51 protein-coding genes (1 of these 51 cut by a window edge) are annotated in these 56,935 nt (G+C 59.0%); 24 read left to right on the forward strand and 27 right to left on the reverse strand.

Going from position 1 to position 56,935, the window contains the following annotated elements:
- Positions 1-283: 283 nt before the first annotated feature.
- Entirely contained in the window at positions 284-1,651 is a 1,368-nt protein-coding gene (locus tag RYC18_RS24155) for an inorganic triphosphatase (RefSeq protein WP_039847262.1), read from the reverse strand.
- A 163-nt stretch (positions 1,652-1,814) separates the two neighbouring features.
- Between RYC18_RS24155 and argE the strand changes: the two genes are divergently transcribed.
- Positions 1,815-2,963, forward strand: coding sequence for an acetylornithine deacetylase (gene argE / locus RYC18_RS24160; RefSeq protein ID WP_005778520.1), 1,149 nt, complete (start codon positions 1,815-1,817; stop codon positions 2,961-2,963).
- 126 nt (positions 2,964-3,089) lie between these two features.
- Entirely contained in the window at positions 3,090-4,388 is a 1,299-nt protein-coding gene (gene argA, locus RYC18_RS24165; RefSeq protein WP_002555672.1) for an amino-acid N-acetyltransferase, read from the forward strand.
- A gap of 106 nt (positions 4,389-4,494) precedes the next feature.
- On the opposite strand, the gene gshA is transcribed toward argA, so the two are convergent.
- The 3 genes from gshA to RYC18_RS24180 all read right to left on the reverse strand — a co-directional run bounded on the left by gshA (position 4,495) and on the right by RYC18_RS24180 (position 9,034).
- On the reverse strand, positions 4,495-6,087 hold the full coding sequence (gshA, locus tag RYC18_RS24170) for a glutamate--cysteine ligase (RefSeq protein WP_005778521.1): 1,593 nt from the start codon (positions 6,085-6,087) through the stop codon (positions 4,495-4,497).
- 242 nt (positions 6,088-6,329) lie between these two features.
- Complete coding sequence (locus RYC18_RS24175; protein ID WP_005731649.1) at positions 6,330-6,713, reverse strand: PaaI family thioesterase; 384 nt, start codon at positions 6,711-6,713, stop codon at positions 6,330-6,332.
- Positions 6,713-9,034, reverse strand: a complete 2,322-nt coding sequence (locus tag RYC18_RS24180) for a Tex family protein (protein WP_004655263.1) — start codon at positions 9,032-9,034, stop codon at positions 6,713-6,715. Before RYC18_RS24180 ends, RYC18_RS24175 begins: the two co-directional genes overlap by 1 nt.
- 299 nt (positions 9,035-9,333) lie before the next feature.
- On the opposite strand from RYC18_RS24180, the gene ompR reads away from it, so the two are divergent.
- Both ompR and RYC18_RS24190 read left to right on the forward strand, forming a co-directional pair.
- On the forward strand, positions 9,334-10,074 hold the full coding sequence (gene ompR / locus RYC18_RS24185; protein WP_002555676.1) for a two-component system response regulator OmpR: 741 nt from the start codon (positions 9,334-9,336) through the stop codon (positions 10,072-10,074).
- Between the two features lie 163 nt (positions 10,075-10,237).
- Positions 10,238-11,548 carry an ATP-binding protein gene (locus RYC18_RS24190; RefSeq protein WP_004655259.1) on the forward strand — a complete coding sequence of 437 codons (1,311 nt, stop codon included), beginning with the start codon at positions 10,238-10,240 and terminating at the stop codon, positions 11,546-11,548.
- A 244-nt stretch (positions 11,549-11,792) separates the two neighbouring features.
- Here RYC18_RS24190 and RYC18_RS24195 read toward each other — a convergent pair whose 3' ends face one another.
- The 4 genes from RYC18_RS24195 to RYC18_RS24210 form a co-directional block, all read right to left on the reverse strand.
- On the reverse strand, positions 11,793-12,260 hold the full coding sequence (locus tag RYC18_RS24195) for an inhibitor of vertebrate lysozyme family protein (RefSeq protein WP_005744818.1): 468 nt from the start codon (positions 12,258-12,260) through the stop codon (positions 11,793-11,795).
- 2 nt (positions 12,261-12,262) lie between these two features.
- Positions 12,263-12,427 carry a DUF1328 domain-containing protein gene (locus RYC18_RS24200; RefSeq protein WP_002555679.1) on the reverse strand — a complete coding sequence of 55 codons (165 nt, stop codon included), beginning with the start codon at positions 12,425-12,427 and terminating at the stop codon, positions 12,263-12,265.
- A 57-nt stretch (positions 12,428-12,484) separates the two neighbouring features.
- Positions 12,485-12,772, reverse strand: a complete 288-nt coding sequence (locus RYC18_RS24205; RefSeq protein ID WP_002555680.1) for a hypothetical protein — start codon at positions 12,770-12,772, stop codon at positions 12,485-12,487.
- A 228-nt stretch (positions 12,773-13,000) separates the two neighbouring features.
- The gene (locus tag RYC18_RS24210; RefSeq protein WP_316886949.1) at positions 13,001-13,840 is read right to left on the reverse strand and encodes a BON domain-containing protein; all 840 of its coding nucleotides are present in this window, start codon (positions 13,838-13,840) and stop codon (positions 13,001-13,003) included.
- Positions 13,841-14,037: 197 nt separating this feature from the next.
- On the opposite strand from RYC18_RS24210, the gene algB reads away from it, so the two are divergent.
- The gene (gene algB, locus RYC18_RS24215; RefSeq protein ID WP_005744816.1) at positions 14,038-15,384 is read left to right on the forward strand and encodes a sigma-54-dependent response regulator transcription factor AlgB; all 1,347 of its coding nucleotides are present in this window, start codon (positions 14,038-14,040) and stop codon (positions 15,382-15,384) included.
- Between the two features lie 10 nt (positions 15,385-15,394).
- Positions 15,395-17,182: a KinB sensor domain-containing domain gene (locus RYC18_RS24220; RefSeq protein ID WP_316886950.1), complete on the forward strand. Its 1,788-nt coding sequence runs from the start codon at positions 15,395-15,397 to the stop codon at positions 17,180-17,182.
- 68 nt (positions 17,183-17,250) lie between these two features.
- On the opposite strand, the gene RYC18_RS24225 is transcribed toward RYC18_RS24220, so the two are convergent.
- From RYC18_RS24225 to RYC18_RS24240, 4 genes are all read right to left on the reverse strand, one after another.
- Complete coding sequence (locus RYC18_RS24225; protein WP_057404328.1) at positions 17,251-18,030, reverse strand: N-acetylmuramoyl-L-alanine amidase; 780 nt, start codon at positions 18,028-18,030, stop codon at positions 17,251-17,253.
- A gap of 95 nt (positions 18,031-18,125) precedes the next feature.
- Positions 18,126-20,186, reverse strand: a complete 2,061-nt coding sequence (locus RYC18_RS24230) for a GGDEF domain-containing protein (RefSeq protein WP_057404329.1) — start codon at positions 20,184-20,186, stop codon at positions 18,126-18,128.
- Positions 20,183-21,058 (reverse strand): endonuclease/exonuclease/phosphatase family protein, encoded by an 876-nt coding sequence (locus RYC18_RS24235; protein WP_002555686.1) that lies wholly within the window; start codon positions 21,056-21,058, stop codon positions 20,183-20,185. The genes RYC18_RS24230 and RYC18_RS24235 overlap by 4 nt, the downstream gene beginning before the upstream one ends.
- 9 nt (positions 21,059-21,067) lie before the next feature.
- Positions 21,068-21,712, reverse strand: a complete 645-nt coding sequence (locus RYC18_RS24240) for a thiol:disulfide interchange protein DsbA/DsbL (protein ID WP_002555687.1) — start codon at positions 21,710-21,712, stop codon at positions 21,068-21,070.
- A 294-nt stretch (positions 21,713-22,006) separates the two neighbouring features.
- On the opposite strand from RYC18_RS24240, the gene yihA reads away from it, so the two are divergent.
- Positions 22,007-22,642 (forward strand): ribosome biogenesis GTP-binding protein YihA/YsxC, encoded by a 636-nt coding sequence (gene yihA / locus RYC18_RS24245; RefSeq protein WP_057404330.1) that lies wholly within the window; start codon positions 22,007-22,009, stop codon positions 22,640-22,642.
- Between the two features lie 241 nt (positions 22,643-22,883).
- Here the strand turns inward: yihA and polA are convergent, their stop codons facing one another.
- Positions 22,884-25,649 carry a DNA polymerase I gene (gene polA, locus RYC18_RS24250; protein ID WP_010192394.1) on the reverse strand — a complete coding sequence of 922 codons (2,766 nt, stop codon included), beginning with the start codon at positions 25,647-25,649 and terminating at the stop codon, positions 22,884-22,886.
- A gap of 74 nt (positions 25,650-25,723) precedes the next feature.
- On the opposite strand from polA, the gene RYC18_RS24255 reads away from it, so the two are divergent.
- Together RYC18_RS24255 and RYC18_RS24260 are read left to right on the forward strand one after the other, a co-directional pair.
- Positions 25,724-26,011 carry a DUF2782 domain-containing protein gene (locus RYC18_RS24255; RefSeq protein WP_004655238.1) on the forward strand — a complete coding sequence of 96 codons (288 nt, stop codon included), beginning with the start codon at positions 25,724-25,726 and terminating at the stop codon, positions 26,009-26,011.
- A 36-nt stretch (positions 26,012-26,047) separates the two neighbouring features.
- Positions 26,048-26,998, forward strand: a complete 951-nt coding sequence (locus RYC18_RS24260; RefSeq protein ID WP_057404331.1) for a homoserine kinase — start codon at positions 26,048-26,050, stop codon at positions 26,996-26,998.
- A gap of 249 nt (positions 26,999-27,247) precedes the next feature.
- On the opposite strand, the gene znuA is transcribed toward RYC18_RS24260, so the two are convergent.
- Complete coding sequence (gene znuA, locus RYC18_RS24265) at positions 27,248-28,189, reverse strand: zinc ABC transporter substrate-binding protein ZnuA (RefSeq protein ID WP_005778537.1); 942 nt, start codon at positions 28,187-28,189, stop codon at positions 27,248-27,250.
- Between the two features lie 67 nt (positions 28,190-28,256).
- Here znuA and RYC18_RS24270 point away from each other — a divergent pair, with 67 nt between their 5' ends.
- The 4 genes from RYC18_RS24270 to RYC18_RS24285 are packed head-to-tail and all read left to right on the forward strand — an operon-like array spanning position 28,257 to position 31,072.
- The gene (locus RYC18_RS24270; RefSeq protein ID WP_002551451.1) at positions 28,257-28,739 is read left to right on the forward strand and encodes a Fur family transcriptional regulator; all 483 of its coding nucleotides are present in this window, start codon (positions 28,257-28,259) and stop codon (positions 28,737-28,739) included.
- Positions 28,739-29,536, forward strand: a complete 798-nt coding sequence (gene znuC, locus RYC18_RS24275; RefSeq protein ID WP_005757620.1) for a zinc ABC transporter ATP-binding protein ZnuC — start codon at positions 28,739-28,741, stop codon at positions 29,534-29,536. The genes RYC18_RS24270 and znuC overlap by 1 nt, the downstream gene beginning before the upstream one ends.
- Positions 29,529-30,317 (forward strand): zinc ABC transporter permease subunit ZnuB, encoded by a 789-nt coding sequence (znuB, locus tag RYC18_RS24280; protein WP_005731662.1) that lies wholly within the window; start codon positions 29,529-29,531, stop codon positions 30,315-30,317. The genes znuC and znuB overlap by 8 nt, the downstream gene beginning before the upstream one ends.
- Positions 30,318-30,355: 38 nt before the next feature.
- Complete coding sequence (locus RYC18_RS24285) at positions 30,356-31,072, forward strand: PA5502 family lipoprotein (RefSeq protein WP_005744806.1); 717 nt, start codon at positions 30,356-30,358, stop codon at positions 31,070-31,072.
- A gap of 152 nt (positions 31,073-31,224) precedes the next feature.
- Here the strand turns inward: RYC18_RS24285 and katE are convergent, their stop codons facing one another.
- Positions 31,225-33,375 carry a catalase HPII gene (gene katE, locus RYC18_RS24290; RefSeq protein ID WP_005744805.1) on the reverse strand — a complete coding sequence of 717 codons (2,151 nt, stop codon included), beginning with the start codon at positions 33,373-33,375 and terminating at the stop codon, positions 31,225-31,227.
- A 306-nt stretch (positions 33,376-33,681) separates the two neighbouring features.
- On the opposite strand from katE, the gene RYC18_RS24295 reads away from it, so the two are divergent.
- The 3 genes from RYC18_RS24295 to RYC18_RS24305 are packed head-to-tail and all read left to right on the forward strand — an operon-like array spanning position 33,682 to position 36,186.
- Entirely contained in the window at positions 33,682-34,689 is a 1,008-nt protein-coding gene (locus tag RYC18_RS24295) for a methionine ABC transporter ATP-binding protein (RefSeq protein WP_002551540.1), read from the forward strand.
- Positions 34,689-35,363, forward strand: coding sequence for a methionine ABC transporter permease (locus RYC18_RS24300; RefSeq protein ID WP_004666537.1), 675 nt, complete (start codon positions 34,689-34,691; stop codon positions 35,361-35,363). Before RYC18_RS24295 ends, RYC18_RS24300 begins: the two co-directional genes overlap by 1 nt.
- Positions 35,364-35,412: 49 nt before the next feature.
- Entirely contained in the window at positions 35,413-36,186 is a 774-nt protein-coding gene (locus RYC18_RS24305) for a MetQ/NlpA family ABC transporter substrate-binding protein (RefSeq protein ID WP_005744804.1), read from the forward strand.
- A 154-nt stretch (positions 36,187-36,340) separates the two neighbouring features.
- Here RYC18_RS24305 and RYC18_RS24310 read toward each other — a convergent pair whose 3' ends face one another.
- Together RYC18_RS24310 and RYC18_RS24315 are read right to left on the reverse strand one after the other, a co-directional pair.
- Positions 36,341-36,976, reverse strand: coding sequence for an SCO family protein (locus RYC18_RS24310; RefSeq protein ID WP_080164849.1), 636 nt, complete (start codon positions 36,974-36,976; stop codon positions 36,341-36,343).
- A gap of 63 nt (positions 36,977-37,039) precedes the next feature.
- On the reverse strand, positions 37,040-37,528 hold the full coding sequence (locus RYC18_RS24315; RefSeq protein ID WP_005778543.1) for a cytochrome c oxidase assembly protein: 489 nt from the start codon (positions 37,526-37,528) through the stop codon (positions 37,040-37,042).
- Between the two features lie 269 nt (positions 37,529-37,797).
- Between RYC18_RS24315 and RYC18_RS24320 the strand changes: the two genes are divergently transcribed.
- Positions 37,798-38,448 (forward strand): hypothetical protein, encoded by a 651-nt coding sequence (locus tag RYC18_RS24320; RefSeq protein WP_002551545.1) that lies wholly within the window; start codon positions 37,798-37,800, stop codon positions 38,446-38,448.
- A gap of 122 nt (positions 38,449-38,570) precedes the next feature.
- Here the strand turns inward: RYC18_RS24320 and RYC18_RS24325 are convergent, their stop codons facing one another.
- From RYC18_RS24325 to RYC18_RS24345, 5 genes are all read right to left on the reverse strand, one after another.
- Positions 38,571-40,103 (reverse strand): SulP family inorganic anion transporter, encoded by a 1,533-nt coding sequence (locus RYC18_RS24325; RefSeq protein WP_004655212.1) that lies wholly within the window; start codon positions 40,101-40,103, stop codon positions 38,571-38,573.
- A gap of 104 nt (positions 40,104-40,207) precedes the next feature.
- Entirely contained in the window at positions 40,208-40,948 is a 741-nt protein-coding gene (locus RYC18_RS24330) for a carbonic anhydrase (RefSeq protein ID WP_004655211.1), read from the reverse strand.
- Between the two features lie 205 nt (positions 40,949-41,153).
- Positions 41,154-42,212, reverse strand: a complete 1,059-nt coding sequence (locus tag RYC18_RS24335; RefSeq protein ID WP_004655208.1) for a PA0069 family radical SAM protein — start codon at positions 42,210-42,212, stop codon at positions 41,154-41,156.
- Positions 42,213-42,335: 123 nt separating this feature from the next.
- Positions 42,336-43,004 carry an isoprenoid biosynthesis glyoxalase ElbB gene (gene elbB, locus RYC18_RS24340; RefSeq protein WP_004655205.1) on the reverse strand — a complete coding sequence of 223 codons (669 nt, stop codon included), beginning with the start codon at positions 43,002-43,004 and terminating at the stop codon, positions 42,336-42,338.
- Positions 43,005-43,211: 207 nt separating this feature from the next.
- Positions 43,212-43,874: a DedA family protein gene (locus RYC18_RS24345; RefSeq protein ID WP_004655204.1), complete on the reverse strand. Its 663-nt coding sequence runs from the start codon at positions 43,872-43,874 to the stop codon at positions 43,212-43,214.
- A gap of 231 nt (positions 43,875-44,105) precedes the next feature.
- Here RYC18_RS24345 and hemB point away from each other — a divergent pair, with 231 nt between their 5' ends.
- A complete protein-coding gene (gene hemB / locus RYC18_RS24350) occupies positions 44,106-45,116 on the forward strand; it encodes a porphobilinogen synthase (RefSeq protein ID WP_004655202.1) in 1,011 nt (336 codons plus the stop codon).
- A 16-nt stretch (positions 45,117-45,132) separates the two neighbouring features.
- Positions 45,133-47,343: a polyphosphate kinase 1 gene (gene ppk1 / locus RYC18_RS24355; protein ID WP_004655199.1), complete on the forward strand. Its 2,211-nt coding sequence runs from the start codon at positions 45,133-45,135 to the stop codon at positions 47,341-47,343.
- On the opposite strand, the gene ppx is transcribed toward ppk1, so the two are convergent.
- The 5 genes from ppx to RYC18_RS24380 form a co-directional block, all read right to left on the reverse strand.
- Positions 47,330-48,832 carry an exopolyphosphatase gene (ppx, locus tag RYC18_RS24360; protein WP_005731673.1) on the reverse strand — a complete coding sequence of 501 codons (1,503 nt, stop codon included), beginning with the start codon at positions 48,830-48,832 and terminating at the stop codon, positions 47,330-47,332. The two genes, ppk1 and ppx, sit on opposite strands and share 14 nt — an antisense overlap.
- 405 nt (positions 48,833-49,237) lie before the next feature.
- Positions 49,238-49,972: an amino acid ABC transporter ATP-binding protein gene (locus RYC18_RS24365; RefSeq protein WP_003317352.1), complete on the reverse strand. Its 735-nt coding sequence runs from the start codon at positions 49,970-49,972 to the stop codon at positions 49,238-49,240.
- On the reverse strand, positions 49,959-50,609 hold the full coding sequence (locus RYC18_RS24370; RefSeq protein WP_032074436.1) for an amino acid ABC transporter permease: 651 nt from the start codon (positions 50,607-50,609) through the stop codon (positions 49,959-49,961). The genes RYC18_RS24365 and RYC18_RS24370 overlap by 14 nt, the downstream gene beginning before the upstream one ends.
- Complete coding sequence (locus tag RYC18_RS24375) at positions 50,606-51,271, reverse strand: amino acid ABC transporter permease (protein ID WP_004666535.1); 666 nt, start codon at positions 51,269-51,271, stop codon at positions 50,606-50,608. The genes RYC18_RS24370 and RYC18_RS24375 overlap by 4 nt, the downstream gene beginning before the upstream one ends.
- A 29-nt stretch (positions 51,272-51,300) precedes the next feature.
- Complete coding sequence (locus tag RYC18_RS24380) at positions 51,301-52,086, reverse strand: transporter substrate-binding domain-containing protein (RefSeq protein WP_002551557.1); 786 nt, start codon at positions 52,084-52,086, stop codon at positions 51,301-51,303.
- A gap of 249 nt (positions 52,087-52,335) precedes the next feature.
- Between RYC18_RS24380 and RYC18_RS24385 the strand changes: the two genes are divergently transcribed.
- The 5 genes from RYC18_RS24385 to RYC18_RS24405 all read left to right on the forward strand — a co-directional run.
- Positions 52,336-53,040: a FadR/GntR family transcriptional regulator gene (locus RYC18_RS24385; protein WP_002551558.1), complete on the forward strand. Its 705-nt coding sequence runs from the start codon at positions 52,336-52,338 to the stop codon at positions 53,038-53,040.
- A 121-nt stretch (positions 53,041-53,161) separates the two neighbouring features.
- Positions 53,162-53,491: a thioredoxin TrxA gene (trxA, locus tag RYC18_RS24390; RefSeq protein ID WP_005744794.1), complete on the forward strand. Its 330-nt coding sequence runs from the start codon at positions 53,162-53,164 to the stop codon at positions 53,489-53,491.
- A 231-nt stretch (positions 53,492-53,722) separates the two neighbouring features.
- Positions 53,723-54,982 (forward strand): transcription termination factor Rho, encoded by a 1,260-nt coding sequence (gene rho, locus RYC18_RS24395; RefSeq protein WP_002551560.1) that lies wholly within the window; start codon positions 53,723-53,725, stop codon positions 54,980-54,982.
- Positions 54,983-55,110: 128 nt separating this feature from the next.
- Positions 55,111-56,577 (forward strand): 4-hydroxy-3-polyprenylbenzoate decarboxylase, encoded by a 1,467-nt coding sequence (gene ubiD, locus RYC18_RS24400; protein ID WP_002551561.1) that lies wholly within the window; start codon positions 55,111-55,113, stop codon positions 56,575-56,577.
- Positions 56,577-56,935: the 5' end (the start) of a CDP-6-deoxy-delta-3,4-glucoseen reductase gene (locus tag RYC18_RS24405; protein ID WP_004655176.1), read on the forward strand. The gene runs 610 nt beyond the window's last position; 359 of the gene's 969 nt are visible here — the first part of the coding sequence; it begins with the start codon at positions 56,577-56,579; its stop codon lies off the right edge, out of view. The genes ubiD and RYC18_RS24405 overlap by 1 nt, the downstream gene beginning before the upstream one ends.

Below are 56,935 nucleotides of genomic sequence, written 5' to 3' on the forward strand. Positions count from 1 at the left end.
ACTATCGTGCCAATGCTCCGCGTTGGCATGCAGTTCGTGACGCTCTGCGTCACAAGTTTGCGCCGCACCGAATACTCAAGATCGGACGCGGAGCGTCCAGAACGGCGTCTCCACGCGGAGTGTGGGAACGATAGTTAACCTACGCATCAAGATGACTATCGTGCCAATGCTCCGCGTTGGCATGCAGTTCGTGACGCTCTGCGTCACAAATTTGCGCCGCACCACATGTTCAAGATCGGACGCGGAGCGTGGGGACGATAATCAACGCCACGAAATCCAGCCGTTACAAACGCAACAGGGTTTTCCACGCGCGGCTCTGGAATACGGTGATTGCCTGTTGCACGCGTGCATCAAGGACTTCATCGCTGATGTCCAGATTGGCCAGCTCTTCCAGCTTGCGTAGTTCGCCGTACAGGCGGTCCAGCTCCGGCAGGTCCAGTGCGCCGCGTGCCCAGTGCAGCCAGGCCTGAATGCGCTCGATGCGCGGTAGTTGTTCAGCCAGGTCTTCCGGTTGCTGCTGATAGCGGCTTAGCTGCAGCGACGTAGCTTCTTCACCCAGCAGGCGTGGCAGCCAGCTGCTCAACAGCGCAGCGCCCTGACGATTGCCACGGGTGTTGCGCTCTGTGGTCCAGCTGCGCGCCAGCAACCAACGGGAAGTGTTCAGCGAGAACTCGCCCCAGCGGGTGTCCTGCAACTCTTCCAGAAACTGCTCGTGGGCGGCACCGCGTACATCCGCATCTTCCTGCCCGGCCTGAACCAGCGGGCGCCAGTCTTCCAGCAAGGCGTCCAGCGAGGTACGCAGTTGCGCGGTCGAGGCCCGTGGGGCGGCCTGGCCAAGGCTGCTGGTCAGGGCACGCAACTCGGCGAGCATCTCGACCCAGTCCTGCAACAGACGCCAGTGACCGTTGAAACGGTATTGCTCGGCCAGACGCTGGCTGCTGCCCAGCAGATGCCAGGCCAGCGCGGAATAAGCGTCGTCCAGCGGAGTTTCTGCATTCAGTGCGGGTGCTGGCAGGCTCAGCGAGTAGCTGCTGGCATCAAGCAGGCGATAACCGCGCTCTGCCTTGCTGATATCGCACGGCATCAACGGCAGCGTTGCAGCCAGCTCGGCGGCCAGTTCCAGCAGCGCGGCAGGTTCGCCTTCGCGCAGCTCAAGCTCCAGCTCGCAGATTTCTTCCTTTTGCTTGCCTGCAACCACCTGGCCCAGGTCCAGCGCGGCTTCAATCACCACTTTGGCCTTGCCACGACCCCAGGCAATTTCGGCCTTTTCACGGATGAAATCGGTGGTGAACAACGGCTTGATGGTTTTCTTGTCCAGCCCGGCCAGTTGCTCGGGCCAGCAATCGCCTTCGAGCTTTTTCAGGTCGAGCTTGGCTTTGCTCAGGTCCCAGTTGTATTCATTGCGCTCGGACAGGCCGGCAACACTTTGCCCGCGCGTCTTCATGGTCTGGATGATCTGATCGCCATCGCGACGGATGCGCAGGGCGACTTTAGCCTGTGCCAGCTCGCCCTCTGGGGTATCGAAATACTGGTTCGACAGTTCAAGGCGCTCCCAGCCACTCTTGTTGCGCTTCTTGAGCAACGGGTGTTCGCGCAGTGCAGCGAGGGTCTCGCGGCTGACGCGGAGTTTGATTTCTGTTTCTTTTTGCATGGCCGGGGGAATCCAAACGCTGATACTGATAAACGGGAGCGCAGCCCATGACTGAACGGCTGCTAAGGCCGTCAGTGTACAGGACATGGCCCGAAACGGTTTATTCCTGGGTTGCTATGGCCCTATGATGGACCGTGTTTCGTCTTGATTACAGGAAGCGCCCATGCCGTTGCCGTCCATGAAAGACCAGTTCGCCGCCTTGATCGCTGCGCCATCGGTGAGCTGCACGCAGCCTTCTCTGGACCAGACCAACCGGCCTGTCATTGATCTGCTCGCCGGATGGCTCGGGGAGCTGGGTTTTGCCTGCGACATCCAGCAGGTTTCCCCCGGCAAGTTCAATCTGCTGGCAACTTATGGCACAGGCCCGGGCGGCCTGGTGCTGGCGGGCCACAGCGACACCGTACCTTTCGACGAGGCGCTATGGAAAACCGACCCGTTGAAGCTCACCGAAGTCGATGGCCGCTGGGTCGGGCTGGGCAGCTGCGACATGAAGGGCTTCTTTGCGCTGATCATCGAGGCGGTGCGTGGGCTTATTGGTCAACCCTTCAAACAGCCGCTGCTGATCCTCGCTACCTGCGATGAAGAAAGCTCGATGGCCGGGGCTCGCGCACTGGCAGAGGCCGGACGTCCGCTGGGCCGCGCAGCAGTTATCGGAGAGCCGACCGGGCTCAAGCCGATTCGCCTGCACAAAGGCGTAATGATGGAACGCATCCACATCCTCGGGCGCAGCGGCCATTCTTCAGACCCCAGCCTTGGTCACAGCGCGCTGGAGGCCATGCACGACGCGATCAGCGAACTCAAGGGCCTGCGTGCGCAATGGCAGGCGCAATACCGCAACCCGCAGTTCACTGTGCCGCACCCGACCCTGAATCTGGGCTGCATTCATGGTGGCGACAACCCGAACCGGATTTGTGGCCAGTGCTCGCTGGAATTTGACCTGCGCCCATTGCCGGGCATGGACCCTGAGGTGCTGCGGGCAGCCATTCGCCACAAGCTTGAGCCGCTGGCCGAGCTGCACCAGGTAAAGATCGACTATGCTCCGCTGTTCCCCGAGTGTGCGCCCTTCGAACAGGCTGCTGACGCTGAACTTGTGCGCGTTGCTGAACGACTGACCGGTCATACGGCTGCAGCAGTAGCATTCGGCACCGAAGCGCCTTATCTTCAGCGCCTTGGCTGTGAAACGCTGGTGCTCGGCCCGGGCGATATCGCCTGTGCGCATCAGCCGGGGGAATACCTCGAAATGTCACGTCTGGACCCTACAGTGCGTCTGTTACGTCAATTGATCGAACATTACTGCCTGACTCCCCAGTGAGCCCGGTACTACCAACGTTGAATAAAAGGAGATTGCGCGTGTTGCCAAGCCTGTTCCGACGATAACCACCACACCGTTGTGCGTGCTTTTTCTCTTCGTCCATTTTCTCTACAGGCTCTTGTTGTCATGCCCGAATACGTCAACTGGCTTCGCCACGCGTCTCCGTACATCAATGCTCACCGTGATTGCACCTTCGTCGTCATGCTGCCCGGCGACGGCGTTGCGCACCCTAACTTCGGCAATATCGTCCATGACCTGGTGCTGCTGCACAGCCTGGGCGTGCGTCTGGTGCTGGTGCACGGCTCGCGTCCACAGATCGAAAGCCGCCTGGCCCAGCGCGGCATTACGCCGCGTTACCATCGCGACATGCGCATCACCGATACCGAGACGCTGGAGTGCGTGATCGATGCTGTGGGTCAGCTGCGCATCTCGATCGAGGCGCGCCTGTCGATGGACATGGCTGCTTCACCGATGCAGGGCTCGCGGCTGCGGGTGACCAGTGGCAATGTGGTGACTGCACGGCCTATCGGCGTGCTTGAAGGTGTCGATTATCAGCACACCGGCGAAGTGCGTCGGGTTGACCGCAAGGGCATCAATCGCCTGCTGGATGAGCGTCATATCGTGCTGCTGTCGCCGCTGGGTTATTCACCGACCGGCGAGATTTTCAATCTGGCCTGTGAAGACGTTGCCACGCGTGCGGCCATTGATCTGGCTGCCGACAAACTGCTGCTGTTCGGTGCCGAAACCGGGTTGCTGGACGAGCAGGGCCGACTGGTGCGCGAGCTGCGTCCGCAACAGGTACCTGCGCACTTGCAGCGTCTGGGTGCCAACTATCAGGCTGAATTGCTCGATGCAGCGGCCGAGGCCTGCCGCGGTGGTGTGGCGCGCAGCCATATCGTCAGCTATGCCGAGAATGGCGCACTGCTGACCGAGCTGTTCACCCGCGACGGTGGCGGTACGCTGGTTGCGCAGGAGCAGTTCGAGCTGGTGCGCGAAGCGGCCATTGAGGATGTCGGCGGCTTGATGGACCTGATCACGCCGCTGGAAGAGCAGGGCATTCTGGTACGTCGTTCCCGCGAAGTGCTGGAGCGCGAGATCACTCAGTTCAGCGTGGTCGAGCGGGAAGGGCTGATCATTGCCTGCGCGGCGCTGTACCCGATTGCGGACTCGGAGTCAGGCGAACTGGCATGTCTGGCCGTCAATCCGGAATATCGCCACGGTGGGCGCGGGGACGAGTTGCTGGAGCGCATTGAAAACCGCGCCAGAGCGCTGGGTATCAAGACCCTGTTCGTCCTTACCACCCGTACCGCGCACTGGTTCCGTGAGCGTGGCTTCGAGCCCAGTAGCGTCGACCGCCTGCCAAGCGCCCGCGCGTCGCTGTACAACTACCAGCGTAATTCGAAGATCTTCGAAAAGGCGATTTAAGCCTGAGGGTGGACGCAGAGCATCCAGAACGGCATGCGACGCGGAGCGTCGCACGATAAGTATCCTGTGGGAGTGAGCTTGCTCACTCCCATAGTAATTGCGCGTATCAATTGCTGATCGACAGAATGCTCGCCTGATACGACCCCACGAATGTGTCGAAATCCACCACTTCCTCGGTCGCTTCCAGCTCGGCCTGTTCTTCGATCGAGGTTTCGGCCTGGGCTTCGAAGTCTGCCTGTTCCCGAGCGCTCAGCGGGTGAGTGCGGAAGTATTCGGCGTGTGCCTGACTCTGGCGCAAAGAGAAAGCGGTAAAGCCCTCGTTATGCGCTTTCATGCTGGCCAGCACCTGGGCGGAAGGTGTAAGCGACGCATCGTCGATCTTTGCCTGTTGCACGGCAATCGACTTGATGTGCTCATCGATGCCCTGGGCCTGATCCAGCAGTCGGGCAATTGGTGTGATTTTTTCCAGCAGCTCGGTTGCCCAGGTCTTGAGATCAACAGGGCTGTTGTTGCGCTGCAGGCTCAGGCCCGGACGGCGACCTTCCTTGACCACTGCCAGGAAGTTCGAGCTTGCATTGGAACACTCATGGCTTGCCAGTTGCTGGCTTTCCTCAAGCGCGCAGTACAGCACGAACGCATCGATGAAGCGTGATTGCTCCAGGCTGATGCCGGTAGGCAGGAACGGGTTGATGTCCAGGCAGCGCACTTCAACGTACTGCACACCACGGGCCACAAGCGCCTGAATAGGGCGCTCGCCGCTATAGGTCACACGCTTGGGGCGAATGTTGGAGTAGTACTCGTTCTCGATCTGCAACACGTTGGTGTTCAGCTGAACCCACTCGCCGTTCTGGTCATGAGTGCCGACATCGACGTAAGGCTTATAAGGCGTGGCCACGGCCTTGCGCAGGCTGTCGGTGTAGCTGACCAAGTCGTTGTAGCAAGGGGTCAGGTCGGCCTGGGCGTCGCTTTGATAGCCCAGATCGCTCATGCGCAGGCTGGTGGCGTACGGCAGGTACAGTGTGTCGGCGTCGAAATGTTGTTCCAACTGATGTTTGCGGCCGCGCAGGAAGCCCGCATCCAGCGCTGGTGAAGCACCGAACAGGTACATCAGCAGCCAGCTGTAGCGGCGGAAGTTGCGGATCAGCGCGATGTAGGAATGCGATTGGTAGTCGCGCGCGTCGCCAGCAAAGTCTTCGGTCTGCTTGAGCAGCGCCCAGGCGTCTTCCGGCAACGAGAAATTGTAATGAATGCCAGCGATGCACTGCATGGTCTTGCCGTAACGCAGCGCCAGGCCCTTGCGGTACACGTATTTGAGCTTGCCGATGTTCGACGTGCCGTAATAGGCAATCGGTATGTGCTCTTCATCGGGCAGCGGACATGGCATCGACGGGCTCCAGAGCAACTCGTCGCCCAGCTTGCTGTAGGCGAAGCGATGGATCTTGTCCAGGCTATCGATGGTCTCGGCCGGGTTCTTCAGCGCAGGCGTGATGAACTCCAGCAGCGATTCGGAATAGTCGGTCGTGACCTGACCGTTGGTCAGTGCAGCACCCAGAGCTTGCGGGTGAGGCGTCTGTGCCAGTTCTGCGGTTGCGGTAACGCGCAGGCACTCGCGCTCGATACCGTGCAGGCACTGCTCCAGCAGAGAGAGGTTGTTGCGCTCGCCGAGCAATGCAAGACGACGGTTTAAAAGTTCGCTCAAGGTGTAATCCTTCACGCATCGGTCGCCCCGATATGGGGGTGGACTTGACGGTCTACAAGGGTGAAGAAAGGAACTGGCGTAGTCGCCTGGTTGGTCTGTAGCGCCTGTTCACAATCACTGCTCTATGTCGTACCACCCAAATGGACTCGGCACCACGCTAATGGTGCCGAAATTAACCTAAATGATGTCGATACGGCTAGGTTCTGTTCACAGTGATTGCTTTCATCAGCCTTTATTGCAGTCTAGATGACTGCGAATGTGCCCTGGGCTTTGGCGACGAGTTTGTCGCCCTGAACGACTTCAGCCTCGACCACCAGCGTGCGGCGACCCGCGTGCAGCACCTTGGCGATGCACAGGACTTCTCCCTCGGAGACGCCGCGCACATAGTTGATCTTGCACTCGATGGTGACACTGCGCTGGTCGAAACCGTGGGAGCTGGAGCAGGCCAGCCCCATGGCGATATCGACCAGACTGAAGATTGCCCCGCCGTGCATCACGTTGCCGCGATTGCGCAGATGCGCCTCCAGCGGCAACGCAACCTCCGCCACGCCCTCGTCCAGACGCCGCAGTTCGCAGCCGAGCATCTTGAAGTAGGCACTTTGGGTCAGATCTTCAGGAATATCCATCAGCGCTTCTTCAACTGCTTGGCATTGGCAAACAGCGAAGCCATTGCGTTGTTGATGGGCGCGGGTGCCGTGGTTTCCTTGCGTGGAGCGCTGTTCTGCTGGCGAGGCGAGGAGCCTGGGCGTGCACCGCGTGCGCCGTCGACCTTCTCGCCAGGCGTGTCGCTCATGCGCATCGACAGGCCGACGCGTTTGCGCGGAATGTCGACTTCCATGACCTTCACTTTCACCACATCACCGGCCTTGACCGCCTCACGCGGGTCCTTGATGAACTTCTCGGACAATGCCGAGATGTGTACCAGACCGTCCTGATGCACGCCGATATCGACGAACGCACCGAAATTGGTGACGTTGGTGACCACGCCTTCGAGAATCATGCCCGGTTGCAGGTCCTTGAGTTCTTCGACACCGTCCTGAAACTCTGCCGTCTTGAACTCCGGACGCGGGTCGCGACCCGGTTTTTCGAGTTCCTGCAGAATGTCGGTCACGGTCGGCAGACCAAAGGTCTCGTCGGTGAATTTCTTCGGGTCCAGGCGTTTGAGAAAGCTCGCATCGCCAATCAACGAGCGAATATCGCGGTCGGTTTCTGCCGCAATACGCTGCACCAGTGGATAGGCTTCCGGGTGAACGGCAGAAGAGTCCAGCGGGTTGTCACCGGTCATCACGCGCAGGAAGCCTGCGGCCTGTTCAAAGGTCTTTTCGCCCAGACGGCTGACTTTCTTCAGCGCTGCACGCGTCTTGAACGCGCCGTTTTCATCGCGATGCGCAACGATGTTCTGCGCCAGTGTGGTGTTAAGGCCGGAAATCCGCGCCAGCAACGCCACCGAAGCGGTGTTCACGTCCACGCCCACAGCGTTCACGCAGTCTTCAACCACCGCGTCCAGGCCGCGCGCCAGTTTGAGCTGCGAGACGTCATGCTGATACTGACCGACACCGATGGACTTCGGATCGATTTTTACCAGCTCGGCGAGCGGGTCCTGCAAGCGACGGGCAATCGAGACCGCGCCACGGATCGATACGTCGAGGTCCGGGAATTCCTTGGCGGCCAGTTCCGACGCGGAATAAACCGATGCGCCGGCTTCGGAAACCATGACCTTGGTCATTTTCAGACCTGGGTATTTTTTGATCAGGTCGGCGGCCAGCTTGTCGGTTTCGCGGCTGGCGGTGCCGTTGCCGATAGCGATCAGGTCGACCGAGTGCTTGGCACACAGGGCAGCCAGCACAGCAATGGTCTGATCCCACTGGTTCTTCGGCACATGCGGGTAAACGGTCGCGTAGTCGAGCAGCTTGCCGGTTGCGTCCACCACAGCGACCTTGCAGCCGGTGCGCAGGCCCGGGTCCAGACCCAGTGTGGCGCGCTGGCCAGCCGGGGCGGCGAGCAGCAGGTCGTGCAGGTTGTGGGCGAAAACGTTGATGGCTTCGGTCTCCGCGCCGTCGCGCAGCTCGCCCAGCAGGTCGGTTTCCAGGTGGCTGTACAACTTGACCTTCCAGGTCCAGCGCACCACCTCTGCCAGCCATTTGTCTGCGGGGCGGTTCTGGTTCTGGATGCCGAAGCGTTCACCGATCATCAGTTCGCAAGGGTGCATGGCACCCGGCAGTTCTTCACCGACTTTCAGTGCGGAGCTGAGAAAACCTTCGTTGCGGCCGCGGAAAATCGCCAGTGCGCGGTGCGAAGGCATGCTCTTGAGCGGCTCGTCGTGTTCGAAATAATCGCGGAACTTGGCACCTTCCTCTTCCTTGCCCGGCACCACGCGTGCGCTGATTACTGCTTCCTGTTTGAGGAAGCTGCGCAGCTTGTCGAGCAACGATGCGTCTTCGGCGAAGCGCTCCATCAGGATGTACTTGGCGCCTTCCAGCGCAGCTTTGACATCGGCCACGCCTTTCTCGGCGTCGACAAAACGGGCTGCTTCGGTTTCAGGAGCGAGGCTCGGGTCGTTGAACAGGCCGTCAGCCAGCTCGCCCAGACCGGCTTCAAGGGCGATCTGGCCCTTGGTGCGACGTTTCTGCTTATAAGGCAGGTACAAATCTTCAAGGCGGGTCTTGGTGTCGGCCAGCTTGATGTCGCGAGCCAGCTCCGGGGTCAGCTTGCCTTGCTCTTCAATGCTGGCAAGAATGCTGACACGCCGGTCATCCAGCTCACGCAGATAGCGCAGGCGTTCTTCCAGATGGCGCAATTGCGTGTCATCAAGACTGCCGGTCACTTCCTTGCGGTAGCGGGAAATGAAGGGCACGGTCGAGCCTTCATCCAGTAGTGCTACGGCCGCTGCGACCTGTTGTGGGCGTACGCCGAGTTCTTCGGCGATGCGGCTGTTGATGCTGTCCATAAAACCACCTGGAGTTGTGAGCAAAAAACTGGGCTATGTACGAATTGCCTTGCCTGAATATCGTCCGCCAGCATTTATTTTCAGCGCTGGCGAACCGCCACAAGGCCAGCGTTGCCTGACTTTGAGGGCGGCGCATTATACCCGGCGAAGGCGGATTAGGGGATCGGCCGACAAATGTGGTCTTTTTTCGGCGAAAAAGCCTGCACAAGTGTCGCCTTCAGTAAAATCTGCTAACAATGCACAAGGTGCGCATCACCGCAGCTACGCCATAATGCGCCCCGAGATTAGAGGAGCATCCGATGAGCAGCACCGCACAAAATGCTGAAGGCGAAAAAATCCTTATTGTCGATGACGATCCGGGGCTGAGCAGTCTCCTGGAACGTTTTTTCACCAGCAAGGGCTACCGGGCCCGGGCCGTGGCAAACGTGGAGCAAATGGACCGACTATTGGCCCGCGAGGTGTTCAACCTTGTGGTGCTGGACTTGATGCTGCCCGGAGAAGACGGCCTTTCAGCCTGCCGTCGTCTGCGGGCCGCGAACAATCAGGTGCCGATCATCATGCTGACCGCCAAGGGCGATGAGCTGAGCCGCATCAAGGGGCTCGAACTGGGTGCTGACGATTACCTGGCCAAGCCGTTCAACCCGGACGAGTTGATGGCGCGGGTCAAGGCTGTTCTTCGTCGTCAGGCTGCGCCTGTACCCGGCGCGCCCGGCAGTGAAGACGAGTCGGTCAGTTTCGGCGACTACGAGCTGTCCCTGGCAACCCGCGAACTCAAGCGTGGCGACGTGGTGCACATGCTGACCACGGGTGAATTCGCGGTACTCAAGGCTCTGGTCATGCACGCTCGCGAGCCGCTGACCCGTGACAAACTGATGAACCTGGCCCGCGGCCGGGAGTGGGATGCGCTGGAGCGATCCATCGACGTACAGATCTCCCGTCTGCGTCGCCTGATCGAGCCGGATCCTTCCAAGCCCCGCTATATCCAGACCGTCTGGGGCGTAGGCTATGTATTCGTTCCGGATGGTGCCGGTAATCGCTGATAAGCCGGTTGTCAGCACAGAAGTCCGTCGTTCCCGCCAGTTACGTCGATAATCTCTTTCAAGGTTATCGGCGTACTGGTTTTTTGCGTTCGTCCATCGGGTCCGGCCCGCGTTCGGCAAACCTGCGAGCCTCGCTCGCCTTGCAAAGTGTATGGCTGCAGTTATGAAGACTCCGCTCTGGTTTCCGCAAAGCTTTTTCTCTCGCACGCTCTGGCTGGTGCTCATCGTCGTGCTGTTTTCCAAGGCCCTGACGCTGGTTTATCTGCTGATGAACGAAGACGTGCTGGTCGACAGGCAGTACAGCCACGGCGTTGCGCTGACGCTGCGCGCGTATTGGGCTGCCGATGAAAACGATCGTGAAGCAATTGCCGAAGCGGCCGGTCTGATTCGGGTCGTAGGCGGTGGCGTGCCGGAAGGTGAGCAGCACTGGCCGTACAGTGAGATCTACCAGCGGCAGATGCAGGCCGAGCTGGGTGCCGATACGGAAGTGCGTCTGCGTGTGCACGCACCGCCGGCGCTCTGGGTCAGGGCACCGAGCCTTGGGGATGGCTGGCTGAAAGTACCGCTTTATCCGCACCCGTTACGCGGCCAGAAAATCTGGAGTGTGCTGGGCTGGTTCCTGGCCATCGGGTTGCTCTCCACAGCGTCGGCTTGGATTTTTGTGCGTCAATTGAATCAGCCGCTCAAGCGTCTGGTCTTTGCGGCTCGACAGCTGGGGCAGGGGCGCAGCGTACGCTTGCCGGTCAGTGACACACCCAGTGAGATGACCGAAGTCTATCGGGCCTTCAATCAGATGGCCGAAGACGTCGAGCAGGCAGGGCAGGAGCGCGAACTGATGCTGGCTGGCGTCTCCCATGACTTGCGTACACCACTGACGCGTCTGCGCCTGTCTCTGGAGCTCATGAACGACAATGAGTTCTCCGAAGGCATGGTGCGGGATATCGAGGACATGGATGCCATTCTTGACCAGTTCCTGGCGTTCATTCGCGATGGGCGTGACGAAGAGATTGAAGAAGTCGATCTGGGGCATCTGGTGCGCGACGTGGTTGCACCCTTCAATAACGATGAAGATAGCATCCGTCTGTGTCTGGAACCGATCCCGCCCTTCCCGCTGAGGCGCGTATCGATGAAGCGCCTGCTGACCAACCTTATCGGCAACGCCAGGCATCATGCCGGTAACGGTATCGAAGTGGCCGCTTATGTATCCGGTGACAGAAATGCGCCGTACGTAGTGTTGAGCGTACTGGACAGAGGCGCAGGTATCGATCCATCCGAGCTTGATACCATCTTCAACCCTTTCATTCGCGGTGATCGCGCACGCAGTGGCAAGGGGACCGGCCTGGGGTTGGCTATCGTCAAGCGCATCGCTGCCATGCACGGCGGCAACGTCGAGTTGAGAAATCGTTCGGGAGGTGGCCTGGAGGCGCGAGTGCGTCTGCCTTTAGGGCTGATGCTGCCGAGGGATGCTATCTAGAAAGAATCGTAAAGGTAATAAAGCGCCGTGCGGGTCATGGAGGATGTTCGACAGGTCGACGCATTCTTGAGGACTTGCACGGCAGCTTGCCTGACCCGGCCCTTGGCGGAGGTACTCCCTGTACCCCTAGGTCACGCCGATCCATTCGATCAACGCATCCCGGCCCCTTGGTCATGCGCGCACCTTCCTCAGGCCGCACAAACAAGAGAAGTATCGGCTTCTGAAGCCGATACCTTCTTCTGAATCAATACCAGTTCGGGTCTTTGCGCAGCTCTTCATTCAAGAGCTTTTGCATGCCCTCGTCAGGCTTACCCAGGTAGCGGTAAGTCGCGTGACGAGTTGGTGATTTATCTGCAGGCAAGCCCGCAGGTACTTCAACCAACATGGCGTAAGCATCTTCCATGTCGAGGCTGAAAGCCACGATCAGGCGTTTGCTTTTGCACGTATCGGCAGTTTCGCAAAGCGGCCCGACAAGATACTTGTCACCGTCTTCGGTGGCCGCTGTCATCTGCTGCTCGGAAGCCCCGGACAGGTTAATCACCCAATCCGGCAACCGCTCTTCCTTCTTGACGACCTTCGCCCAGGTTGTGCGGTACTCGGGAGCGGAGCTTAAAAGTTCGTTGACCCGAGACTGTCCATCATTGGCTGCCATGACCATGGCGCTGCCGCCCATCAACAGGGCGGCGGCCAGTGTGCGAAATGACGTGTGCATTATCAGCCTCGACCGCGACGACCGAAGAAGAACGACACAACGAACATCACCAGGAAGACGACGAACAGGATCTTGGCGATACCGGTAGCCGTGCCCGCGATACCACCGAAGCCCAGTACTGCAGCGACAATGGCGATGATCAGAAACGTGATTGCCCAACTCAACATAGTGATACTCCTTTTTGGTGCCGTTTTAATGTGAATACTGCGATTTTTCAGGTCGGGTCAGAAAACCCATTTTTGCTGCGGTGCGACTTCATCTACAGACACCAGGCCATCGACAGGGCGAAGGCTCGAGGAGGCATCCTTGACCGCTGGGGCGCTTACGCCGCGATAAGAAATGCTGCTGGTCTGGATGAATTGCTGTCTGGCTTGAGTTGCTTCGTTGGCTTGATTCCAACGCTGGAACTGCTGAATGGCGATCAGAGTGACAAGCAGTGCAAGGAGTAGAAAAAGACCTTGCTGAATGTGCAGGGGGGAGATACGCAATTGTGCAATACGCTGGCTGTTCATCTGCAAACTCCCCTGGCCTGAGTGGGCATTCAATCTGATGGGTCGTTGTATATCGACCTTGTTGAATGGGTTATTGCAGACTGCATGCCAGTTTGTTGGTGTAATTTAAGTCCTTTAAAATCAATGTCTTGCGTAGTTTTGCAGAGACGTCCTACCAGCAAGCTGCACGATTACACCTTTGTAATCGTGCGTTCTGCACGAAGCGTTCAGCGTTGTGCGCCTGTGCGATCAGCCTGCGCTACGCGCCATGACCTTCAGAGCGTCGCCATTCACTCCCTTGACGCCACGAATGTTGCGCGCGATTTCCACAGCCAGTTCCTTCTCTGCAAAGTTGGCAACCACGCCGTTCAGGCCCACCACACCGGCTTTGGTATCCACTTTGATGTTGAGTCCGTCCAGCGTCCGGCTGTAAATCAGGCTCGCCTTCACCTTGCTGGTAATCCAGGCGTCGCTCATTTCCTCGGTTGGGGTCAATGTCTGGGGCTGGGTCTTGGCAGCGATCGAGTCGGCTGCGCTCAGGCTGATCAGGTTGTTGACGCTGATCACCCCGTCAGTATTGCTTGCCAGGCTGCCCGCCAGCTCTTTGGCCTCGGGGCTTTGCGCGCGGCCTTTGAGGGTGACCACGCCATCTTTGCTATCAACATCGATGGTCAGCGCTTCAGTCACGCTGCTCCACAACAATTTGGATTTCACCGTCGCGACCAGCGTGGCATCTTCGAAACGCTGGGCCATGTTGGTTCGCGTACCAGGCTCGCTGGCAACGGCAGGGTCTACCTCCAGCTGGTTGTCGACCTTTTCGATGCCTTTGGTATCCAGCGCAATGCGTTCGGCCAGCTCACGATCAACCTCGTTTTCAACCTTGCCCTTCAGAGTCGCAGTGCCCTGGTCGACGTTTACATCGATCTTGAACGGGCTCAGATGTTTGTTCAGCGCGAAAGCTGTCCAGATCGAACCTTCCTGACGCGCCTCGGCGAGTTGGGTGGGCAAATCAGGTTGGGCGAGTACCGGGCCGCTGCCAAGCAGCGCAGCGGCGGCGGTGATCAGAGCAATCTTTTTCAGTGAAAACATATGAGCGTTCCTTTTGAGATGGGATTTCGTCTCCGAGTGGACGGCTTTAACGACATAAACGCGGATTAATCAGGCTGTTCGCCATTGGGCGTTCAGAAAGCTACCATGCATGCCGAAGAATCAATCAGAATTGACCATGCAACTTGCCCGATGATTCCGAGACTAACTGAGACAATTCATTAAGGAGCGTAGGAAAAATGGAAGCAGCCACTGAGAATCAGGGCCGTATTCTGCTTGTGGACGATGAGTCCGCCATCCTCCGCACTTTCCGGTACTGTCTGGAAGACGAAGGTTACAGTGTCGCCACTGCCAACAGCGCAGCCCAGGCTGACACGCTCATGCAGCGCCAGGTTTTCGACCTGTGCTTTCTCGATTTGCGTCTGGGTGAAGATAACGGCCTGGATGTACTGGCGCAGATGCGTATTCAGGCACCGTGGATGCGTGTGGTCATCGTGACTGCACACTCTGCGGTCGATACGGCTGTTGATGCCATTCAGGCGGGCGCAGCCGACTATCTGGTAAAGCCGTGCAGCCCCGATCAGCTGCGTCTTGCTACCGCCAAACAGCTTGAAGTGCGCCAACTGTCTGCTCGCCTTGAGGCACTGGAAGGCGAGGTTCGCAAGCCCAAAGACGGACTGGATTCCCACAGTCCTTCGATGATGGCCATTCTGGAAACTGCCCGCCAGGTTGCTGTGACCGATGCCAACATCCTGATTCTGGGTGAATCGGGGACCGGTAAAGGCGAGCTGGCACGGGCGATTCACGGCTGGAGCAAGCGGGCAAAGAAGTCCTGCGTCACGATCAACTGCCCATCGCTCACCGCAGAACTGATGGAAAGCGAACTGTTCGGCCACAGTCGCGGGGCCTTCACGGGTGCCAGTGAGAGCACGCTGGGCCGTGTGAATCAAGCGGACGGCGGCACACTGTTCCTCGACGAGATCGGCGATTTCCCGCTGACGCTGCAACCCAAGCTGCTGCGCTTCATTCAGGACAAGGAATACGAGCGTGTGGGTGACCCGGTTACCCGACGTGCCGATGTACGTATCCTGGCCGCCACCAACCTGAATCTGGAAGACATGGTGCGCAGCGGGCGCTTCCGTGAGGATTTGCTGTACCGCCTGAACGTGATCACTCTGCATCTGCCAGCCCTGCGTGAGCGCAGCGAAGACATTCTGACCCTGGCGGACCGGTTTCTGGCGCGCTTCGTCAAAGAATACGCTCGCCCGGCTCGAGGATTCAGTGAAGAGGCCCGTGCAGCGCTGCTCAACTACCGCTGGCCTGGCAACATTCGTGAACTGCGCAACGTCATCGAGCGTGCCAGCATCATTTGTCCGCAGGAGCGTGTGGAGATCAGCCACTTGGGTATGGCCGAGCAACCGGCGAACAATGCGCCGCGTGTCGGCGCCGCCTTGAGCCTGGACGAGCTTGAAAAAGCACACATCGGAGCCGTGCTGGCGACCAGCGAAACACTTGACCAGGCCGCCAAGACGCTGGGTATCGATGCGTCGACGCTTTACCGCAAACGTAAACAGTACAACCTGTGAAAGGCCTCAAATGAAGCTGGCCATGAAACTGCGCACCCGCCTCTTTCTGAGTATCTCGGCATTGATCACCGTTGCTTTGCTCGGACTGCTGCTGGGGCTCGTCAGCGTCATGCAAATGGCCCGGACTCAGGAATCACTGATCCAGCATAACTTTGCCATTCTGGATCTGGGTTTGAAGCTGCGCCAGAACCTGGGCGATCAACTGGTGTTGATGACGGGTGCCAACCGCGATCAGGCTGAGCTGGAAAGAATCCAGAGTCAGTGTGAAGAGCTGCTGGAGGAGGGCTCGGTACAGGATACCCAGCAAAACGTACGCAATGGTTTCGAAAAGACCAAGGGCGATTACCGGCAATTCATCGATACCTGGAAGCAATACGGCAACGATGCGCGAGGCATACGCGGCGTACCGCAGCTGAGTGACAGCTTCGACAACCTGCGTAACGGCTTGCTGGCTGTACATCGCAAGGCGCTGGAGAACATCAGCAGCGCCGAAATCAACTCCCGAGATCGTGCACTATGGATCGCGGGCTTGCTGGGGCTGGTCGGGCTGGCGGTGCTGTGTATCGGCTTTGTGACTGCGCACGGTATTGCCCGGCGTTTCGGTGCGCCGATCGAGGCGCTGGCCAAGGCTGCCGATCGCATCGGAGAAGGGGACTACGAAGTCACGCTGCCCATTTCGTCGGCCGCCGAGATGAACCTGCTGACCCGGCGATTCGGCATCATGGCCGAAGCCCTGCGTCAGCATCAGGCGACCAATATTGATGAATTACTGGCTGGCCAGCAGCGTCTGCAAGCGGTTCTCGACAGTATCGACGATGGCCTGCTGATGATTGATCGCCAAGGGCATCTGGAGCACTTGAACCCTGTGGCTCAGCGTCAGCTAGGCTGGGACGAGAGTCGCCTCGGGCAGAGCCTTGGAGATGCGTTGGGCCGACCTGAGCTGGATGAGCAATTGCATCTGGTACTGCGTGGCGGGACGCTGGAGCGTGCTCCGGAAGACCTGGCCATCGAAATCGACGGTGAGTCGCGCCTGCTGACCTACAGCATGACGCCGGTCAGTCATACCAAAGGCCATATCCTCGGCGCGGTGATGGTGCTGCATGACGTCACCGAACAGCGTGCTTTCGAGAGGGTGCGCAGTGAGTTCGTCCTGCGCGCGTCGCATGAGCTGCGTACGCCTGTCACGGGTATGCACATGGCATTCGGTCTTCTCCAGGAGCGCCTGCATTTCGCCCCCGAAACCCGTGAGGCCGACCTGCTCAATACGGTCACCGAAGAAATGCAGCGCCTTATGCAGCTCATCAATGACCTGCTGAATTTCTCGCGTTACCAGAACGGTCTGCAGAAACTCAAACTGGCACCGTGCTCCATCGAAACCTTGCTCGAAGAAGCCAGAGCGCGATTCGAGGACAAGGCCCTTGAACAGGACATCGTACTGATGCTGGATATGCAGGAACCCATGCCGCGCCTGCATGCCGATCAGTCCCAGCTGGAGCGGGTGCTGGACAACCTGCTGGACAATGCGCTGCGGCACACGCCACAGAACGGTCTGATTCGCCTGCAGGCCAGGCGTCATGGCGAGCGGGCAATCATCAGCGTTGAAGACAACGGTGAGGGCATTGCCTACGGGCAGCAGGGACGAATCTTCGAACCCTTCGTGCAGGTCGGTCGCAAAAAAGGCGGTGCCGGACTCGGGCTGGCGCTGTGCAAGGAGATCGTCCAGCTGCACGGCGGGCGCATGGGGGTCTACTCAAGGCCGGGGCAGGGCACGCAGTTCTATATGGCGTTGCCGCTTTGACGGCACGGCCTTGAAAGCGCTGCCTGTATACCCTTCATAAGAGCATCAAATATCAGGTTGTGCCCTGATTAATTGACGCGGTTAAGCACCTGCAAGATGGCTGCGCTCTGTGCATCGGGTTCGCCGTCGAAGCGCGCGGGGCGGTAGTGCATCTGGAATGCCGCCAGCACCTGACGCGTGGCGGTGTCAAGCTCTCCGGTCTGCGGGGTGCTGTAACCCAGACGTGCCAGTTGTTGCTGGAACCAGCTAATACTTGGCAGGTTGGTTGCCAGCAATGCCTGATGCTGGGCAACGAGACGTTCGTCAGGCCAGATGCCGAGCCCTTCGGCAGCAAGGCGCTTCCAGGGGAACAGCGGGCCAGGGTCCTGTTTGCGCGTCGGCGCTATGTCGCTGTGGCCGATGATGTGTTTTGGATCGATTTTGTTGCGTTTGACAATGTCTTTGAGCAGTACTGTGATCGACTGGATCTGTGCTTCGGTGTAGGGGTACCACAACCGGCCTGCCGGTGTGTCCTTGAAGCCGGGGTTGACGATCTCGATGCCGATCGAGCTGGAATTAAGCCAGGTACGGCCTTCCCATTCGCTTTCGCCAGCATGCCAGGCGCGGGCGCTTTCATCGACCAGCTTGTAGATAGTGGCGTTGCTGTCATCGCCAATCAGATAGTGGCTGCTGACCTCTCCATGGGTCAGAAGCTGGAGGGATTTTTCCATCGAGGTCGAGGTGTAATGCATGACCACGTACTGAACCCGGCCATCGAAATTCACCGATGGATGGCTGGTGTCCAGCCTGGGACCACTGGCGCAGGCAGTGAGGATGAGCAGCAGAAAGGCAGAGAAATACAGTTTCATGGGATCGGCAGCGTCAGCGGGAAATGCAATATCATAACAACATGCGTGCAAATAGCTTCGGCATTGACGTGCTCGTTCAGGTCAAAATGTTTCAGTCAGCCTTGTTCGACCCTGTTTCGGCCATTTTCCTTGGCCTTGTACAGCGCCTGATCGGCGCGCTTGATCGCAGTGTCACTGCGTTCAGCCGTTCGAAAAGCCGTCACTCCAATGGACACGGTAATCGTCACGCGTTCGCCCTTGAAGTGAAACGGACATGACTCCACCGCCGCGCGCAGTTCGTCGAGCAGTGTCAGACCGGTGCCGGGAGGTGTAGCAGGCAACAGCATGACAAATTCCTCGCCGCCAAACCGGGCGAGGAAATCGTCGCTGCGCAGGCGTTTCCTGAAAACGTTGGCGACGATCTTCAGCACTTTATCGCCTGCCAGGTGGCCATATCCGTCATTGATGCGCTTGAAGTGGTCCAGGTCCAGAATGCACACCAGCAGGCTGTTTTTCTCGTGTTGCCACTTGCTCATCTCCTGTTCGAGGCGCTCGCCCCAGGCTGCGCGATTGGGCAGGCCGGTGAGCGGGTCGATCAAGGCCTTTTGGCGCTGTTCTTCCAGGTGAGTCCTGAAACCCAGCGCTTCCTGCTCCATGCTCGCAACGCGGGCCGAGAGACCCTGCAGCCGCGAGGCAACTTCCCGCTCGCGCGCGTCACGCTTGAGCTGGTAGTGGTCCATGGTGCTGAGCAAGCCTTCAAAGCGGTTGTCGAGCACCTGCTTGAGACTGGTCAGGTCGGAAGCGTCCTGAACGCTGATTTGCAGGCCGCCTACCTGTTCGCGCAACTGCTCGTTCAGGTCGCGGGCTGTGGACTGATCCTCGGCATGATCTTCACTGGCAGCCTGCAAATGGCTCTGAAACGATTCGAGCCGCTCATTGAGTTGTTTGAGGTAGGTGCTGAATTCCTGTTGGCCGCCGTTGTTGATTGCCAGCATCAGAACTGCCAGATCGTCGAGGATCGGTAGCAGTTCGTACCAGTTGAGCCCATGTTTCAAGCGTAACTGCATGTCCTCGACCTGCGGGCGGAAGTGCTCCGACAAGGTCAGGTCATCGAGCAGGCCCAGCAGGGTTTCCTCGATGTGTGCCGCCACCGAGCTGTAGCTGGGTTCTGGCGAGGAGGGCAGCGAATAACCCTCTTCGCCTTCCACCGTTTCGGTTTCTGATTCGGCATCCTCTTGCGGCTGTTCCAGTGCCTGGATTATTGGCACAGGCCGTTGCTGGTAGGGCACTGAAGGAACGGGGCCCAGCAGGTCGGTGTAATCGATCGGCTCGACAGGGACAACCGCAGGTTCTGTGACTGTTTCGGCCAGGGCTGGAGCAAGGGCTGCTGCGGCTGGCGATGGCACAGGTGTTTCAGGTGCCGTAACGATAGCGGTTTCGGCTTCTGAAACCTGTGGCGGCAGTGTGTGTGCGTCCTTTGTCTTCTGGTTGACGATGTCGGGGGCAATGGCAGCTTCTACTTCCGCTGCGGCAACGTCTATCGGCGCTTGAGCGTTCGCGGCCTCAGGTTGCACGTGCGTCTCATGCGTTTCCTGAGCAGAAGGGCCGTTTTCGGGGTGGGCAGCCTCGGGAGGGCGCTCATTGCCATGTTCGTCCCGCGAACCGAACAAACGCTGCAGAAGCCCTTGGCGTGGGCCCTCTTCGTGCTTTTCGAGCAGGGTCAGGGCCTGGCCCTGCAAACCACTTAACTCGCTGAGCAGCAAAGGCAGCTCGCGCGCCTGCGATGCACGTTCTTCAAGGTCCTTGGCAAAGCGCTTGAGTGGCTTGCGTACCTCTCGTGGCAACGGTAGCGCTTGCAGTTGTGCAACCAGTGCGGTCAGTGCCGAGCCAATTTGCCCGACCCGTACTTCACGGCGATGCTCGGAGTCCAGTACGGCTTTTTCGAGGCGCGGAATCAAGGCTGCCAGACCGGCGTCCATATCGTCCTTGCGGACAATTTCGCGCATTTCCTTCATGCATTCATCGACGGCGCGGTCAGAGCCTTCTGCTGCCAGGCTGCTGCGCACCAGACCGCGGCGCAGCAAGTCGAGCCGCGCATCCCAGCGCTTTTCGAGCTTATCCTGTTGCTCGATTCCCTTGAGGTACTTCTCTTTCCAACGCTCCGCGTCGTCGCTCATGCAAGGCTTCCACCGGAGGGCACAGGCAGTGAGTCCCCACGCAGTGAGTCTGGCAGGCGAATCTCGACAGCAACCGGCAGGTGATCGGAAATGGGCTGCGCCAGTACCTGTACGCGTTCAAGCGTGAGGGTCGGGCTGAGCAGAATGTGGTCAAGGCAGCGTTGTGGTCGCCAGCTTGGAAAGGTCGCTTCGATTTGCGGTGCCAAAAGGCCCAGATCGCGTAGCGGCGAGTGCTCCAGCAGGTCATTGGCGTGGGTATTCATGTCGCCCATCAGCACCTGATGGCGATAACCGCCGATCAGGTCGCGAATGTAAGCCAGTTGCCGGGTTCTGGTACGAGTGCCCAGAGCCAGGTGCATCATGACCACCACCAGCGCATCCTCGCCTTCGCCGAAGCGGACAAGAATTGCCCCGCGTCCGGCCGGACCCGGCAGCGGATGATCCTCGATCTTGGTCGGGCGCAAGCGACTCAGCACACCGTTGCTGTGTTGGGCGAGGCGACCGAGATTGCGATTGAGCTGTTGATACCAGTACGGAAAGCCACCCAGTTGAGCAAGGTGCTCGACCTGATTGACGAAGCCGGAGCGCATGCTGCCGCCATCGACTTCCTGCAACGCCACCAGATCGAAATCGTTGATCAGATCGCCGATTTTCTGCAGGTTGCCTGCCCTGCCGCCATGTGGCAGCAGATGCTGCCAGCTGCGCGTCAGGTAGTGGTGGTAGCGTTGGGTGCTGATACCCACCTGGATATTGAAACTGAGCAAACGCAGCCTGCCGTCTTCCGGCAGGCCGTTTTGCGTCAGATGATGTTCGTTGACCTGCGGATCATGCAGGCCAACGATACGGGTGCTGCCCTTGCCCCAGCGGCGCATGGCGGGCGCTTACTTGGCGGCTGTAGCAGCCGCTCGCTCTTTGGCAATCAATTGGTCGGCAACTTCCAAGGTCTTTTCCGGACCGCCGGCAGAACCCAGGTCAAAGCGGTACTTGCCATTGACGATCATGGTCGGAACGCCAGTCACCTCATACTTCTTGGCCAGTTCCTTGTACTGGGCGATCTTGCCCTTGACTGCGAAAGAGTCGAACGTTTTCAGGAAGTCTTCCTTGTTCACGCCCTGTGTGGCGACGAAGTCAGCCATGTCATTCTTGTCGGTCAGACGCTTGCCGCCTTTCTGGATGGCTTCGAATACGGCCGCGTGAACCTTGTGCTCGACGCCCATGGTGTCGAGGGTGATGAACAGCTGGCCGTGTGCATCCCACGGGCCGCCGAACATGGCAGGGATGCGTACGAACTTGACGTCGGACGGCAGTTTTTCAATCCACGGATTGATCGTTGGCTCGAACGCGTAGCAGTGCGGGCAGCCATACCAGAACAGCTCGACGACTTCGATCTTGCCTGGCTCGGCAACAGGCACAGCGCTCGCCAGCTCGACGTATTGCTTGCCTGCCTCGATGGGCGTGGCAGCCTGGGCGGACATACCGAACAGACTGGCGGCAACCAGAGCGGCGCTGATGATCAGATTACGCATGCTTTACTCCTGAGCAGATTGAATCGCCTTCAAGCGACGGTGGTTTCGACCGAACGCGAAAGCCTGAGTTCGTTAGTGTAACGCTGAGGTTGTAAAAATGGGCGACCATGGACGGCCTTTTTGCATAAGGAGTGAAGCAGGTCATGTCTGAATGTTCCAGCCGCCGGCCAGAGCGGCCCGATACAGTGTCAGTGTGGGCCGGGGGACAGGTGTGTCATTATATGCCTACGCATCCAAACGAAACCGACACCTCTTGCCGCTCCCTTTGCAGGCAGGGCCTTCACCGGAAATCACATGCAACTCAAAAACCCCATCCTCGGTCTGTGCCAACAGGCCACGTTCATGCTCAGCGCCGCCAAGGTCGACCAATGCCCCGACGACGAAGGGTTTGAAGTCGCTTTTGCCGGTCGTTCCAATGCAGGCAAATCGAGCGCGCTGAACACGCTGACCCATGCCAGCCTGGCGCGCACCTCCAAGACGCCGGGGCGCACTCAACTGCTGAACTTCTTCGGGCTGGATGAAGATCGACGTCTGGTCGACTTGCCGGGCTACGGCTACGCCAAAGTGCCTATCCCGCTCAAACTGCACTGGCAGCGCCACCTTGAAGCCTATCTGGGCAGCCGCGAAAGCCTGAAGGGTCTGATCCTGATGATGGATATCCGTCATCCAATGACCGATTTCGACCTGTTGATGCTGGACTGGGCCATCGCCAGCAACATGCCGATGCACATTCTGCTGACCAAGACCGACAAGCTGACCTATGGCGCTGCGAAGAACACGCTGCTCAAGGTTCAGGCCGAAATTCGCAAAGGCTGGGGCGATGCAGTGAGCATCCAGTTGTTCTCGGCTCCCAAGCGCATGGGGCTGGAAGAGGCTTACACCGTGCTGGCCGACTGGATGGAACTGGAAGACAAGGCGCCTGCGGAGTAAATCGCAGGCAAAAAAGACCCCGGACTTCGCATGGGGAGGGGGAAGTTCCGGGGCTTAAGGTCCAGACCTTAGGGTGGGATCTGGATAACTGCCAACACTTAACACAACTAGGAGCACGATCGATTTTTCAACCAATCGAGACCTCTGACTCCTGTCCAAACGGTTAAGTTCCAGCAATGAAGAAAAGTTCACATTTCCTACAATGTTTGACGAACCTGCTGACAGGTTCGCCCTTTCAGAATCAGTGCGCCTCGTCCCAGTTGTTGCCGACCCCGACTTCCACCAGCAGTGGCACTGCCAATTCTGCTGCGCCACTCATGTGTGGGCGGATCTGTTCACTGATCTGATCGACCAGGTCTTCGCGCACCTCCAGCACCAGTTCGTCATGCACCTGCAGAATGACCCGCGCATCCAGACCGGATTCTTCCAGCCAGCCATTCACGGCCACCATGGCTTTCTTGATGATGTCCGCCGCAGTGCCTTGCATCGGCGCGTTGATCGCCATGCGTTCCGCACCTTTGCGCAGGGATTGGTTCTTGGCGTTGATGTCGGGCAAGTACAGGCGACGGCCGAAAATGGTCTCGACAAAACCCTGCTCGGCGGCCTGCGCACGTGTGCGCTCCATGTAATCCAGCACGCCAGGGTAGCGGGCGAAGTAACGGTCGACATAAGCCTGTGACTGCTTGCGGTCCACGCCAATCTGTTTGGCCAGGCCAAACGCGCTCATGCCGTAGATCAGGCCGAAGTTGATCGCTTTGGCGCTGCGGCGCATGTCCGTGGTGACGTTTTCCAGCTCGACGCCGAAGACTTCCGCTGCCGTCGCGCGGTGAACGTCCAGGTCGTTGCGGAAGGCATGCAGCAAGCCTTCGTCCTGTGCCAGATGCGCCATGATGCGCAGTTCAATCTGCGAATAGTCTGCCGCCAGCAGCTTGTAGCCCTTGGGGGCCACGAACGCCTGACGGATGCGTCGGCCTTCAGCAGTACGGATCGGGATGTTCTGCAGGTTCGGATCGCTGGATGACAAGCGCCCGGTCACCGCCACTGCCTGGTGATAGGAGGTGTGAATGCGTCCGGTGCGCGGGTTGATCTGCTCCGGCAGGCGGTCGGTGTAAGTGCTCTTGAGCTTGCTCATCGAGCGGTATTGCATCAGTACCTTGGGCAGCGGGAAGTCCTGCTCGGCGAGTTCGGCCAGCACGGCCTCGGCAGTCGATGCCTGGCCGGTGGCGGTCTTGCTGAGGATCGGCATACCGAGCTTTTCGTAGAGAATCACGCCGAGCTGCTTGGGCGAGCCCAGGTTGAACTCTTCACCGGCAATGGCAAAGGCTTCGCGCTCCAGCGCGGTCATCTTGTCGCCCAGCTCGACGCTCTGGATGCCCAGCAGGTTGGCATCGACCAGTGCGCCCTGGCGTTCGATACCTGCCAGGACGGGCACCAGCGGCATCTCGATGTCGTTCAAGACCGGCTGCAGGGTTGGAATTGCGGCCAGACGCGCTTCGAAGACTTCATGCAGGCGCAGGGTCAGGTCGGCTTCTTCGGCAGCATAATCACCAGCCTGTTCGATGGCGATCTGGTCGAAGGTCAGCTGCTTGGCACCTTTGCCGGCGATCTCCTGGAAGTTGATCGGCGTGTGCGTCAGGTACTTGGCCACCAGGCTGTCACGGTCGTGGCGGGTGGCAGTGGAATCCAGAACGTAGGATTCCAGAATGGTGTCGAACCTGACGCCTTGCAGGTCGATGCCTTGGGTCTGATCGCCGTCGAGCGCGCAGTTGGCAAGCAGGTTGATAGCGAACTTGGCGTGTTGACCGACCTTGGTTTTATCCGGGTCTTCAAGCAGCGGCTTGAGCGCCTTGAGTACTGTGTCGCGGTCCAGTTGCTGCGGCACCCCCATGTAGGAGTGGGTCAGCGGAATGTAGGCGGCTTCATGGGTTTGAGTGGCAAAAGACAAACCTACCAGTTGCGCGCGCTGGGCGTCGGTGCCGTTGCTCTGGGTCACGAAGGCGAACAGCGGCGCGGCGTTGAGCTTCTTCAGCCACGCGTCGAACTGGCTCTGCTCGAGAATGACTTCATAGGCGGCTTCTTTTGCCTCGACGGTTGGCTCTTCGACGGCCAGCTCCTGCCCGGCGCGTTTGGCATCACGTTGCAGGTCTTCGATCCAGCTTTTGAATTCCAGCTCGGCGTACAGCTCCATCAATTTGTCGCGGTCCGGCTCGCCGCAATGCAGCTGGTCCAGTTCGATGTCCAGTGGCACGTCGATCTTGATAGTTGCCAGTTCATAGGACAGGAAGGCCATCGCACGATGCTCTTCAAGCTTGGCCGCCAGGGTCTTGGCCCCACGAATAGGCAGGGTCGCGACCGTTTCGAGGCGTTCGTAAAGCTCCTTGATTCCGCCGCCCACGCCAACCAGCAAGCCGACGGCAGTCTTTTCGCCGACGCCGGGGACGCCAGGTATGTTGTCGACCTTGTCGCCCATCAGTGCGAGGTAGTCGATGATGTGCTCCGGGCCGACGCCGAACTTCTCTTTCACGCCAGCCACGTCCAGCACGCTGCCGGTCATGGTGTTGACCAGGGTGATGTGTCCGTCGACCAGTTGCGCCATGTCCTTGTCACCGGTGGAGATGATCACCGGACGGTCCGCCGCTGCGCTGCTGCGCGCCAGGGTGCCGATCACGTCGTCTGCTTCAACGCCTTCCACGCATAGCAGCGGATAGCCCATGCCCTTGACGCAAGCATGCAGCAGATCGACCTGCACGCGCAGGTCATCCGGCATGCTGGGCCGATTGGCTTTGTAATCGGTATACAGCGCGTCGCGGAAAGTCCCGCCCTTGGCATCGAAGACCACCGCAAACGGGCTGTCCGGGTACTGGCGACGCAGGCTTTTGAGCATGTTGAGCACGCCTTTGACGGCGCCCGTCGGCAATCCTTTGGACGTGGTCAGTGGTGGCAGTGCGTGGAAGGCGCGATAGAGGTAAGAGGAACCGTCTATCAGGACGAGCGGCGCTTGGGTCATGAGCAGAATCAACCTTTTCGGCGGGGCCGGCGCTAGAATGCGCGGACCATTGACGACAAAGGGACAAGGTTATCATGTGCAAGGTAAATCGACTGATATTGACCGGCCTGTTGGCATTTTGTCCTTTGCTCGCAGTTTCAGCAGAGGACCCACCTTCGGCTGCACCGGACGTTACTATCCGCACCGACGGGGACAAAACCATTCAGGAATACCGCCAGAACGGCTTTCTGTATGCTGTAAAGATTACCCCCAAACACGGCAAGCCCTATTTTCTGGTGCGATCCGATGGTACAAGTCCCAATTTTATCCGTTCGGACCAACCGGACATGCTGATCCCGGAGTGGAAAATATTCGAATGGTAGCCACCTACATTCACTTTAATTGCTGGCAGTTCTGACATGTCCGTTTTTACCCCGTTGGCCCGGCCCGAGCTGGAAGCATTTCTCGCCCCTTATGGGCTCGGCCGTTTGCTTGACTATCAGGGCATTGCCGCCGGTAGCGAAAACACCAACTACTTCATCAGTCTGGAGCAGGGCGAATTCGTTCTGACGCTGGTCGAACGCGGCCCGGTGCAGGAGATGCCATTCTTCATCGAGCTGCTCGACGTGCTGCACGATGCCGATTTGCCGGTGCCGTACGCATTGCGCACCACCGACGGTGAGGCCCTGCGGCAATTGGCGGACAAACCGGCGCTTCTGCAGCCACGTTTGCCAGGCAAGCACATCAGCGAGCCCAATACCCAGCACTGCGTGCAGATTGGCGAGCTATTGGCCAACCTGCATCTGGCGACCCGTGAGCAGGTGCTGGAGCGCAAGACCGATCGAGGTCTGGACTGGATGCTGAGTGAGGGGCGCAATTTTCTGTCGCATCTGGGCGAAACCCAGCGAGCCTTGCTGGAAAAGAGCCTTCAAGAGATCGAAGACCTCAAGCCACAGATCATGGCGTTGCCGCGCGCCAACCTGCACGCCGACCTGTTTCGTGACAACGTGTTGTTTGAAGGCACGCACCTGACCGGGCTGATCGACTTCTATAACGCCTGTTCCGGGCCGATGCTCTACGACCTGGCGATTGCCCTCAATGACTGGTGCTCGCGTGAAAACGGCCAGCTCGATGCCGTCCGTGCTCGTGCGCTGCTGGGGGCTTATGCAGGTTTGCGACCATTCACAGCGGCGGAGTCGAAGCTCTGGACGACCATGTTGCGCATCGCCTGCGTGCGTTTCTGGCTGTCACGCCTGATCGCTGCCGAAACCTTCGCCGGTCAGGACGTGCTGATTCATGATCCCGCGGAGTTCGAGCGCCGTCTGGCTGAGCGCCAGGAAGCGCACATTGCGTTGCCGTTTGCGCTCTGAGACCAGACCTGTCTCCGCGCGTCTGAGCCAGTCGGACGGTTGACTCTCGTTCTCATGCTCCGCGTGGGAATGCAGTGCGTGACGCTCCGCGTCGCAAGAGGACGCGAAGCGTCCAGGCCGGCATGCCCACGCGGAGCATGGGCACGATAGTGTTATACCTGACGACTATCGTTCCTCACGCTCCAGCGTGGGAATGCAGTTCGTGACGCTCAGCGTCACACAGCAGTGCTGCGATGTGGGCGGTGGCAGTCAGAGACTGCTCAGGCAACCTGCCAGGTCATCAGCCAGCTTCTGCAATACCTGCTCGTAACCCTGCGCGGTGGCCGGGGTGTAGCCGCCCAGTCCATCCAGCTCCGCCAGCTTGACCGGCAGGCCTGCGCTCAAGGTTTCAGCCAGGCGCGGGCGTAGTGGCGGTTCACTGAATACGCAGGTCTTGCCCGCAGCCTTCAGGCGTTCACGCATGGCGGCGACATGCTGTGCACCGGGCTGGATCTCGGCGGCGATGGCGAATACCCCGGCGTGTTTGAGCCCATAGGCCTCTTCGAAATAATCGAAGGCCTCGTGGAAGACGAAGTAAGGCTTGCCTGCCACTGCACTGACCCGACCCTTGATACGAGCATCCAGCGCGTCAAGGCGTTTGCTGAATGCGGCAGCGTTACTCGCATAACGAGCTGCATTGGCAGGGTCGGCAGCGCTCAGGTCTGTGGCCATTTTCGCGGCAATCACCCGCGCGTTGACGGTCGACAGCCACAGGTGTGAATCCAGGCTGCCGGGCCGGTGATCATGATCATGTTCGTCTGAATCGTTGTCGTGATCATGTTCGTGGTCATCATGCGAGGCATTGTCCTGGCCGAAGTGGCGCAAGTGCATGCCGGGCAGCGACTGCACGGCAACCGCAGGCAGTTTGCGGCCCTGAAGGACGCGCGGCAGGAAGGTTTCCATGTCCGGGCCGATCCAGTAGAGCAACTCGACTTCCTGTACACGCCGTACGTCGGATGGGCGCAGCGCGTAGTTATGCGGTGAGGCACCCGGTGGCAGAAGCACTTCCGGTGTACCAACGCCATCCTGCACAGCCGCTGCAATCAGCTGCAATGGCTTGATACTGGTCAGCACCCGGACCTCGGCCTGAACAGGGGAAATGACCAGCAGACTGACCCACAAAACAGCAACAAGATTTAAAAGACGGCGCACTCGAATCACTCATATAAGCCAGGAACAGGTAACATAATAACGTCTCTAGCCAATATCGTCGCTGCTCATGCCCAATACTCCCCTGGCCAGTCGCCCCCATGACCACTCTCACTGCGTGCATTCGGCCCTCGCTGAAGCCGATGCGCTGTGCGCCAAACAGGGTCTGCGCCTGACCACCTTGCGCCGTCGCGTGCTGGAACTGGTCTGGCAAAGCCACAAGCCGCTGGGTGCCTACGACATCCTCGCGGTGCTGAGTGATGAAGACGGTCGTCGCGCTGCGCCGCCAACCGTTTATCGTGCACTGGATTTCCTGCTGGAAAACGGTCTGGTGCACCGCATAGCCTCACTCAACGCGTTCACCGGCTGCAATCACCCCACTCATGCGCATCAGGGGCAGTTTCTGATTTGCCGCCTGTGTCACGCGGCGATCGAGCTGCAGCACCCGGCCATCAGCAATGCCGTTATCGATGCCGCTGCAGGCGTTGGCTTCGCGGTCGAAGGCCAGACGGTCGAGATCGTGGGTGTATGCGCCGGCTGCAAGGCGGCTTGATGACTGATGCATTGATACGTCTGGAGCAGGTCGCTGTAACGCTGTCCGGGCAAAGCGTTCTGGACAACATCCAGTTGAGCGTCAAGCCCGGCGAAATCGTTACGCTGATCGGCCCTAACGGCGCTGGCAAGACCACGCTGGTGCGTGCAGTGCTGGGGCTGCTCAAGCCCGACTCCGGAACCGTCTGGCGCAAGCCGAAGCTGCGTGTCGGTTACATGCCGCAAAAATTGCATGTGGATCAGACGCTGCCGCTGTCGGTGCTGCGCTTTTTGCGTCTGGTGCCCGGTGTGGACCGCATGGCTGCAGAGTCTGCCCTGGAAGAAGTCGGGGCCGAGAAGGTCATCGATAGCCCGATTCAAGGTATTTCCGGTGGCGAGATGCAGCGCGTTTTGCTGGCCCGAGCCTTGTTGCGCAAGCCTGAATTGCTGGTGCTCGATGAGCCGGTGCAAGGTGTCGACGTGGCAGGTCAGGCCGAGCTGTACGGCCTTATTACCCGGTTGCGCGACCGCCACCAGTGCGGCGTGCTGATGGTGTCTCACGATTTGCATCTGGTCATGAGCACGACCGATCAGGTGGTCTGTCTGAACCGCCATGTTTGCTGCTCCGGGCATCCCGAGCAGGTCAGCCATGATCCGGCGTTTGTCGAGCTGTTCGGCAAAAACGCGCAAAGCCTGGCGATCTATCACCACCATCACGACCACGCCCACGATCTGCATGGCGCTGTGGTGAATGATGCCCCGGCGACTTCCTCACATACTCACACTCATGTTCACGGAGACCACTGCAAGCATGGCTGATTTTTTATTGTATGCCTTGCTCGCAGGCGTTGCTCTGGCTGTCGTCGCAGGCCCGCTGGGGTCGTTCGTGGTCTGGCGGCGCATGGCGTACTTCGGCGATACGCTTTCCCACGCAGCATTGCTCGGTGTGGCGCTTGGCTTCCTGCTGGATATCAGCCCGACCATTGCAGTGACGGTCGGCTGCCTTCTGCTGGCGGTGCTGCTGGTCACGCTGCAACAGCGCCAGCCGCTGGCCTCGGACACGCTGCTGGGGATCCTCGCACCGAGCACGCTGTCGCTCGGCCTGGTGGTGCTCAGCTTCATGCATGAAGTGCGTATCGACCTGATGGCTTATCTGTTTGGCGACCTGCTTGCCATCAGCCCGGCTGATCTGACCTGGATCCTGGGCGGCAGCGCGCTGGTGCTGGTATTGATTGTTGCGCTGTGGCGCCCGCTGCTGGCAATCACCGTGCATGAAGAGCTGGCGCGGGTCGAAGGCCTGCCCGTCGCGGCATTGCGCATGGCGCTGATGCTGCTGATCGCCGTGGTGATCGCTGTGGCGATGAAGATCGTCGGCGTTCTGCTGATCACGTCGCTGCTGATCATTCCCGCCGCTGCGGCGCAGCGTCACGCCCGCTCGCCGGAGCAGATGGCGCTGGGTGCAAGCCTGTTAGGCGTGATAGCCGTGTGTGTCGGGCTATCATTGTCATGGTTCAAGGACACCCCGGCAGGACCGTCTATAGTGGTATCCGCTGCAGCGTTGTTTTTGCTCAGCTTTGTTCTACCCAGGCGAGCGGTGTAGACTTGCTCGTTTTTTGCGCAAACTAGAGAATCGCAGGAATGAAGCCGTTCGCCCCACGCTATCTGCTGCTTGTCGCATTTTCCATCCTGCTGGGTGCCTGCCAGAGTGCGCCCACTGCCGAGACGCCTGCCTCCGACGTTCAGCCTGACGCGTTCGCTCAGCTTGAGCAGAACATCGTCAGCAATGAGCTGGCGACGGCCGAGGATCAACTGGCCGCGTTGCAGGCCGCCAATCCTGCCGATATCCGCCTCGAGCCTTTTCAGCGTCGTCTGGCCGAAGCCTATCTGAGTCGCAGCCAGATCAGCCTGCAAAAGGGTGATATGAATGCGGCGGCCAACGCACTCACTCGTGCGCGCGCGCTGATGCCCAAGGCACCGGCACTGACCAGTGGCGTCAACGGCGCTATTGCTCATGCGCGCAAGGCCGAGCTGGAGAAAGCCGAAGCTGATTTGAAGGCGGCCGAAGCCAGAAGGGTTGCCAAGCTCATCGATCCGTCGGCAGAAAGCACGACAATTGAACTCAGGATCGGCGATATGCGTGCATTGCGTCGTCAACTGGATGATATCGCAGCAGATACCGTAGCGTTCAACTGTGAAGTGCTGCTGGTGGTGCCGCGCACCGAAGACTATCCGTGGCTGGCCACGTTGCTGACCAAACGGGTGGTCAAGGCCAATCCGGATTTCGAGCTGCAATTGCGTCGCCAGATCGAGCGCAATGAAAAAGCGCAGATCATCCTGACGCCAGCGAAGTCCTGAGTCGATCCTTCAAAGCGGACGCAGAGCGTACAGAACTGCATTGCCACGCGGAGCGTGAGGAACGAGAAGTGTTGGGGAGTCTATGTGGGGGGGCGAGAAGGTTCAGAAAGGCGCTCCCACGCCGGAGCGCGGGAGCGATCTAGCACGTCAGATCAAGCCGGAACGGCCTTGGCTTTCACTTCACGATCCCATACACGGTGCTGAGCAATCGCGTTGAAGAACGCTTTGAACGATTTGCTATCGGATACCTCCAGCAGGCCCGCATCTTCTTCCAGGCGTAGCAGGCTCAACAGCTCCTTGGCCTCCCCGGCAAAGGAGATAGCCTTGAGGTGCTTGTAGGCTTCCAGGATGAAGTGCAGTGCCACGCCGTCGCCTTTCAGCGCTTCGATCGAAGCCTTGCCACCCGGCACGAAGACTGCGTCGAACGCTACCGAAGGCAGGCCTTCAGCCGATGCGTCCACTGGCAGGCTCTGGCCGTCAGCGGTCTTGACCGGTGCGGAGGTCGGGCCCAATACCTTGGCGTGTGCACCTTCGGCAGTCAGTGCAGCTTTCATGGCTTCGACCGCTTTGCCGTCCACGCCGTCTGCCACAAGAATGGCAACCTTGCGTGAAACGATATCGCCAGAAAGCAGGTTGACCTGGCTCAGCGCCGGCGACTCTTTTACCGAAGTCTGGCGCACTGGCACGGTCCCGGCAGTCGGTGCTGGCAAGCCCAGATTGGCGGCTACGCGGCTGGCCAGTTCCAGGTCGATATTGGCCAGAATCTCGTCGACCTGACGGGCACGAATGTACTCGCGCTCGACCTTGCCCAACTCGAAGCTATAGGCCGCGATGATGTGCTCTTTCTCGTGATGGCTCATGCTCTGGAAGAACAGGGTGGCCTGCGAGAAGTGGTCGCCAAACGATTCGCTGCGCTCACGAACCTTGTGCGCTTCAACGCGCTCAGGGTAGGTCTCGAAGCCGCCATCTACCGGGCCGGCAGGGGTTTCTTTCGGCCAGCCGCCATCGATCGAGTTCGGCTCGTAAGAAGCGCGGCCCTTGTCGATGGTGGTGCGGTGCTGCGCATCGCGCTGACCGTTATGGTTAGGCGCAATCGGACGGTTGATCGGGATTTCGTGGAAGTTCGGCCCACCAAGGCGGCTGATCTGCGTGTCGGTGTAGGAGAACAGGCGACCTTGCAGCAGCGGGTCATTGGAGAAGTCGATACCTGGCACGATGTGGCCCGGGCAGAAGGCAACCTGCTCGGTCTCGGCGAAATAATTGTCCGGGTTACGGTTCAAGACCATCTTGCCCAGCGGAGTGACCGGTACCAGTTCTTCGGGAATGATCTTGGTCGGATCGAGCAGGTCGAAGTCGAACTTGTGCTCGTCTTCCTCGGCAACGATCTGCACGCCCAGTTCCCATTCCGGGTAGTCGCCCATCTCGATGGATTCCCACAGGTCGCGGCGGTGGAAATCGGTGTCCTTGCCAGCGAGCTTCTGCGCTTCGTCCCAGACCAGCGAGCACACGCCGAACTTGGGCTTCCAGTGAAACTTCACGAAGCTCGACTTACCTTCGGTGTTGATAAAGCGGAAGGTGTGGATACCAAAGCCCTGCATGGTGCGCAGGCTTTTCGGAATGGCACGGTCGGACATGGTCCACAGCACCATGTGTGCAGATTCCGGCACCAGCGAAACGAAGTCCCAGAAGGTGTCGTGAGCCGAGCCCCCGGTCGGGATTTCGTTATGCGGCTCTGGTTTTACCGCGTGCACGAAGTCAGGAAACTTGATGGCGTCCTGAATGAAAAAGATCGGCATGTTGTTGCCGACCAGATCGAAGTTGCCTTCTTCGGTGTAGAGCTTGACCGCAAAGCCACGCACGTCGCGCACGGTATCGCCCGAGCCGCGCGGGCCCTGAACGGTAGAGAAGCGCACGAACACCGGGGTCTTCTTGCCCGGATCACGCAGGAAGCCTGCTTTACTCAGCGCGCCATGGTCTTCATAGGTCTGGAAATAACCATGTGCCGCGGTGCCGCGGGCGTGAACGATACGCTCCGGAATACGCTCATGGTCAAAGTGCGTGATCTTTTCACGCATGATGAAGTCTTCGAGCAGCGATGGGCCGCGGCTGCCGACTTTCAGTGTGTTCTGGTTATCGGAAATCTTGACACCGTGATTGGTGCGCAGTGCCTGCTGGGTCGCGTCCGAGCGGAACTGCTCAAGGCTTTCCAGCTTGTCGTTGGTATTGCCACGGTCCAGGGTGTCGGTACCTGCCAATTCGCTCTTGGGCGTTGCGGTTACAGGTGGTGCGTTCTTGCTAGCCATCAGAGACTCCTTATCTCGCCCCAATCATTGAGTTGGGTTCGCTGAATACGACTTCCCTGGCGTAAGCGGGAAATCACGGTATCCAAGAAGTGACCGAGGCCTAAAACAGCCGTTCCCTTTATTTGTCGCACATCTTTACCAACGGTCGCGTTATGCCCGTTGCGCAGGGCAGCCTGCAAATAAATGCTAAGCACAGCGGGCCGGACAGGCTAAAATGCGCGCCCGGCTTTACCCGGCCGAGGTAACGAAGCAGGTGGCGTCCTGCCACTGCGCTGATTTTTTAACGCGCCCCACAAGGTTCGCTCCGTGATCGAGTTTCATAACGTCCACAAAACCTATCGGGTGGCAGGCAAGGAAATACCGGCCCTGCACCCTACCAGCCTGCGCGTCGACGGCGGCCAGGTGTTCGGCATCATCGGCCATTCCGGCGCTGGCAAAAGTACCTTGCTGCGCCTGATCAACCGTCTGGAGACCCCGAGCGGTGGACAGATCGTGGTTGACGGTGAAGACGTCACGGCGCTTGATGCCAATGGCCTGCGCCGCTTCCGCCAACAAGTCGGGATGATCTTCCAGCACTTCAATCTGCTGGCCTCCAAAACCGTGGCCGACAATGTTGCGATGCCGCTGACGCTGGCGGGTGACATGCCCCGCAAGCAGATCGACCAGCGCGTGGCTGAGCTGTTGGAGCGGGTTGGATTGTCCGATCATGCGAAAAAATACCCGGCGCAATTGTCCGGCGGCCAAAAGCAGCGCGTCGGCATCGCCCGCGCCCTGGCCACCAAGCCGAAAATCCTGCTGTGCGATGAAGCCACCAGCGCGCTGGACCCGCAGACCACTGCGTCGGTTTTGCAATTGTTGGCCGAGATCAATCGCGAACTGAAGCTGACCATCGTGCTCATCACCCATGAAATGGACGTGATTCGTCGCGTCTGTGACCAGGTGGCGGTCATGGACGCTGGCGTGATTGTCGAGCAAGGCAAGGTCGCCGATGTGTTTCTGCATCCGCAGCACCCGACGACCAAGCGTTTTGTGCAGGAAGATGACCAGATCGATGAAAATGAACAGCGTGACGATTTCGCTCATGTTCAAGGCCGTATCGTGCGCCTGACCTTTCAGGGCGATGCGACGTATGCGCCTCTGCTGGGCACCGTGGCCCGCGAAACCGGCGTCGACTACAGCATCCTTGCCGGACGCATCGACCGCATCAAGGACACCCCTTACGGGCAGTTGACGCTGGCCATCACCGGCGGCGATATGGACGCTGCTTTTGCGCGCTTCACCGCCGCCGACGTTCATATGGAGGTGCTGCGCTGATGGACGCTTTTCTGAACCTGTTTTCCAATGTCGACTGGTACGAGATCTGGGTCGCCACCGGCGACACGTTGATCATGCTCGGTGTTTCGCTGGGCTTCACCATCCTGCTTGGCCTGCCGCTGGGTGTGCTGATGTTCCTCACTTCGCCGCGGCAGTTGCTGGAACACAAGCAGCTGTACGCCACGGTCGGGTTGATTGTGAACATGCTGCGTGCGTTGCCGTTCATCATCCTGCTGATCGTGATGATGCCGCTCACCGAAATCATTACCGGCACGTCACTGGGCATTCTCGGCACGTTGCCGCCGCTGATCGCTGGCGCCACGCCGTTCTTTGCGCGTCTGGTAGAGACAGCATTGCGCGAAGTGGATCGCGGCATCATCGAAGCCACGCAGGCCATGGGCGCGACGACTCGGCAGATCATCGTCAAGGCGCTGCTGCCTGAAGCGCGCCCCGGCATTCTGGCTGCAATCACTGTTACCGCCATTGCGCTGGTGTCGTTCACCGCCATGGCCGGTGCCGTGGGTGCTGGCGGGCTGGGCGATCTGGCCATCCGATATGGTTATCAACGCTTCCAGAACGATGTGATGTTCGTGACGGTCGTATTGTTGCTGGTGCTGGTGCAGATTCTGCAAACCATCGGCGACAGACTGGTCGCGCATTTCACACATCGTTGATCGAACCGTTGGTATCGGCCCGCCTGTGCGGGCCCAAAGGAGTTGTTGCATGAAAAAACTATTGGCCATATTCGCCGCTGTTACTGCCTTGTCCGCGCAGGCCAACGAAACCCTGACCGTCGCGGCCTCTGCCGTGCCGCACGCCGAGATTCTCGAGTTCGTCAAACCGACGCTGGCCAAAGAAGGCGTGGACTTGAACATCAAGGTGTTCAACGACTACATCCAGCCGAACGTACAGGTGTCGCAGAACCGTATGGACGCGAACTTCTTCCAGCACCAGCCGTATCTGGATGAGTTCAACAAGGGCAAGGGCACAGATCTGGTCGCAGTGGCCAAGGTTCACGTAGAGCCGTTCGGCGCGTACTCGGACAAGTTCAAGACGATGGAAGAACTGCCCAACGGTGCCAACGTCGCCCTGCCAAACGACGCCACCAATGAAGGCCGTGCCTTGCTGCTGCTGGCCAAGGCAGGTCTGATTACCTTGAAGGATCCGACCAATATCCTGTCCAAGCCTTCGGATGTCGTGAATAACCCGAAAGACCTCAAGTTCCGTGAGCTGGAAGCAGCTACGTTGCCGCGCGTACTGACTCAGGTCGATCTGGCGCTGATCAATACCAATTATGCCTTGAGCGCCAAGCTTGAGCCGACCAAGGACGCACTGATCATCGAAGGTGCCGATTCGCCATACGCGAACATTCTGGTTGCCCGCCCGGACAACAAGGATTCAGACGCGATGAAAAAGCTGGTAGCGGCCCTGCAGAGTCCTGAAGTGAAAACCTTCCTGGCCGAGAAATACAAAGGCGCTGTGGTTCCGGCGTTCTGATCTGATCGCACCTTGTGGTTCTCGAGCCTATGCTCTGTGTCCCTTGCGACGCAGAGCATTGGGGGCTGCATTCCCGCGCCAGACACAACCCTACCGCGTGGTAGCGCCCTTCAGGACGCTCCGCGTCCTCGGCGACTTCGTGTCAGTGCACTGACTAATCCCTCTCCAGCAACCCAGGCAATTGCTTCACCAGCTTCTGGTTGTTCAGCGGCGCGCGGATAAAGCCTCGCTGGGTGCCGTCCGGCCCGATCAAAGCCAGGTTGCCGCTGTGGTCGACAAAGTAGTTCGGTTTTCTGGTATCGGCCGGAATGAACGGGATGCTCACTGCGTTGGCCAGCTTCTGGATATCAGCGACAGGTGCCGTGAGGCCGATGTACTGCTTGTCGAAATAACCCAGGTATTGCTTGAGCTGCTGCGGCGTGTCGCGGTCAGGGTCGACGCTGACTAGCACCACACGCATGCGCTCGACCACCTTTTCAGGCAGCTCGGTCCTGATCTGCTTTATCTGCGCCAGGGTAGTGGGGCAGATGTCCGGGCAGAAGGTGTAGCCGAAAAACATCAGCGTCCATTTGCCTTTCAAGCCATCAAGGGCCACCGCTGCGCCGTTCTGGTCCGACATGCTCAAGGCTGGCAACGGGCGACTTTTCGGTAGCAGCACAATACCTGCATCGTTAAGTGCCGCCTGATCCTCTGACCCGCTGCCCGGCAGCAACTGGCTGAGGATCACGCCCAGAACGAGGGCAACAATGGCGGCAGCGATAAAAACTGTTTTCTGGGTACGGGTGGTCATGGCATCAACGCGAGTAGTGATCGGCATGCGGCCAGGGATGATGGCCTATATGGCTTCGAGCGCCTAGGGCGCAGTGACATCGAACAGCGTATAGGCCAGCGTCAGGCGTTTCACCTCTGCGGGCAGGTCGCGATCAACGATGAAGCGCACGGGCATCTCGATACGCTCACCCGGCTGTAAGGTCTGTTGGGTGAAGCAGAAACATTCGGTCTTGTGAAACCACTCTGCCGCCTTCCCCGGCGAAATGCCCGGTACAGCCTGGGCTTTCATCGGTTTGTCAGTAGGGTTCTGCGCCACGAAAATCATCTCGTTGACCGCACCAGGGTTGATTTGCATCTGGCTGGCGCGCGGGTAGAACGCCCAGACCATCCCGGCAGAGTTTGTCGCGGTGAACTGCACCTCGATCTGCCGCGAAGCGTCCTGGTCGCGGTTTCTGTCATACCCGGTCAGCAAAGCATAGAGCGACGGCAATGCAAATCCGCAGATGAACATGATCACCAGCAAACAGATCAAACGCAGAGCAAGCCGCTTGGATAAAAGAGGCTGAGTCATGCCGGGCTCACTTTTTATGTCAGACAGCGTGTCGAAAGGGCTGCGGGCGGCTTCAGAGTAGCCTGCTTACATCAGCGTAAGGTGCCGTATTTATGCGCCAATGTAGGCAAATGGTCAGAAACTGAGCAAAAAGCGCTTTGATATAGCCAATGCATATAAATGCGTTTCGGTTATAGCAAAAATGTCTTAGGCATTTAGTTAACCGAGCTAACGTATGACTTTCCATAACCGAACCACGGGGTTTAATGCCCTCAGGAGTCCCCACTGCCATGAACACCGCCGCATTGCGCGAGCAGATACAACTAGCCCATCAACATGAAGCCGAGACCGGCCACTTGCTGCAACAGTTGGAACAAAAGCTCCCACATCTTCATCCCGCCATTCACCTCCCGGATGTCGACGCGAAGGACGTGTTGACGCGTTTCGTCACTGCTTACATCGACTTGGTCCCCGACCTGCTGGACGCTGCTCACGAGGTCGCCGTAGAAGCCGGTATCGAAGGGCAGATTAAACCGGTACTGAAAATCGCAGAGCATTTTTTCGCAGCACCCCCTTCCATCATGGACGGACATGAAGGGCTGGAAAGCCTGCTGGACGAGGCCTATCTGGCACACAGACTGGTCGAGGAGGTGAACGATCTGTACATCAAGCATTTTGGTCAGCCGCTGATACCGTCAAATACCACGGTTGCCAGCGTGATTGCCCACCAGTTGATCGGCGAGCAATTTGCCAACCAGCTGGACGAGGCGGTTCACCATGCCGTCGACAAGCTGCTTGATGATGAAAGTTTCGCGCTGGACTCTGTCGAGGCCTACCGCGAAAAACTGACCAGTCCTGATACAGGTGCAGCGTGGAAGCGCTGGCCAAGCCTGTCACGACAATTGGGTATCGGCCTAGAGCTGGAACGCTCCGTCATCTGATTCAGAGGCCCGAATCAATGTCTTCGCCCGCAATGGAAGGAGCCGGATATCGCTCCGCTGCTACGCGAAGACCCATCCGGCTCCTATCGTCATTCCAGGCTTCAGCCCCAACGCTTTGACTATCAGGCGGCGCCCGAGCCTATACCCGTTGTTGTGTAGATCCGCCCTTCAAGACGACGCTTCAACCCATGCGGCTCAATGAGCAGTCGGGTGCCATGAGCGGCATTGGAACGTCCCCACTCTTCCAGCAGTTCCAGGCACGAGTGGTCTATGTAGGACAGATTGCCCAGCGGCACATGCACGGTACTGCCCTGCGGGATGGTGCCCAGAGCCTGAGTCAGCGCAGGCACCTTGAGGAACGTCGCGGCACCGACCAGACGCAGCTCGAATTCCTTCTCGCCCGCCAGTTCGACCACGTTGATCTTCAGGCGCGAAGCCTTGAACGCCAGCTTCACCAGGGTCAGACCGAACCCGACCAGTACACCGGTCAGCAGGTCGGTGAAGATGATCGCCACGGCAGTCGCCGCATACGTGAACATCGGCATCCGGCCATAGCGGCCCAGACCACGAAATGCCTTCAGATCGACCAGCTTCAGGCCGGTGTAGACCAGCACACCAGCCAGACTCGCGACCGGAATGCTCTGCAGTACGCTCGACAGCAGCAACACGAACGCCAGCAGCCACAGACCGTGGAAGATCGTCGAGAAGCGCGTGGTGGCACCGGCCTGGACATTGGCCGAGCTGCGCACGATAACGCCAGTCATCGGCAATGCACCGAGCACGCCGCAGAGCATATTGCCCACGCCTTGCGCGCTGAGTTCCTTGTCGAAGTCCGAACGCTGGCCACTGTGCATGCGGTCAACCGCCGAGGCGGAAAGCAGGGTTTCGGCACTGGCAATGAATGCTACGACGATAGCGGCAACCAGAATGGCCGGGTCGGCCAGATTCATCAGGTCGGTCGGACGCAGCCAGTCGATGGCGTCGGCCAGGTTGTCAGGCACTTCGACACGCTTGACCTGCAAGGCCATGAACAGGCTGATGCCGGTTGCGATACCCACGCCCAGCAGCGCGCCGGGTACGAAGCGCAAAGACTGCGGACGAAGTTTTTCCCAGCCCCACATGATCAGCATGGTGCCCAGGCCGAGCATACCGGCCTGCATGCCGGTGCCTGGTCCGAAGGCCTGGATCAGTGTGGAAGGGAAGGCGATCAGATTGTCCAGCCCGGAAGGTTTGGGACCGCTGTCGAACATCACGTGTGCCTGTGACAGTACGATCAACACGCCGATACCGGCGAGCATGCCATAGACCACCGCAGGTGCCGTGACCCGGAACCAGCAGCCAAGCTTGAATCGACCTGCCAGCAACTGAAGCAACCCGGCGAGTACCAGAATAGGACCCAGCATAGCCATGCCGTGCTCGCGTACCACTTCAAAAACCAGTACTGCCAGACCGGCTGCGGGACCGCTGACCTGCAACGGCGAACCGGCTATCCAGCCGACTATCAGCCCGCCCACGATGCCGGTGATCAGACCTTTGGCCGGAGGCATGCCGGATGCAATGGCGATCCCCATGCACAGCGGCAGGGCGACCAGAAACACGACCACGGAAGCGAGCAGCTCCCGTGGTAAAGCGGTTTTCAATGCTGTAATACCCATGACGCTTCTCCGGGATTCTTCAGACGAGGCAAGACGGGCGACGCGCATCCTGCGCAGCCGCCATCAGCTGATATAGAAGGGCTTGCCGTCAGTCGGACTGGTGATCAGTCGGCTGAAAAGCGTGCTTTCGGTGAAGCCATCGGCGTCGGTCCCGAACCGTCGAGCGGTATGAAACGATCTAGCTCGGCGTCATAAGCCAGGATTTCGCTGGTTTCGATGCTGTAGACCCAGCCATGAATGAACAATTGGCCGCTGGCCATTTTCGCTGCGACCGAAGGGTGGGTACGCAGGTGATGCAACTGGGAAATCACGTTTTCCTGAGTCAGGACCTGCATGGTTTCCAGCTCGCCGCTGCAACTGCAGTTCTGCTCGACCACTGTGCGGGCGACCTCGGCATGCCGCAACCAGGCTTTTACCGTAGGCATCTTGTCCAGGCTGTCAGGGTTGAGCACTGCACGCATGGCGCCGCAGTCGGAATGTCCGCAGACAATGATGTGTTGCACGCCCAGCGCGACAACTGCGTACTCCAGAGCTGTGGACACACCACCGTTCATCTGGCCATACGGAGGCACAACGTTACCGACGTTACGCGTCACGAACAGGTCGCCTGGCGAGCTTTGGGTAATCAGTTCAGGCACGATGCGCGAGTCGGCGCAGGTGATGAACATGGCCCGTGGCGACTGGGCGGTCGCCAGCTTCTTGAACAGTTCTTCCTGCTGGGGGAAGACCTCGTTACGAAAATGTACAAAGCCATCGACAATATGTTTCAACGCTACGTCGGCGCTGTCTGAATGGCTCGATGTGCTGGACGACGTAGCCGAATGCTGTTTACCGATGTCTGTCATGTCTTCATCCTCTCTGACGGATTGATGTGGATTCTTCATGCCTGTTTGACCAGAGCCGGATGTGATCCCTGTAAGTGGTATCACGAACAAATCCCTTGAGCGCTATCGCTGGTGACACTCCGAATTACAGACTAATCGCCCAAGCTTAAGCGAAACTGAATGCGATGGCTCTGGGACGCGGGTTTGCACGATAGTACCAAGTTCGTCACAGCAGTGACATTTGTCCTCCTGGCGGACAAAACGCATCGCAATCGAGTGTGAAGCCACCACGTTTGTTCAATCCAAGCCGTTTGATTGCCAAGGCATAGCGTTGAGCCAGTAGATCAGCAAACGGTCCTTCGCCGCGCATCCGCGAGCCAAACTGACTGTCGTACAGCGCTCCGCCGCGGCTTTGACGAATCAGGCTCATCACATGTTCGGCGCGTTGCGGGTAATGCGTCTTCAGCCATTCGTCGAACAACGGGGCGACCTCCAGCGGCAGGCGCAGCATCACGTAACTTGCGCTTAGCGCGCCTGCCGCTTTCGCCTCGCTCAGCAGCGCCTCCAGTTCGCTGTCATTGATCATCGGAATCATGGGCGCGCACAGCACCCCGACGGGAACGCCCGCCTGACGCAACACCCGAATGGCCCGCAAGCGAGCCTTGGGCGCTGCCGCCCTGGGTTCGAGGATGCATTTGAGCTCGTCATCCAGTGTAGTCAGGCTGATGAATACTGACACCAGCCGAAGTCTGGCCATCTCTGCGAGCAGGTCCAGGTCGCGCAGGATCAGCGAGCCCTTGGTAATGATGCTGACCGGGTGCCGATAGCGCAACAACACCTCAAGCGTGGCGCGAGTGATGCGGTATTCACGTTCGATAGGTTGATACGGGTCGGTATTGGCCCCTAATGTAATGGGCGCACAGCGGTAGCCTGGTTTGGAGAGCTGTTGCTCCAACAGCGCCGCTGCGTTGGTCTTGGCGATCAGCTTTGTTTCGAAATCAAGCCCCGGCGACATGTCCCAGTAGGCATGGCTGGGCCTGGCGAAACAATAGATGCAGCCATGTTCGCAGCCCCGGTAAGGGTTGATCGAGCGATCAAAGGGAATATCCGGCGAGCTGTTGCGGGTAATGATGCTTTTGGCGGTCTCGCTGGTAACCTGAGTGCCTTGGGTCAGTGGCACTTCCTGATACCAGCCGTCGTCCTCGGCCACGGACTGGCTGGGTGCGAAGCGATTATGCGGGTTGCTGGCAGTACCGCGGCCACGAACCGGATAGGGGCTGGACATCTGGCAATACTCAAATACTGTTTATGCATACAGTAAAGCATAAGGCCGTGATCTATCACTATGGCTGGCTTGTAAAACACCGCTCGTCTGACGGGCGGTGCATTGGATTTGTCCCTCGGCAGGTCAGGCATCGCCCTCGTGCGTCAGCTCCAGCACGCGGTCAACCAGCTTGTTAATGCCCGATGCAGCCTCACTGATGCTTTTGGCAACCATGTAGGCGGGCGTGCAGACCAGTTTTCGTGCTTCGTCTTCGACGATGTCATCGACAGCGCATGGCGCGTGACTGCCGCCCATTTTGGTAATGGCCGCAGCGGTATCAGGGTCGTTGCCGATGGTGCAGGTAACGCCGGGACCGTAGATCTTCGCTGCAAGTGCCGGGGTGATGCAGATCAGCCCGACCGGTTTGCCTGCTTCTGCGAACGCCTCTGCGAGTTCCAGCAGCCCGGCTTCCACCTGGCAGGCAGGGCCTTGCAGGGCAAGGTCGGAAAGGTTCTTCGCCGAGCCGAAACCGCCCGGGATGATCAGGGCGTCAAAGTCTTCTGCGTTTGCATCGCGGATGTCCTTCACGTCACCCCGTGCAATGCGCGCAGATTCGATCAGCACATTGCGCGACTCGGGCATTTCCTCGCCAGTCAGGTGGTTGATGACGTGATGCTGGGCGATGTTCGGCGCAAAGCACTGGACCTGCGCACCACGTTGATCCAGACGAAGCAGGGTGAGGACGCTTTCATGGATTTCGGCACCGTCATAGACGCCACAACCGGACAGGATTACAGCCACTTTTTTCTGCATCGATTCGGCTCCTTGTACTTGAGCAATCTAAGGCTTCTTTTAATTCGTCCATTAATTGATCGCTTTATGGGCCGAGTGTTCAGTTGACGCGTTACAGACTACGCAAAAATGCGTGGGGAAGGGTGATGCTCGCAAGGTCAGGCAGCGGCGGCGCACTGCCGCCGAGTGAGGCCTGTCAGCCTGCACTCGGGGAAGGAAACGGAGAAATTACTCGTCTGATTTTTTCGTCAGGTCGACGGGCACGGGGACAGGTGTATCCAGATCGGACGCCGCTGCAGATGCACAGAAGCGGCTCTTTTCTTCACGCTCTTCACGGGCAATACGCGCGTTCTTGATGCGTCGGCGCAGCCACAGACCAAGGCCGAGCAATATCAGCGCACCCAGCACCCAGAGTTCGTATTTCTTGACGTTGCCCAGCAAGCCCTCGAGAACCGCGCCGAAATGGTAGGCCGCCGAACCCAGTGCAGCCGCCCAGACAGCCGCGCCGATACCGTTGAGTAGCAGGTAACGCCCCGGTGGGTAGCCTGACAGGCCGATGGCCACCGGCATGACCGTTCGCAGGCCATACACGAAGCGGAAGCTCAATACCCATATATCCGGGTGCTTGCGCACCAGCCGCAGGGCCTTGTCGCCCATGAGTTGCCAGCGGGGCTTGCGCGCCAGGAGCTTGCGGCCGTGTTTGCGCCCCATGAAATACCACAACTGGTCACCCGCATAGCTGCCGCAGAAGGCAACGAGGATGACGATATTGAGGTCCATGTATCCGCGAAACGCCAGAAAGCCGGCGAGAACCAGAATGGTCTCGCCTTCAAAAAAGGTGCCGAGGAACAGGGCAAAGTAGCCGAATTCGTTCAAGAAATTCTGGAGCATTGTCTGGATGCTGGCGAAATGAACGCGCAGCCTAACGCGCCCAAGACAATGATGAAAGTGTCGATATGTGTCTCGACGTTAAAGATTCTTACAACCACAATGGTTGGATCCTCATAAGGGCCATGACCGCGACGTGCAGTCGCAGGTCGAACCATGACTGTCACACATTGGTCATAATGGCGGCTTATAACTGTCGCGCTTGCCCGCGTAAGCGGGCTCAGGAGTCTCGCCGTGAGCTTTACCCCCGCAAACCGCCTGTTTCCTCTCACTCGTCTGCGCCGTAATCGCCGCGACGACTTTTCCCGTAGGCTGGTGCGTGAAAACGTTGTCACCGTTGATGATCTGATTCTCCCCGTATTCGTCCTCGATGGTGAAAACCGTCGTGAATCCATTGCCTCAATGCCTGGCGTCGAGCGTCTCAGTGTCGATCTGTTGCTTGAGGAAGCCGAGCACTGGGTCGCACTGGGCATTCCAGCGCTGGCCTTGTTCCCGGTAACGCCGGCCGAGAAAAAATCTCTGGACGGCGCTGAAGCCTGGAACCCGGATGGCATTGCGCAACGCGCCACCCGCGCGTTGCGTGACCGTTTCCCGGAGCTGGGCGTCATCACTGATGTGGCGCTGGACCCGTTTACCACCCATGGTCAGGACGGCATCCTTGACGAAGAGGGCTATGTGCAGAACGACATCACTGTCGATGCACTGGTGAAGCAGGCCTTGTCGCACGCCGATGCAGGCGCTCAGGTGATCGCACCTTCGGACATGATGGACGGTCGCATCCAGGCCATCCGTGAGTCGCTGGAGCTGGCCGGGCACGTCAATGTGCGGATCATGGCCTACTCGGCCAAATACGCCAGTGCCTATTACGGCCCGTTCCGTGATGCGGTGGGTTCTTCGCTGAATCTGGGCAAGGCCAACAAGGCGTCCTATCAGATGGACCCGGCCAACAGCAACGAGGCACTGCACGAAGTCGCAGCTGACCTGGCTGAAGGTGCCGACATGGTGATGGTCAAGCCGGGCATGCCTTATCTGGACATCCTGCACAGGGTCAAGGATGAGTTCAAAGTGCCGACCTTTGTCTATCAGGTCAGTGGTGAATACGCGATGCACATGGCAGCAATCCAGAATGGTTGGCTGAGTGAAGGGGTTATTCTCGAGTCCCTCACGGCCTTCAAACGCGCCGGTGCCGACGGCATCCTTACCTACTTCGCTGTTCGCGCCGCTCAACTGTTGAAGGGGCAATAGCCTCACAGGATCATTCATGAATACCGAAGCACTCATCGAAGCCGCTGTTGAAGTCGATGTTCCGCAGGCGACGCCCGCGGTTGAACCTGACATCGAAGTAATCCCGGCCATTGAGGCACCTGCCGCTACAGTGCCTGCTATCGTCGCTCCGAACCTGGACGACAGCAGCCTGTATATCCACCGTGAACTGTCCCAATTGCAGTTCAACATCCGGGTACTGGAACAGGCGCTCGATGAGTCCTACCCGTTGCTGGAGCGGCTGAAGTTCCTGCTGATCTTCTCCAGCAACCTCGATGAGTTCTTCGAGATTCGTGTCGCAGGTCTGAAGAAACAGATCACCTTTGCCCGTGAACAGGCCGGGGCCGACGGTTTGCAGCCGCATCAGGCGTTGGCCAGAATCAGCGAGCTGGTGCATGGTCATGTTGATCGCCAGTACGCGATCCTCAACGACATTCTGCTCCCTGAGCTGGAAAAGCATCAGGTCCGCTTCATTCGTCGTCGTCACTGGACGGCCAAGCTCAAGGCCTGGGTACGTCGCTACTTCCGTGACGAGATCGCGCCGATCATCACCCCGATCGGTCTGGACCCGACCCACCCGTTCCCGTTGCTGGTCAACAAGAGCCTGAACTTCATTGTCGAGCTCGAAGGTATCGACGCCTTCGGTCGCGACTCGGGCCTTGCGATCATTCCGGCACCGCGTTTGCTGCCGCGTGTCATCAAGGTGCCGGAAGAGGTCTGTGGCCCTGGCGACAACTTCGTTTTCCTGTCGTCGATGATCCACGCTCACGCTGACGATCTGTTTCAGGGCATGAAGGTCAAGGGCTGCTACCAGTTCCGTCTGACCCGAAACGCCGATCTGGCGCTGGACTCGGAAGACGTGGAAGACCTGGCACGTGCCCTTCGCGGTGAGCTGTTCTCGCGTCGCTACGGCGATGCGGTACGTCTGGAGGTAGCGGATACCTGCCCCAAACACCTGTCGGACTACCTGCTCAAACAGTTCAACCTGAACGAGTCCGAGCTGTATCAGGTCAACGGGCCGGTCAACCTGACGCGCCTGTTCAGTATTACTGGCCTGGACAGCCACCCTGAATTGCAATACCCGCCGTTCACGCCAGCGATCCCCAAACTGCTGCAGAACAGCGAAAACATTTTCAGCGTGATCAGCAAGCAGGACATTCTGCTGCTGCACCCTTTCGAGTCGTTCACCCCGGTTGTCGACCTGCTGCGTCAGGCGGCAAAGGATCCACACGTTCTGGCTGTGCGCCAGACGCTGTACCGCAGCGGTGCGAACTCGGAAATCGTCGATGCGCTGGTCGATGCGGCGCGTAACGGCAAAGAGGTCACCGCGGTGATCGAACTGCGCGCCCGTTTTGACGAAGAGTCCAACCTGCAACTGGCCAGCCGTCTTCAGGCTGCCGGTGCGGTGGTGATCTACGGTGTGGTTGGCTTCAAGACCCACGCCAAGATGATGCTGATCCTGCGTCGCGAAGCTGGCGAGATCGTGCGTTACGCCCACCTCGGGACCGGTAACTATCACGCCGGTAACGCGCGTCTTTACACCGACTACAGCCTGCTGACCTCTGACGACGCATTGTGCGAAGACGTCGGCAAACTGTTCAGTCAGCTGATCGGCATGGGTAAAACGCTGCGCATGAAGAAACTGCTGCATGCGCCGTTCACGCTCAAGAAAGGCATGCTCGACATGATTGCCCGCGAGACGCAGTTTGCGCTCGACGGCAAGCCAGCGCACATCATCGCCAAGTTCAACTCGCTGACCGATCCGAAGATCATTCGCGCGTTGTACAAGGCCAGTCAGTCCGGTGTGCGCATCGATCTGGTGGTGCGCGGCATGTGCTGTTTGCGTCCGGGCATCGCCGGGGTTTCGCACAACATCCATGTGCGCTCGATCATCGGCCGATTCCTGGAGCACACGCGGGTGTTCTACTTCCTCAACGGCGGCGACGAGCAAATGTTCCTGTCGAGTGCCGACTGGATGGAGCGCAACCTCGACAAGCGTGTCGAGACCTGCTTCCCGGTGGAAGGCAAGAAATTGATTCTGCGTGTGAAGAAAGAGCTGGAAAGCTACCTGACCGACAACACCCACAGCTGGCTGTTGCAGCCAGACGGGCGTTACGTGCGTAGCATGCCGACCGGCAATCAGAACGCCCGAAGCGCCCAGGCGACCCTGCTGGAGCGCCTGAGCAACCCGGTTCTCAGCGTACGCTGAAGACGATGCCGACTCGGGTCAGCCACTCCGCTTCCAGCGCGAAGTCGGCCTGAGTCAGCTGGTTGTTTTCCAGCCAGCCTGTGGGGAACTCGGCGTCCAGATTCGGGCCGTCGGCACGCAGGATCACACGCGGCATCTCCTGGGTGCCACGAATGTGGTGAAACAGAATCGCAAAGCGCAACAACACGCACAGGCGAATCAGCTTGATGCCTTCTGCGCCGAAATCGGCGAACTTGTCCTTGGGAATATTACGGCGATGACCGCGCACCAGCAGAGCGAGCATTTGCTGGTCTTCGCGGGAGAAACCGGCAAGGTCAGAGTGCTCGATCAGGTACGCGCCGTGCTTGTGGTAGTGATAGTGAGCAATGTCCAGGCCGATCTCATGCACCTTGGCGGCCCAGCTCAGCAGTTCGGCGTAGCTCTCGTGTTGCAATTCCCAGCTTTCGGCAACCTGCTCCAGCGCATGCAGCGCCTTGGCTTCGACGCGTGCGGCCTGTTCCAGATCAACATGGTAGCGCTCCATCAGCGAGCTGAGCGTGCGCTCACGCACGTCTTCGTGATGGTGGCGGCCCATCAGGTCGTACAGCACGCCTTCACGCAGGGCACCTTCGCAGTGATCCATGCGCTTGAGCTCAAGCGCATCGAAGATCGCTTCAAGAATCGCCAGGCCTGCGGGGAAAATCGCGCGGCGGTCGGGCTTGATGCCGTCGAAGTCGATCTTTTCGACGTCACCCAGCTTGAACAGCTTGCGCTTGAGCCAGGCCAGCCCTTCGGCATTGACCTCGCCAGCGCCGTAACCGTTGGCTTTGAGTGCAAGGCCGATAGCGCGAATGGTGCCTGACGAACCGATGGCTTCATCCCACTTCAGGCGATGCAGCGCATGTTCGATGCTCATGATTTCCAGGCGGGCAGCGGTGTAGGCCTGTGCGTAACGCGCGGGTGTCACCTTGCCGTCGCGGAAGTAGCGCTGAGTAAAACTCACGCAGCCCATCTGCAGGCTTTCACGCAGCAGCGGCTCAAAGCGCTGGCCGATGATGAATTCGGTACTGCCGCCGCCGATGTCGGCGACCAGTCGCTTGCCGGGGGTGTCGGCCAGCGTGTGCGAAACGCCCAGATAAATGAGGCGCGCTTCTTCGCGGCCGGAGATCACTTCCACCGGATGGCCGAGAATCTCTTCGGCGCGATGAATGAAGTCGTTGCGGTTGCGGGCTTCGCGTAGCGCGTTGGTCCCCACGATGCGTACGGCACCGGGCGGCAGGCCATTGATCAGCTGGGCAAAACGTTTCAGGCAGTCGAGACCGCGCTGCATGGATTCTTCAGTCAACTGGCGTTCTTCGTCGATGCCAGCGGCCAACTGCACCTTCTCGCCCAGGCGCTCAAGAATGCGAATTTCGCCCTGATTGGCTTTTGCCACAACCATATGAAAGCTGTTGGAGCCCAGGTCGATGGCGGCGATCAGTGAAAAATTCTTGGGTGTTGAGTGCGGCATGGTCAGGAAATCCAGTTCGATAACCGGACCATCGTGCCACGATCCATGCCTGCCGCCAACGCGAAGCTGTCCAGGCAGCGGAAATACCCGGTATTACTCTTGTGAGATGGCGGATGGCTAGCTAATCAATGTGATAGTTATGTCATTGTCGTGCCGATGCTTTGCGTTCCCTCGTTGGAGTGCTCGGCGTTATACACAGTCCGGACAATTGAGCTTACAGGCTTCTGGCCGAAGGCCGTGGGAGCGAACTTGTTCGCGAAGGCGGTGTGCCAGGCGACGCATCTTCGGCGGATGTACCGGCCCTTTCGCGAACAAGTTCGCTCCCACAGGGGCGTCCACTACTGCGTTCCTACACTGGAGGAACGATGACCCCACCTATCGTGCGACGCTCTGCGTCGGCTCTTGTCAGGCGTGCTCCACGGTGCCGATGAAGTTCGCCAGTTCCGGGGTTTTCGGGTTGGCGAAGAGTACTTTCGGGTCGCCCACTTCATGCACTTTGCCCTGGTGCATGAACACCAGCTTGTCGCCCACTTCACGGGCGAAGCGCATTTCGTGGGTCACCATGATCAGGGTCATGCCGTCGGCAGCCAGCTGGCGCACCACGCTGAGCACTTCGTTGACCAGCTCCGGGTCCAGCGCCGAGGTGATTTCGTCGCACAGCAACACCTTGGGCGACATCGCCAGTGCGCGGGCAATCGCCACGCGTTGCTGCTGGCCACCGGACAGGCGATCCGGGAAGGCGTCGAACTTCTCGCCCAGCCCGACGCGCTCCAGCATCTTTCTCGCCAGCTTCGCGGCTTCGGCCTTGGGCACCTTCTGCACGACCTGCGGCGCGAGCATCACGTTCTCGCCCACGCTCAGATGCGGGAACAGGTTGAACTGCTGAAACACCATGCCGACCTTCTGACGCAGGGTGCGCAGATCGGCGCGTGCGGCGTCCAGATATTCGCCATCGACCTCGATCACACCATCGTTGATCGACTCCAGGCCGTTGAGCGTGCGCAACAGGGTACTTTTGCCCGAGCCGCTGCGACCAATGATTGCCACGACCTGGCCCTCTTCGACCGACAGATCGATGCCTTTGAGTACGTGATGATCGCCATAGTATTTATGCAGGGCGGAAATTCTAAGCAGAGGCATGCAGTCTCCTTTCCAGATGGCGCGCGCACAGCGACAAGGGGTAGCACAGGATGAAGTAGCCCAGAGCAACGAAGCCATAGACCATGAAAGGTTCGAACGTAGCGTTGGCCAGCATACTGCCGGTCTTGGTCAATTCGGTGAAGCCGATGATCGACGTCACCGCGGTGCCTTTGACCACCTGCACGGAAAAGCCGACCGTTGGCGCAACTGCGATACGCAGCGCCTGAGGCAATATCACGTAGCGCATCTGCTCGAACGGGGTCATCGCCAGGCTGGCAGACGCTTCCCACTGGCCCTTGGAGATCGACTCCACGCAGCCGCGCCAGATCTCGGCGAGGTAGGCGCTGGTAAACAGCGTCAAGGCCAGCGCTGCCGCTGCCCAGGGCGAAATGTTCATGCCCATCAGGGCAACACCGAAGAACACCAGAAACAGTTGCATCAGCAATGGTGTGCCTTGAAACAATTCTATATAGAGCTTGGCGGTCACACGCGGGCCGGTTTTTTCCGAGGTACGCATGCCCATCACCAGCAAGCCGATCAAGCCACCGCCAATGAAGGCCACCAGCGACAGGGCAACGGTCCATTGCAGGCCGATCAGCAGATTGCGCAGGATGTCCCAGAGGGTGAAATCCATCAGCTGTTCCTCGATATGTAGCGACGCCCGATCCAGGCCAGCAGTTGCCTGATCAGCAGCGCCATGGCCAGGTAAATCAGCGTGGTCACAATGTAGGTTTCGAACGAGCGGAAGTTGCGCGACTGAATGAAGTTGGCAAAGAAGCTCAGTTCTTCAGTGGCAATCTGCGAGCAGACCGCCGAGCCCAGCATCACAATGATGATCTGGCTGCTCAGTGCCGGCCAGACCTTGCCCAGCGCCGGAACCAGCACCACGTAGCGAAACGCTTCATAACGATTCATCGCCAGCGCTGCCGACGCTTCAAGCTGTCCCTTGGGAATCGCCTGGATGCCTGCCCGAATGATTTCTGTCGAGTAGGCGCCCAGGTTGATTACCATCGCCAGCACCGCTGCCTGCCATTCCGAGATCTGCACGCCCAGCGACGGCAGGCCGAAGAAAATGAAGAACAGCTGGACCAGAAACGGTGTGTTGCGGATCAGCTCGACATAGATCGCAAAGATCGTCGCAAAGGGCTGGATCTTCCAGGCCCTCACGACGGCACCGACAATGCCGAGGCTGACGCCCAGCAGGGTGCCAATGGCCGTCAGTTCCAGCGTGAACAAAGCCCCGCGCAACAGCACATCAATGTTCTGCAGGACCGGTGTAAAGTCGAAATGATAAGCCATTGGTGAATCCTGTTACCGGAAAGCAGTGATCAGAGATCGGCAGGCAGCGGTTGCTTCAGCCATTTCTGCGACGCTTTTTCCAGCGCGCCGTCAGCCTTGGCGGCGTTGAGGATCTCGTCGACCTTGCCCAGCAGTTCCGGCTGGCCTTTGTTTACGCCGACATAAACAGGCGAATCCTTGAGTTTCACTTTCAGCGCTGGAATGCGCTTGGGGTTGCGCTCGCTGATAGCGACCATCACCACGTTGCCGCTGGCGATCAGGTCGGTCTGGCCAGCCAGGTAGGCGGCGATGGTCGAGTTGTTATCTTCAAAGCGCTTGATGGTTGCGCCTTCCGGTGCAACTTTCGACAGCTCGATGTCTTCGATCGCGCCACGGGTAACACTGATGGTCTTGCCTTTCAGGTCAGCGATGTCCTTGACCGGAGAATCAGGTGGGCCGAATACCGCCAGGTAGAACGGCGCGTACGCGCGGGAGAAATCGATGACTTTCTCGCGATCCGGGTTCTTGCCCAGGCTGGAGATCACCAGATCAACCTTGCCGGTGGTCAGGAACGGGATGCGGTTGGTGCTGTTGACCGGCGTCAGTTCCAGCTTGACCTTCAATTGGTCGGCCAGCAGTTGCGCGGTGTCGATGTCCAGGCCGCGAGGCTTCATGTCCGGACCGACCGAACCGAATGGCGGGAAGTCCTGCGGAACGGCCACCTTCAAGGTGCCACGCGCTACAACGTCGTCCAGGCCGTTGGCGTGGGCGGGTGTCTGGCTCAGCATCAGGCTGGCAAACAGTGCAGCAAGCAGGGCGCTGTAACGCTTGGTCATAGAAATCTCCGGGCGAAACGTAGGATGTTGGTCCGTCTCCAGTGCACAGCGCATGCCATCAGGCGATGACGTGCCATAACTCAAGCTTTTCAGCGTGTTTATGGTCTTACTGGTCTGACCAGTAAAGGTGTGGCTCGCCCTGCTTTGGCGCGTTGAAAAGTGCTGCCGCCCCAGCACTGGGCGTCGCTTGCCGAATCTTCGGGATGGCGATAAAAGGGATTTTTACTGGACTGACTGGCCTGAACAGTGATGCCCCACACCTCACTCGCAGTACCCGAATCAGCCCTCCGGGCCATTCGCAAGTTGATTGCCGAGCAAGGCTACAAGCCCGGCGAAAGCCTGCCATCGCAGCGCGATCTGGCTGTTTTGCTGGGAGTCAGTCGTGCTTCATTGCGTGAGGCCTTGTCATCGCTCAGCGCATTGGGAGTGGTCAGCGTCCAGCCGGGTAAAGGCGTGTTCGTGCAGTCCATTTCTGAACCAGAACAGCGCACGAGTGGTTTTTCCTGGCCTTTTGAGGCACAGGTTTCTCCGGCCGACACGTTTCAACTGCGTTACGCGCTGGAAGGCTTCGCCGCGGGCCTGGCAGCCGTCACCCTCACCGCTGATGAACGAGACGTGCTTGAAGACAATGTCGAGGCCATGCGTCTGGAATTGCGTGCCGGCGACTTCGAGGCCGCAGCCCGGCTGGACTTCGAGTTTCACCGGCATATTCTGGTCGCCAGTGGCAATCAGGCCATGCTGGGGATCGTGACCGCAGGTGCCGACATCTTCCTTGAGAGCCAGAAAATGCCGTTCATACGTGCGGCAAGGGTCATGGAAACCTGGCAGGAGCACCGCAAGATCCTTCGCGCGCTGGCCCGGCATGCGTCGGGGCCCGCGCAAAAGGCCATGCAGGATCACATCCGTGGCGCAGCGCTTCGTACTGGGATTGTGTTCGTTTCGCCTTCCAGCTGAGGCTCTGCCATAACTCCAGTCATGCACCACCATAGCCAGACTCAATGAACCTTCGCTTCCTGAATGACTTGCGGCCCGCTATGATGAGCGTCGTTTTTCGCCTATGACCTCGGAGACTTCCATGAGCAACGAAAAGATCAAACACGTCACCGACGCTAACTTCGAAGCCGAAGTACTCAAGGCTGAGGGTGCTGTGCTTGTAGATTACTGGGCTGAGTGGTGCGGTCCGTGCAAGATGATTGCCCCGGTGCTGGACGAAATCGCCGACACCTATGCCGGCAAGCTGACAATTGCCAAGCTGAATATTGACGAGAATCAGGAAACCCCTGCCAAGCATGGCGTGCGCGGTATCCCGACGTTGATGCTGTTCAAGGATGGCAACGTAGAAGCTACCAAAGTGGGCGCTCTGTCGAAGTCGCAGTTGGCCGCGTTTCTCGACGCCAACATCTGAAGCACTTCAAAGCCCCGCAAATAGCGGGGTTTTTTTCGGGTGTCGTACTAGACGCCTGGAAAATCAGGTGGTACATTCGGCCCCGCAACGGCTTCTCCGTTGCCCCCTGCTAGCCGTCGCCGACGCTCTCCTTTCGATTTAGTACGCGATCCTGTCGCCTTTTCTGCGGCGCGGCCTCATTAAGCCAAAAGCTTAATTTCCCCCTCCATACATGATTACGTCATTCCCCATATGAACCTGACTGAACTCAAGCAAAAGCCGATTACCGAATTGCTCGAAATGGCCGAACAGGCTGGCATAGAAAATATGGCCCGTTCGCGCAAGCAGGACGTCATTTTTTCCCTGCTCAAACGGCACGCCAAAAGTGGCGAGGAAATATCCGGTGATGGCGTGCTGGAGATTCTCCAGGACGGCTTCGGTTTCCTGCGCTCTGCAGACGCTTCCTACCTGGCCGGCCCGGATGACATCTATGTCTCCCCTAGCCAGATCCGCCGCTTCAACCTGCGTACCGGCGACACCATCGTTGGCAAGATCCGTCCACCAAAGGAAGGTGAGCGTTATTTCGCTCTGCTCAAGGTCGACACGATCAACTACGACCGTCCGGAAAACGCCAAGAACAAGATTCTGTTCGAAAACCTGACGCCGTTGTTCCCGACTATTCGCATGAAGATGGAAGCCGGTAACGGTTCCACCGAAGACCTGACCGGTCGTGTGATCGATCTGTGCGCACCGATCGGTAAAGGTCAGCGTGGTCTGATCGTTGCTCCGCCGAAAGCGGGCAAGACCATCATGCTGCAGAACATCGCGTCGAACATCACGCGTAACAACCCGGAAGTGCACCTGATCGTTCTGCTGATCGATGAGCGTCCGGAAGAAGTAACCGAAATGCAGCGCACCGTGCGCGGCGAAGTGGTTGCCTCGACATTCGACGAACCGCCAACCCGTCACGTACAGGTTGCCGAAATGGTGATCGAGAAGGCCAAGCGCCTGGTCGAGCACAAGAAAGACGTCGTCATCCTGCTTGACTCCATCACCCGCCTGGCTCGCGCCTACAACACCGTCATCCCGAGCTCCGGCAAGGTACTGACCGGTGGCGTCGATGCTCATGCGCTCGAGAAGCCAAAGCGTTTCTTCGGTGCTGCGCGAAACATCGAAGAAGGCGGCTCGTTGACTATCATCGCCACCGCACTGGTTGAAACCGGTTCGAAGATGGATGAAGTCATCTACGAAGAGTTCAAGGGTACTGGCAACATGGAGCTGCCTCTGGATCGCAAGATCGCAGAGAAGCGTGTGTTCCCGGCCATCAACATCAACCGCTCCGGCACACGCCGTGAAGAGCTGTTGACCGCTGATGACGAGTTGCAGCGCATGTGGATCCTGCGCAAGCTGCTGCACCCGATGGACGAAGTCGCGGCTATCGAGTTCCTGATCGACAAGCTCAAGCAGACCAAGACCAACGATGAGTTCTTCCTGTCCATGAAACGCAAGTAACTGGCAGGCTGAAACAAAGAATGGTGTCCTTCGGGGCACCATTTTTTTTGCCCGCGCGCCGCCGATTAGCTGCCTTGAAGGGCTGGAGCAGGTACGATGTGCGTCTATTTGGATAAATGGCCGGGTTAATGAAATTCAAAGATCTTAGGGATTTCGTGCAGCAGCTTGAGCAGCGCGGAGAGTTGAAACGCATCCAGATGCCGATCTCGCCTGTGCTGGAAATGACTGAAATCTGTGACCGTACCTTGCGTGCCAAGGGCCCGGCCCTGCTGTTCGAAAAACCGGTCGGTTTTGATATCCCGGTGCTGGGCAACCTGTTCGGCACGCCAGAGCGCGTAGCCATGGGCATGGGCGCCGAAGCGGTCAGTGAGCTGCGTGAAATCGGCAAGCTGCTGGCGTTTCTCAAAGAGCCTGAGCCACCCAAGGGTTTGAAGGACGCCTGGTCCAAGCTGCCCATCTTCCGCAAAGTCATCGCCATGGCCCCCAAGGTGGTCAAGGATGCACCCTGCCAGGAGATTGTCATCGAAGGCGATGACGTCGATCTCGGCATGCTGCCCGTTCAAACCTGCTGGCCGGGCGACGTCGCACCGCTGATTACCTGGGGCCTGACGGTCACCAAGGGCCCGAACAAGGAGCGGCAGAACCTCGGCATTTACCGTCAGCAGGTCATTGGCCGCAACAAGATCATCATGCGTTGGCTCAGTCATCGTGGCGGCGCGCTGGATTTTCGCGACTGGTGCGCCAAGCATCCCGGCGAACCTTATCCGGTTGCCGTCGCACTGGGCGCTGACCCGGCGACCATTCTCGGTGCCGTGACGCCAGTACCGGACAGCCTGTCCGAATATGCCTTCGCCGGGCTGTTGCGTGGCTCGCGCACCGAGCTGATCAAGTGCCGTGGCAGCAATCTGCAAGTGCCGGCCAGCGCCGAGATCGTGCTGGAGGGTGTGATTCATCCGGGCGAGATGGCCGACGAAGGGCCTTATGGCGACCACACCGGCTATTACAACGAAGTCGACAGCTTTCCGGTGTTGACCGTCGAGCGCATCACGCACCGTATCAAGCCGATCTACCACAGCACCTACACCGGCCGTCCACCGGATGAGCCCGCCATTCTGGGCGTCGCGCTGAACGAAGTGTTCGTGCCGATTCTGCAAAAGCAGTTTCCGGAGATCGTCGATTTTTACCTGCCGCCCGAAGGTTGCTCGTATCGCATGGCGGTGGTGACCATCAAGAAACAGTACCCCGGTCATGCCAAGCGCGTGATGCTGGGGGTCTGGTCGTTCCTGCGCCAGTTCATGTACACCAAGTTCGTGATCGTCACCGACGACGACATCAATGCTCGTGACTGGAATGACGTGATCTGGGCCATCACCACCCGCATGGACCCCAAGCGCGACACGGTCATGATCGATAACACGCCTATCGATTACCTCGATTTTGCCTCTCCGGTGTCCGGGTTGGGATCGAAAATGGGCCTGGACGCCACTAACAAATGGCCAGGCGAGACCACGCGTGAATGGGGCAGGGCTATCGTCAAGGACGAAGCCACCACACGCCGCGTGGACGAGATCTGGACTCAGTTGGGAATAGACTGATGCGCGTAACCTTGCAGCCGTCAGGTGCGGTGCTGGACACCCTGCCGGGCGAGCGGATTCTCGATGCTGCGCAGCGTCTGGGCTATGAATGCCCGCAGAGCTGTCGTAACGGTAACTGTCATATCTGCTCGGCCTTGCTGGTCGAGGGGCGGGTGATGCAGTCGGGTCAGGAGCTTGATCACGGCGAGATTCATACGTGTGTAGCAGAGCCGCTTGAAGATTGTGTTGTGCTCTGGGATGGCGTGCTGGCCAAGGGTGAACTGCCGGTGCGCAGCTTTGCCTGCCAGTTGAGCGAGTGTGTCGAAATCGGTGGCGATGTCTGGCGGGTAGGCTTGCGCGCCCCGGCAGGCAAACCACC

This window comes from Pseudomonas syringae group sp. 247E2 (assembly GCF_032587795.1).
Lineage (GTDB): Bacteria > Pseudomonadota > Gammaproteobacteria > Pseudomonadales > Pseudomonadaceae > Aquipseudomonas > Aquipseudomonas amygdali.

Excerpts from the sequence above, each read along its gene's own strand:
- rho (WP_002551560.1), top strand. The coding sequence starts at position 53,723 with ATGAACCTGACTGAACTCAAGCAAAAGCCGATTACCGAATTGCTCGAA.
- RYC18_RS24200 (WP_002555679.1), bottom strand. The coding sequence starts at position 12,427 with ATGTTGAGTTGGGCAATCACGTTTCTGATCATCGCCATTGTCGCTGCA.
- RYC18_RS24315 (WP_005778543.1), bottom strand. The coding sequence starts at position 37,528 with ATGACTCAGCCTCTTTTATCCAAGCGGCTTGCTCTGCGTTTGATCTGT.
- argA (WP_002555672.1), top strand. The coding sequence starts at position 3,090 with ATGCCCGAATACGTCAACTGGCTTCGCCACGCGTCTCCGTACATCAAT.
- RYC18_RS24365 (WP_003317352.1), bottom strand. The coding sequence starts at position 49,972 with ATGCCTCTGCTTAGAATTTCCGCCCTGCATAAATACTATGGCGATCAT.
- RYC18_RS24325 (WP_004655212.1), bottom strand. The coding sequence starts at position 40,103 with ATGGGTATTACAGCATTGAAAACCGCTTTACCACGGGAGCTGCTCGCT.
- RYC18_RS24300 (WP_004666537.1), top strand. The coding sequence starts at position 34,689 with ATGGACGCTTTTCTGAACCTGTTTTCCAATGTCGACTGGTACGAGATC.
- RYC18_RS24335 (WP_004655208.1), bottom strand. The coding sequence starts at position 42,212 with ATGTCCAGCCCCTATCCGGTTCGTGGCCGCGGTACTGCCAGCAACCCG.
- elbB (WP_004655205.1), bottom strand. The coding sequence starts at position 43,004 with ATGCAGAAAAAAGTGGCTGTAATCCTGTCCGGTTGTGGCGTCTATGAC.
- ppx (WP_005731673.1), bottom strand. The coding sequence starts at position 48,832 with ATGCCGCACTCAACACCCAAGAATTTTTCACTGATCGCCGCCATCGAC.
- znuC (WP_005757620.1), top strand. The coding sequence starts at position 28,739 with ATGACTGATGCATTGATACGTCTGGAGCAGGTCGCTGTAACGCTGTCC.
- RYC18_RS24225 (WP_057404328.1), bottom strand. The coding sequence starts at position 18,030 with ATGAAACTGTATTTCTCTGCCTTTCTGCTGCTCATCCTCACTGCCTGC.
- ompR (WP_002555676.1), top strand. The coding sequence starts at position 9,334 with ATGAGCAGCACCGCACAAAATGCTGAAGGCGAAAAAATCCTTATTGTC.
- ubiD (WP_002551561.1), top strand. The coding sequence starts at position 55,111 with ATGAAATTCAAAGATCTTAGGGATTTCGTGCAGCAGCTTGAGCAGCGC.
- RYC18_RS24180 (WP_004655263.1), bottom strand. The coding sequence starts at position 9,034 with ATGGACAGCATCAACAGCCGCATCGCCGAAGAACTCGGCGTACGCCCA.
- yihA (WP_057404330.1), top strand. The coding sequence starts at position 22,007 with ATGCAACTCAAAAACCCCATCCTCGGTCTGTGCCAACAGGCCACGTTC.
- RYC18_RS24190 (WP_004655259.1), top strand. The coding sequence starts at position 10,238 with ATGAAGACTCCGCTCTGGTTTCCGCAAAGCTTTTTCTCTCGCACGCTC.
- RYC18_RS24385 (WP_002551558.1), top strand. The coding sequence starts at position 52,336 with ATGCCCCACACCTCACTCGCAGTACCCGAATCAGCCCTCCGGGCCATT.
- RYC18_RS24205 (WP_002555680.1), bottom strand. The coding sequence starts at position 12,772 with ATGAACAGCCAGCGTATTGCACAATTGCGTATCTCCCCCCTGCACATT.
- algB (WP_005744816.1), top strand. The coding sequence starts at position 14,038 with ATGGAAGCAGCCACTGAGAATCAGGGCCGTATTCTGCTTGTGGACGAT.
- RYC18_RS24155 (WP_039847262.1), bottom strand. The coding sequence starts at position 1,651 with ATGCAAAAAGAAACAGAAATCAAACTCCGCGTCAGCCGCGAGACCCTC.
- RYC18_RS24260 (WP_057404331.1), top strand. The coding sequence starts at position 26,048 with ATGTCCGTTTTTACCCCGTTGGCCCGGCCCGAGCTGGAAGCATTTCTC.
- RYC18_RS24270 (WP_002551451.1), top strand. The coding sequence starts at position 28,257 with ATGCCCAATACTCCCCTGGCCAGTCGCCCCCATGACCACTCTCACTGC.
- RYC18_RS24175 (WP_005731649.1), bottom strand. The coding sequence starts at position 6,713 with ATGGATATTCCTGAAGATCTGACCCAAAGTGCCTACTTCAAGATGCTC.
- RYC18_RS24220 (WP_316886950.1), top strand. The coding sequence starts at position 15,395 with ATGAAGCTGGCCATGAAACTGCGCACCCGCCTCTTTCTGAGTATCTCG.
- RYC18_RS24255 (WP_004655238.1), top strand. The coding sequence starts at position 25,724 with ATGTGCAAGGTAAATCGACTGATATTGACCGGCCTGTTGGCATTTTGT.
- RYC18_RS24375 (WP_004666535.1), bottom strand. The coding sequence starts at position 51,271 with ATGGCTTATCATTTCGACTTTACACCGGTCCTGCAGAACATTGATGTG.
- RYC18_RS24235 (WP_002555686.1), bottom strand. The coding sequence starts at position 21,058 with ATGCGCCGCTGGGGCAAGGGCAGCACCCGTATCGTTGGCCTGCATGAT.
- argE (WP_005778520.1), top strand. The coding sequence starts at position 1,815 with ATGCCGTTGCCGTCCATGAAAGACCAGTTCGCCGCCTTGATCGCTGCG.
- katE (WP_005744805.1), bottom strand. The coding sequence starts at position 33,375 with ATGGCTAGCAAGAACGCACCACCTGTAACCGCAACGCCCAAGAGCGAA.
- trxA (WP_005744794.1), top strand. The coding sequence starts at position 53,162 with ATGAGCAACGAAAAGATCAAACACGTCACCGACGCTAACTTCGAAGCC.
- RYC18_RS24305 (WP_005744804.1), top strand. The coding sequence starts at position 35,413 with ATGAAAAAACTATTGGCCATATTCGCCGCTGTTACTGCCTTGTCCGCG.
- polA (WP_010192394.1), bottom strand. The coding sequence starts at position 25,649 with ATGACCCAAGCGCCGCTCGTCCTGATAGACGGTTCCTCTTACCTCTAT.
- RYC18_RS24230 (WP_057404329.1), bottom strand. The coding sequence starts at position 20,186 with ATGAGCGACGACGCGGAGCGTTGGAAAGAGAAGTACCTCAAGGGAATC.
- RYC18_RS24330 (WP_004655211.1), bottom strand. The coding sequence starts at position 40,948 with ATGACAGACATCGGTAAACAGCATTCGGCTACGTCGTCCAGCACATCG.
- RYC18_RS24380 (WP_002551557.1), bottom strand. The coding sequence starts at position 52,086 with ATGACCAAGCGTTACAGCGCCCTGCTTGCTGCACTGTTTGCCAGCCTG.
- RYC18_RS24285 (WP_005744806.1), top strand. The coding sequence starts at position 30,356 with ATGAAGCCGTTCGCCCCACGCTATCTGCTGCTTGTCGCATTTTCCATC.
- RYC18_RS24195 (WP_005744818.1), bottom strand. The coding sequence starts at position 12,260 with ATGCACACGTCATTTCGCACACTGGCCGCCGCCCTGTTGATGGGCGGC.
- RYC18_RS24345 (WP_004655204.1), bottom strand. The coding sequence starts at position 43,874 with ATGCTCCAGAATTTCTTGAACGAATTCGGCTACTTTGCCCTGTTCCTC.
- znuB (WP_005731662.1), top strand. The coding sequence starts at position 29,529 with ATGGCTGATTTTTTATTGTATGCCTTGCTCGCAGGCGTTGCTCTGGCT.
- RYC18_RS24320 (WP_002551545.1), top strand. The coding sequence starts at position 37,798 with ATGAACACCGCCGCATTGCGCGAGCAGATACAACTAGCCCATCAACAT.
- RYC18_RS24210 (WP_316886949.1), bottom strand. The coding sequence starts at position 13,840 with ATGTTTTCACTGAAAAAGATTGCTCTGATCACCGCCGCCGCTGCGCTG.
- RYC18_RS24310 (WP_080164849.1), bottom strand. The coding sequence starts at position 36,976 with ATGACCACCCGTACCCAGAAAACAGTTTTTATCGCTGCCGCCATTGTT.
- ppk1 (WP_004655199.1), top strand. The coding sequence starts at position 45,133 with ATGAATACCGAAGCACTCATCGAAGCCGCTGTTGAAGTCGATGTTCCG.
- RYC18_RS24240 (WP_002555687.1), bottom strand. The coding sequence starts at position 21,712 with ATGCGTAATCTGATCATCAGCGCCGCTCTGGTTGCCGCCAGTCTGTTC.